The following is a 43,125-nucleotide window of genomic DNA, read 5'->3' as shown; positions in this document are numbered from 1 at the left end:
AGGTTATTTGTTATTTCCGGCTTGTTTGCGGATAATTTAGCCTGACCAGCTAGTTTTTAAGCATTATACTGTCACAAACCATGAATATATAAGGATTGTTATGCCGACTAATATAAGAACTTACCAAGGAATACACCCTGATTTAGCTGATAACGTCTATGTTGACGAGTCTGCAGTGCTGGTTGGTGACATTAAATTAGACCATGACGCGAGTGTTTGGCCATTAGTTGCTGCGCGCGGTGACGTAAATAAGATACGCATAGGTAAACGCAGTAATGTGCAGGACGGCAGCATATTACATGTAAGCCGTAAGTCTGCGGCAAATCCTGATGGGCATCCATTGATTATTGGTGATGATGTCACTATTGGTCACAAAGCAATGTTACATGGCTGCAAGATTGGTCATCGTGTACTTATCGGTATGGGTGCAATTTTACTTGATGGTGCAATAGTAGAAGATGATGTGATTGTGGGAGCGGGTTCATTAGTTCCTCCCAATAAGGTTTTGCAGAGTGGTTATTTATATGTTGGCAGTCCATGCAAGCAAGTGAGGCCCTTAACTGAAGCCGAACGTGCATTTTTGCCACAGTCTGCTGATAACTATGTTCGTTTAAAAAATGAATACTTAGTAGACCTACAACAATAAGCCTGTTCGTTTAATGTAATGGATCGATTTTTCTTGGTCCATTGCATGTCCCCACTAAAATACCTTACTCCACACATTTTTTTATACTATCTGTTGATAAACTAATGTGGTCTTATATGATAGTAACTCATTTAGTTATGCTGTACTGCGTGTTTGATTGTTGCAACTAAATTCTAAGAGTCACTATATTGAGCTTTATTGCTAGATAGAGTGACTACATACAGTTTTGAATGCTAACCAGTATCGCCGAATATTTAACAAGGATGGTTAAGTGAAAACCCAAAAACGCGTTTCCACCAAATATATCGGCTATCTTGATATTAAGCAGCACTTACTACTCTTGGTCATCCCTTTATTACTTATCAGTATTATTTCATTTACAGCATTTGATACAGGTAGTGCTTATCAATTCCTATCTCTTATTGGTTGTGGTTACACTACCTGTTATGCCATCACATATTTTGTCCATAGACAAAATATGTTACGCCTTTGGCAACATTTGGAACATGTAATCCACATTAACGATACGACTTATGAATTAGTCAATTTATCGAGCCAATACGATTCAGAACAAGCTTTTTTGGATGCGCTACTACTAAAAGCAATAAGTGTTATAGATGATGCTGAAATGGGCAGTATCATATTGGTAGATAATCAGACTAATCAGTTACAGTTTGAATCTGTTATTGGACTCAATATTGATGCCTTGCAAAATATTAACTTTACCCTAAAAGACACTTTTCTATATCGATTGACTCAAGGACGTTGCCATAAAACCGTTGTCATTAGTAACATCAATGCTAAAAACCCCAAGCAATATGATCAATTTGTGCTACCAAATGCTTCAATCAAACCAATTTGTTCCACCTTGTCTAGCCCCATCCGTATTGACGGAGAGCTTTACGGAATGATGAATTTAGACAGTAGCAAGATGGAAGCCTTTGGTGATTACGATATAAATCTGGTGAATATTCTTACATCAGAAGCCGCGAACGCAATTTCACTGTACCAAAAGTCTAAAAAAATTGAGCTCCTGGCTGATTATGATGGATTAACAGGACTGTATAATCGCAAAAAATTTGATGCAACAATTCTACAATGGCAACACCACCCAGAGTTAGCAAGCTATATCATTATTTTGGATATGGATAACTTAAAGCCATTAAATGATCAGTACGGACATCAAGCCGGGGACGATGCATTAAAGGCTTTTGCGCAATCACTAAAATCAATGTGGCATCCACATTTTTTAGTCGCTCGATATGGCGGTGATGAATTTATTGCACTATGCCGTGGCCCCATCGATGTCTTAGAGCAGCAAATAACACAACTGCAGCATGACCTAACGCTGTTAAACCCCGCGATTCATTTTAGCTATGGACTTGCCCAGTATAATCAAGATTGGTCTAACGCGTTTAAACAGGCAGATAATAATATGTATAGCCAAAAGCGACTGAAGAAACAACTGTTGCAGCCTTAAGCTAGAATAATATCACCACTGTCACTAAAAGCTTCTTGTTCAATCAATGCTTCTGCTTGGTCTTCAAGGTCAAAACGACATTGCTCAAATAAACACACGGCATTACTTCCACTCACAATTTGCTTGTCGCAAAGCTCACTGATGGCCGAAAAACTGGCATAACAGTTGATATTAACCCCTTGCTGCTGAGCAACAAACTTCACTTGATTGGTTTCGAGGTAGACTTGATCGGTAAATATCACGCTTTGATTCATTAGTCAGCTGCCTTTTGTGCTAATGATTCACGCAGTTTTAGCATAACCGAACCTGTATCAGGAGTAACCCCACGCCACAAACTAAAGCTTTTTGCCGCTTGACCAACCAACATACCTAGCCCATCAGCGGTTTTACGAGCGTGTTGTTCTTGAGCCCATTGGTTAAAGACTGTGGTTTGTTGGCTGTAGGTCATGTCGTAACAATCTGTTGTTTCATCAACGATAACGCTAGGTAAGGAAATTAATTGTCCAGATAGACCAGCTGAAGTTGAGTTAATCACTAAATCAAATGGCGATATTAGCTCTTCAATGGGTTTAGCAAAAAAGTTACCATACTCATTGAATAAAGCTTGAAGTTGCTCTGCTTTTTCGTGGGTCCGATTACAGATAATCAACTGAGCCACATTGTGTTGTAATATCGGTAAAATGCAGCCTCTTGCCGCGCCACCAGCTCCCACCAATAACACTCGCTTACCTTTCAGCGAACCGAACAGCATTTCCAGGTCATTCACCAAACCAACACCATCGGTGTTGTCACCGCCAATTTTACCATCTGGCAAATTAAACAGGGTGTTTACTGAGCCTGCGAGTTTAGCCATCTCACTGAGTTCGTCACACATGGCAAATGCTTGCTCTTTAAAAGGTGCTGTAACGTTAGCGCCTTTACCACCATCAGCAAAGAATGCCGTTAACGAAGAGTCAAATTGATCGACCGGCGCGAGAATAGCTTCATAGCTTAAGTCTTGCTGAGTTTGCTTGGCAAACTCAGTATGTATAAATGGTGACTTACTTTGGGCTATTGGGTTACCAAATACAGCATACTTATCTGTCATTCGCTTTGTCTCTTCATTAACGATTTAGGGAAACGTCCCACGTAAATCGTGAGATGCTATCGGCTGTAGGCTTCAGGCATTGCCGTTTTTTGTAAATAGCGATCACGGAGCTTGTCTTGACGACTGTCTGTGCTTTGCTCTTCTCCTGCAATCCACATCTTTTGCACTTTACTACTGAACTCGAAAGGATCGCCGCTCCATAATACTAAATCGGCAGGCTTGCCGACCGCAATCCGCCCAGAGTCTAAATGAAAAATATCAGCCACATTTGCCGTCACAGAAGCCAGAGCATCATCATAATTCATCCCGTTAGCAACCGCATTACCAGCACTAAAGCGTAGTGCGTAAATACCATGACTATCACCAGGTAATGCAATGGCTACTTTGACACCCGCGTTTGCTAGTTTACCTGCATTTTCGAGTGAATTATGCAATGCATCAAAACTTTCTGGTAAGTTACGCATGCTATCAATAACCACAGGGATGTTTGCTTGCGCGAGCTTATCAGCCACTAATACAGCATCAGCAGCATTGACTAGGATAAGATCTATGCCTAAGTCTTGTTTAAGTTTAATTAAATGCAAAATATCGCTGGCACGGTCGACGTCGATAATTAATGGTTTTTCACCCGCGAGTACCGCGTGAATAATCTCATCTTCACGACTTGGCACTTCGCTATCATCTTCAGCTGTTTTTTTCGTTTTACTCTTTTTGGCTTGCGCTTTTTTAGCATCCTCAAGTTTATGGATCAATTGCTGCATTCCTGCTGCACGAGAGCCTTCTTCTTTGGCACCTAACGCAACCACTAATCCGGTGTTAGCGGCCAGTATACTGTCCCAATCACCACTTAAGTCTACGGTAAATGTTTGTCCTGCAAAAATGCCTTCGCCACCACCTGATGACACTACATTACGAGTTATCCCGCCTTTGCGAGCAAATGGCACTGTAGATGCCTTGGGGTTGTAAGCTAAACTAGGATCGAAAACAACATCGGCTTCTTTTTCGTAAGCATCACGTGAAGATGCTACCGCACCAATTTCCACTAAGCCTAAATCATTCATACTCGCGATAAAGCCTGGAGTTAATATTGCCCCTTTAGCATCTATCACGGTATCAGCAGTCGGTGATGCCGGATTAATGGCTACAATAGTGCCGTCTTCAATCACAACTGTGGCATCGGTTAATACGCCTTGTTCTGTGGCGGTATGCACTGTGGCATGGATAATTGCTACGCTTTCAGCTTGAACTACACCGCAACTTAACGCAAAGCTGATAGATAAACTCAAGGCAAGTACTGATTTATTAAATAATGTCATTGTCTTGCTCCTTATTGTTGACCTAACATAAAGTCACTTTGTGCCTGGTAGGCAGGGTCTTGGCGGTCATACACTTTAGCACCATCAATAAATACCTGTTCAGCTTGAGCGTATACGCTAAACGGATTGGTATTCCATACAACCACATCTGCATTTTTACCCTTTTCGAGTGAACCGGTCTTATCGCTAATACCCAATGATTTTGCGGCGTTAGCAGTAATCCAGCCAATCACGTGCTCAGCTTTTAAGTCAAAGCCGTTAGCATTCGCGTTGTTCATGATTTTTGCCGTTTCTTGATTAAGGCGCTGAATGGTTACGCCAGAGTCTGAATGCACGACAGCACAAGAGTTTTTAACGGCATCGACCATGGCAACATTTTCAAGCACCATGTCATAAGCTTCTAATTTAAAGCCCCACCAATCTGGCCACATAGCTGCACAGTTACCATTTTCAGCCAATAAATCGGCAATTTTGTATGCTTCAACAGCATGATGGAATGTACCTGCGTGATAACCGAACTCCTTACCTAGGTCGATCATCATTGCCATTTCTTCAGCTTTGTAACAATGGTTGTGAATTAAAATATCACCTTCAAGCACACCTTTAAGCGTGTCTTTCATTAAGTCGCGCTCTGGTGCTACAGGGTTCTTACCTGCGGCATAGTCAGCATCATATTTATCCCAAGCACGTTTGTATTCTGTTGCTTGAATAAACGCTGTACGGTAACCCGCCATATTACCCATACGAGTCATAGGTAATTCGTTACGGCTGCCATATAAAGATTTAGGATTTTCACCACAGGCCATTTTTAATCCATAAGGCGCGGCTGGGAACTTCATCGCTTGCATGGTCGTAGCGGGAACATTTTTGAGTGTCACCCCACGGCCACCAATCAGGTTGGCTGAACCAGGTAAAATTTGTAGCGTAGTGATGCCACCTTCTCGGGCACGATTAAACCCAGGGTCTTGTGGCCATACACTATGCTCTGCCCATACCTCAGCGGTTACTGGGTTGGTCATTTCATTACCGTCATTGTGTGACTCGGCATTGGGACTTGGATAAACCCCTAAGTGTGAATGCACATCAATAATACCAGGGGTAATCCACTTGCCTTTAGCGTCGATAACTACAGCATCTTCAGCGGAAAGCTGTTGACCAACTGCGCTAATTTTACCGTCTTTAATTAATACATCGGCATCATCAATACGTTCACCAGTGCCGGTTAACACAATGGCATTTTTTAACAGTGTGGTTGAATTAGGCAGTATTTGATAAGTACTTGGATACGGATTGGCATTGATTGTGATTTTAGGGTCTTGTTGTTCTGCTGGACTACAACCTGCAATTGCAGTTGATAGCGCCACAGCAACCAAAGAAGGCATTAATTTTGCCATTGGGATCTCCTGTCTTATTTTGCGACTAATCTAACCAAGTTAACTGCCGAAATACAGCCTAATCGTTAAATAATTGGTATCAAAACGTTAACAAAAAAATGATCCTGCCATGACATTGATTTAGATATAATAACCCCGACACTCTTAAACACTGACTTAAACACTGACAATATGAACTGGTTACGTAAATTATTCGCTAAGCCGCAAACCGCTGATGACAGAGATACAGCGAAGTCAAATGCCTACGACCTTATTGGTGGCGACAAGGTTATCCGCACAATTGCCCATGACTTTTATCAACAAATGCAAACACGTCCCGAAACCCAAGCGTTATTAGCGATGCATCGCTCGCCAATGCAAGAGTCTGAACAAAAACTGTATGAGTTCTTAAGTGGTTGGTTAGGTGGTCCGCAACTGTATCAACAAAAACATGGTCATCCGGCTTTACGTGCCAGACACATGCACTTCGCGATTGATGAATCAATGCGAGATCAATGGTTAATCTGTATGCGTGCAGCCATTCAAAACAACATAAAAAAGCCTGAACATCAGCAAGTGATTATTCAGGCTATTTCTGCGCTAGCAGATAATATGCGTAATCGTTAGACTGCAGCTAACCAGTCTTGTGGCTTTAGGTAGATGTCATACAGCTCTGCTTCTGCAGTCCCTTCTTCTGGGGTGAATGCATATTCCCAGCGAACCAATGGTGGCATCGACATTAAAATGGATTCCGTTCGGCCACCAGTTTGCAGGCCAAATAAAGTGCCACGATCATAGACCAAGTTAAACTCAACATAGCGACCACGGCGATAAAGCTGGAACTGGCGTTCGTCATCGCCATATTCTAACTCTTTGTTGCGTTCGACTATCGGCGCATAAGCTTCAATAAAACCGTTGCCTACCGCTTGCATAAACTCAAAGCTTCGCTCAAAACCAGGTTCGTTAAGATCATCAAAAAACAATCCACCGACACCACGGGTTTCATTACGATGCGGTAAGAAGAAGTACTCATCACACCATTTTTTATACTTTGGATAAACATCTTCACCAAATGGATCGCAAATATCTTTAGCCGTTTGATGCCAGCTAACGACATCTTCTTTAAATGGATAGTAAGGCGTTAAATCAAATCCACCACCAAACCACCATACTGGGTCGGCACCTTCTTTACGGGCGATAAAAAAACGCACGTTAGCATGAGTCGTTGGAATAAACGGATTATTAGGGTGAATAACCAATGACACCCCCATAGCTTCAAAACTTCGGCCAGCTAATTCTGGACGATGTGCCGTGGCCGATGCGGGCATAGCGGCGCCCATCACATGAGAAAAGTTAACGCCGGCTTGCTCAAATACTTGGCCTTGAGTTAATACTCGACTCGTACCACCGCCACCTTCTTCACGTTCCCACGAATCTGCTTTAAACGTCGCTTTACCATCGAGCAGCTCTAAACGCTGACAAATATTTTGCTGTAATCCCAACAAAAACGATTTTACTTGTTGTGCGTCTGGCACATGGGAAGAGGTGTTTGACATAGTATTAGCTTCCATTACGAAGAATTTGACCACTGCGAGCATCGATAATGGTTGATGGCTGACGTTGTTCGCCCAGCTTACCTAAAATCAATGCATCAATTTTATCGCTAAAATCAGTGATGATATGTTGTGCATCGACTACCGGTTGCTCACCGGCTAAATTGGCACTTGTCGATACTAAGGGTTTATTGAGGGTGTCGCATAACTCTCGAACTACTGGGTGAGCAGATACCCGTACGGCAATTGAATCAAACTCGCCGCATAATAATTTTGATACGTGTGACTGAATAGGCATAACAAATGTAAATGGCCCAGGCCACTTTGATTGAGCAAACTGCAGTTGTTGCTCAGTTAACTGAGTGATATCAAGATAAGGTAATAGTTGCTCAAATGAACTGGCCACCAAAATTAAGCCTTTTTGCCAAGGACGCTGTTTTACTGCCAACAGTTTCTCGATAGCACTGTCATTATCAGGATCGCATCCTAAACCAAATACAGCTTCTGTTGGGTAAGCTATCACGCCACCTTGTTGTATGGTGGTGGCGACAGCCGATGGCTGCAGTTGTAACATTGGATTTCCTTTCATGGTATAGAAACTATAAAGCACGCTTATATTTACAGGATTTTTGCGGACACTCGACTCGGCTACCAGCCGCACCTTTACGTTCGACTAAAATTCCGAAGCCACAGTCTGGGCACGCTTCATTATGGGGAGGATAGTTTACGATAAACTTACATTTTGGGTAGGCACTGCATGCAAAAAAAGTTTTACCATACCGGCTAGTACGAGATTCTAGATGGCCTTTTTTGCACAATGGGCAAGTTATCTGCTCAGCTTCATTGGTGTGGTCATGCTTTTCAATATGGGTACATTCAGGATAATGCGTACAACCGATAAAAATACCAAATCGACCAGACTTAACAGCCAACTCATTACCACATTTAGGGCACTCAGAACCGCTAATAATTTGGGTTTCGATCGACTCGTGTTGCACTAGCGGACGGGTATAGTCGCAGGTTGGATAGTTATTACAGCCAACAAAACTGCCATGTTTACTGTGTTTAACCGACAACTCAGCGCCACAAACAGGACAAAGTTCAAACTCTTTCTCCAATGCATGTTCGTGGACAGTAAATAGCTGCTGATCAATTTTCGACATGGGTTTCTCTATGAGTAATATTCTATAGACCTAAAAAAGGAGGCTAAGCCTCCTTTCTGTTATGAGTGTAAGCGCCCTTCTGGCTGCTCGAAGATTAAATCTTCCATTTGCTCATAGGCTGACTCATTTCCTGGCACATTAAATAGTACCATTAATACCACCCATTTGAGATCTTCTAACTCTAATGTTGGTTCATCTAACTCCATAACACGGTCAATAACCATTTCACGAGTTTCGACACTGAGCACTTGAATCTGTTCTAAAAACAGTAAAAAACCACGACACTCAACATCTAATTTGGCCATTTCCGCTTTAGTATAAATACGGAATGAATGTTGTGCATGATTACACAAGTACGGTTTATCACTCTCTTGTAGATCAGCTAAGTGCTCTAACCAAGAAAGTGCTTTGATAATATCAACTTGATGAAAACCCGCACGGGTTAACTCTTTAGTGAGTTCATCTTCATCAACTAATAACTCAATCTCACTATGAACATAATTTTCAAATAAATACATGAGGATATCGAACATGGCTAACTCCTCTTTAGTCTGACGTAACCACCGGGCACAGCTGCAACCCACCCTTGTAACTCAAGTTCAAGCATTTGTATTAACACCAGATCTATCGGTTTCCCACTATCCTCAACCACCGAGTCTATCGCGGTTGTTTCATATCCTACACTAGCTAACAGCGGAGGAAATGGCAAATCACTAATATCATTATCCTGTATATGGTGCCGTAGATGCAATTGTTCAAGGTGATAATCTGATAAACAGCCTAATTCTTCTATTATATCGGCAGCAGACTCGACAAGTTTTGCACCATTTTTAATTAAATCATGACAACCTTGGCTATATCCTCCTAATACCGATCCAGGTACAGCAAACACTTCACGATTTTGCTCCATTGCCAACCGAGCACTGATTAATGAACCACTTTTACGGCTTGCCTCAACCACCACAGTACCTAAGCTTAAACCACTGACAATACGGTTACGCCGAGGAAAGTTACCAGCAAAAGGCCCTATACTTGGCCAGTATTCACTGATGACGCAACCAGTATTGATAATGTCATGATACAAGTGTTGATGACGCTTAGGATAAATACACTCTACCCCACAACCCAACACGGCCATGGTCGTTCCATTAACCGCCAAAGTCGCTTTATGGGCTGCACCATCAATACCCGTCGCCATGCCGCTAGTGATCGAAAAACCTTGATTAGCTAAATGACCAGCGAGATCTGCTGCCATATCTAAGCCGCCTCGAGAGGCATTACGGCTACCAACAATCGCAATACTCGGTAATAAAAGGGATTCTATCGAGCCTTTAATAAATAATACCTGCGGTGGATCTGATATTTGCGCAAGTAATGGGGGGTAAAGTGGATCAGAGAGGGTCACAATGTAGTGATTAGGCTGCGAATCGAGCCAGGTTAGAGCTTGCTCTACTTTATTAAAGTCGATATGGCATTTAGCCAACAGGCTTGCCGATAAAGGTAAGGCCTGTGGCTCAAACTCTAGACGTTGACGAATCTCTTCAACGTCCATTTGAGTTAACAATTGTTGAATCCGAGCAGGTCCTAGCCCAGATACTGCACAAACAACTAGCCAGTCGACCAGTTTATCTGAAATTATTCACCTTTAATCGTCAATGGATTTGGTTTGGTCAATTTATCACCCACTCGAACAGGATGGTCATTAAACATAATCAACCCTAAACTGGTTTTATCAAACACTTTAAAAACCATCAAATTACCATGGAAAATATCGGGCATTTTATACACGGTATCTTCTGAAAAATTCGCCAACACTTTATCGTAAGATGAACGGTCAAGAGGGCGAACAGGATTACCATCATTATCGATAATAATGTTTTCGCCATCACGGTACATTGAAAAAACATGTCCAGTCTCAACGCCATCATTGGCACCACGATCTATATAGACAACGTCTAATTTACCTGCTTCGCGAATATTACCTGTTGTACCAATAATAGAAGTAGCAACGCTTAAATCTGCCGCTTTAGGAATAAAATAAGCCGACATTAACGCTTCATCTTCTACAGGTGCAACATGAAATCCACCTTTGGTTTCACGTAAACTACTCAGTAATTCAACTTTCGAGACATCGCCAGACTCAATAACACGTCCACTAGAGGCTAAAATAAGTTCTTGGCCTAATAATTCACCGCTATCTGGAGCAAAAAACTCACGTCCAGTTTGATAAATTGCCACTTTAAGACCTTGCTCAAGCTTTGAGTTCACATAGACTACGTCATTGACCACATGATGAATTGATGAGCTTTCACCACTCATAACTATCGGTAATCCCGCCAACCAAGTTGGATCAACAACTCTGTTCTGCACTAGATAGGGCTTAATCAACGCAAGGTCAACAGGTGGGATAGGACCATCTTTCGATATCATCCGCCCTTCTGGACTCTTTTTAATGTGCTGCTTAACAACCAAACGGGGCTGACCATCAATAAAGACTAATGTCAGTCGATCCCCTGGATAAATTAAATGTGGGTTAGCAATTTGTGGGTTTTCCCCCCACAATTTAGGCCAACGCCATGGGTCATTTAAAAAATAACCAGAAATATCCCATAGAGTATCGCCTTTTTTAACGATATACGTATCTGGATGTCCAGCTTTCAAGGTTAATGTGTCAGCATTGACCCAATAAGAATTTAGACATAAAAAAACAAGTAAAAGTAAGCGTTTCATGGTGCAGTCCATGTTGTTTAGCTCTTTATTAGAGCTTTTTGCTGTTATTGATAGGCTGTAAGGATTAAAATTACCCTAATCGCAAAGGCCAGTATAGCTAACTGGCTGAAATTTGACAGACTTGCTAAGAGTTTATATATGCCATTACTTAATGTTTTACGCTTTCCAGATGAACGTTTACGCACTATCGCTCAACCTGTAACGGATTTCGGTCCACAATTACAGACACAAATAGATAACATGCTCGAAACCATGTACCTAGAGAAAGGTATCGGTTTAGCTGCTACTCAAGTGGATTTTCATCAACAATTGATTGTGATGGATCTACAAGATGAGGTTGAACGGCCAACTATTTTTATTAATCCTCAAATAGTGGCTAGCAGTGGTGACTTGGCTAATGAAGAAGGTTGCCTATCGGTACCCGGTATTTACGCCAAAGTTGACCGTGCAGAATTTGTCACCTTAAAAGCGCTAGATCGTCACGGTAAAGAGTTTACTGTTGAAGCTGATGAGTTGTTTGCTATTTGTATTCAACACGAAATGGATCACCTTAAAGGTAAGCTATTTGTCGATTATTTATCGCCTCTAAAACGTCAACGCATTAAAACTAAGCTTGAAAAAGAAGCTCGTTTAGATGCTAGAGAAGCATAGGAAAAAATTTGAAACCGTTAAAAATTATCTTTGCCGGTACTCCGGATTTCGCAGCTCGACACTTACAAGCACTCATCGACTCTGAACACGATGTTATTGCGACTTATACTCAACCCGATAGGCCTGCTGGTCGAGGTAAGAAACTCACCGCAAGCCCAGTAAAAGCGTTGGCTTTAGAGCATGCTATTCCGGTATTTCAGCCTGCATCATTACGTAATGAAGAGGCACAAGCGGCATTAGCAGCTCTTAATGCAGATATTATGATTGTTGTGGCTTACGGGTTGATTTTGCCAAAGGTAGTGCTTGATACCCCACGTTTAGGTTGTATCAATGTGCACGGTTCAATTTTACCTCGCTGGCGCGGAGCCGCTCCAATACAGCGGGCTTTATGGGCAGGTGATACCGAAACCGGTGTCACCATTATGCAGATGGATATTGGCCTAGATACTGGCGACATGCTGCTCAAAACGCACTTACCGATAGAGGCTACGGATACCTCGGCTAGCCTTTATGAAAAGCTAGCCGAACAAGGGCCAAAAGCCCTAGTACAAGCGCTGATTGGTTTAAGTGATGGAAGCCTCAAAGCACAAAAGCAAGATGAAACTCTGGCTAACTACGCTGAAAAACTGTCCAAAGAAGAGGCTCGTCTTGATTGGAATAAAAGCGCGAAACAGCTTTGGCAAGACATTCGCGCATTCAATCCATGGCCAGTAAGTTATTTTGAACACCAACAAAGCGTGATTAAAGTGTGGCAAGCCGATTACAGCGCAGAACTCTGCTCACAAGCGCCAGGGACCATTATTGCCGCGACCAAGCAAGGTATTGAAATTGCCACCGCCGACGGCAAGTTAATGATTAAAACCATGCAACTGCCCAACAAAAAGCCGCTTGATGTGGCCGATATTCTCAATGCTCGTGGTGATTGGTTTACCGCAGGTGTGTGTTTAAACCAAGAGGCTAACTAGCATGAATGTTCGCGCACTGGCAGCTAAAGCGATTTATGAAGTCCTTGAAAAAGGCATTTCGTTATCGGTGGCTCTACCCGATCAACAGCAACACTTACAAAATGGCAAAGACAAAGCCCTATTAGCTGAATTATGTTACGGCGTTATGCGTCAATTACCACAACTAGACAAGTGCGTGAGTGACTGCTTAGCGAAACCGTTTAAAGGTAAACAGCGTATATTGCATCAATTGCTGATCGTAGGTTGTTACCAACTCTACTTTACTCGTATTCCAGCGCATGCGGCGATTTCAGAAACGGCAGAAGCTTGCAGACAATTACGTTTTGATGGTTTGGTGAAAGTGGTCAATGGCGTATTGCGTAATATTCAGCGCCAAGACAGTGCATTAAATACTGACTCAGACACGCTACGTTTTAATACTCCAGCTTGGTTTATTAAGCGTTTACAACAAGCGTATCCAGATAACTGGCAAGACATTATTGAGCAGAGCCACCAGCGTCCGCCAATGTGGCTACGCAATAATCAGCAATCACAGACATGTGATGCTTATTTAGCGGCACTAGCTCAACACGATATTCCAGCCCAAGCCGGTTCAAGTCAAGATGCTATATTGCTCGAAAGCGCAAAAGATGTCGCAGCATTACCCAACTTTATGGAAGGAGCTGCATCGGTGCAAGATGGCGCGGCGCAATGGGCTGCTACCTTACTTGCTCCTGCAGCAGATGAACTCGTTTTAGACGCTTGCGCCGCTCCTGGCGGAAAAAGTTGCCATTTACTAGAGCTTGCTCCCACTATCAACTTAGTCGCTGTCGACTTTGATCAAAAACGCCTTGCTCGAGTACAACAAAATCTGGACAGGTTACATTTAAAAGCGCAACTTATTCACGGCGATGCGGCAGATATTCCATCATGGTGGCAAGGACAACAATTTGATCGAATCTTGCTTGATGCGCCTTGTTCTGCAACTGGGGTCATTCGCCGTCATCCAGACATAAAATGGTTACGCAAAAATAGCGATATTGAAGAGTTAGCCAACTTACAAAAACAAATATTGGATCATTGTTGGCAATGGCTTAAACCGGGTGGCACCTTATTATATGCAACCTGCTCTATTTTACCGCAGGAAAACAGCCAACAAGTTGAACAGTTTCTAGCACGGACACCCGATGCGAGTTTAGTACCGATAGAGCAACAAGCTCATATCAGTGATATCGGTTGGCAAATTTTGCCTGGGCAAGACAACATGGACGGCTTCTATTACGCGCGCCTAGTTAAAGCAATTTAAGGATGTACCTCAAGCCATGAAAATTATTATTTTAGGGGCTGGGCAAGTAGGCGGCACGTTAGCTGAAAACTTAGTCGGTGAAAATAACGACATCACACTCGTCGACAGTGATCGCGCTCGGCTAAGGCTATTGCAAGACAAGTTTGACTTACGTGTTGTTGTCGGTCATGGCGCTCATCCGAGTGTATTAAAAGAAGCGGGTGCAGAAGATGCTGACATGCTCATTGCGGTAACCAATAGCGATGAATGTAACATGGCAGCTTGTCAAATTGCTTACAGCTTATTTGGTACACCAACAAAAATTGCTCGTATTCGCTCAGAAGCTTATTTGGAGCTGCAAGATAAACTGTTTATCAGTAGTGAAATTAAAAGCGGTGACGCTAAGCCTCGCGGCGGTTTTATTATTGATGAGCTGATTGCACCAGAGCAGTTAGTGACCGCTTACATACAAAGATTAGTAGAATACCCAGGCGCACTGCAAGTACTTGAATTTGCTAAAGGTAAACTAAGCCTCGTTGCGGTTAAAGCTTATTATGGCGGCCCATTAGTGGGTAACGCATTAGCCACATTACGTGAGCACATGCCCAATATTGATACCCGCGTTGCCGCTATTTTTAGGCAAGGCCGGCCTATCATGCCGCGCGGCACGACCATTATTGAAGCCGATGATGAGGTGTTTTTCGTCGCCGATAGTCGTCATATTCGTGCAGTAATGAGTGAGATGCAAAAACTGGATAATTCGTACCGCAATATCATGATTGCGGGTGGCGGTAATATTGGTTTTGGTCTTGCGCAAAAGTTGCAACGTACTCATTCGGTTAAGTTGATTGAACACCGTCAAGAACGCGCGGAATTACTTTCAGAAAAACTGGAAAAAACCACTGTTTTTTGTGGCGATGCTTCAGACCAAGAATTATTGTTGGAAGAAAACATCGATCAAACCGATGTGTTTATCGCTGTCACCAATGATGACGAAGCCAATATTATGTCTGCCCTACTTGCCAAACGCATGGGGGCGAAAAAGGTCATGGTACTTATTCAGCGTGAAGCCTATGTTGATATTGTACAAGAAGCTAACATTGATATTGCCATATCTCCGCAGCAAGCCACTATTTCGGCGTTACTGACTCATATTCGCCAAGGTGATATATGTAATGTTTACTCATTACGCCGTGGTGCAGCAGAAGCTATTGAAGCGATTGCCCATGGCGACTCAAGCACGTCAAAAGTTGTCGGTAAACAGATTGGCAACATTAAACTCCCGCCAGGCACGACTATTGGCGCCATTGTACGTAATGATGAAGTGTTAATGGGCCACGATAAAACGGTAATCGAACAGGGTGACCATGTTATTTTATTCTTAGTGAATAAGAAGTTCATCGGTGACGTAGAGAAATTGTTTCAACCAAGTGCTTTTTTCTTTTAATTTTCTATGTTTAACGTCAAACAAATCATTTTTATCCTCGGTATTTTTCTCTCAATACTGACAGGATTTATGTTAGTTCCAATGGCTTTTGCGCTATTTTATGGCGAAGAAACCATTGGTGACTTTATGATGTCCGGTTTATTTACCGGCTTTATTGCTATTTTGTGCATTCAAAATGGTCGCAACCATCATTTTAGTCTTAATATTCGCGATATGTTTATGCTGACCAGTATCACTTGGTTTGTCGTGAGCTTATTCGCCGCGCTGCCCTTCACTCTTTATCACGGTATTAATTATACCGACGCTTTTTTTGAAACCATGTCAGGCATAACCACCACCGGTTCAACGGTATTATCCGGATTAGACAATATGGACCATAGCATTTTAGTCTGGCGTTCATTATTGCAATGGCTTGGCGGCATTGGTTTCATTGTGATGGCAGTAGCAATCCTGCCATTTTTGAACGTGGGGGGAATGCGCTTATTTAGAACTGAATCATCAGACTGGAGCGACAAAACGATTCCTCGCACTCAGCACATGGCCAAACATTTATTCCTGATTTATGTAGTCTTAACACTACTGTGCACATTGTCCTATCACCTTGCGGGCATGCATTGGTTTGAAGCTATCAACCATGCCATGACCACATTATCAACGGGTGGATATTCCACTTCAGACAGTTCAATGGCGGCCTTTTCACACGAGGCACATTGGGTTGGTATTGTGTTTATGTTAGCGGGTGGATTACCGTTACTGATGTTTGTGCAAACCATACAACAACGCAGCTTACGCTTATGGAATGATCAACAAGTGATAGGCTTTTTACGCTTTGTGTTACTGGTGTCATTCTCATTAGCCTTTTGGCTGTGGCAACATCAGCAAATAGACTTTTTAGATGCATTAAGACTTGCTAGCTTCAATGTTATTTCTGTCATCACCACAACCGGTTACGGTCTAACAGATTATCAATCTTGGGGCTCTGTCGCCAGTGTCGTATTTCTGTTTTTAATGTTTATTGGTAGCTGTTCTGGGTCAACGTCTGGTGGTATAAAAATATTTCGTTTTCAAATCGCATTCTCAATTATGCGTCAGCAGATTAAACAGCAATTCCATCCCAATGGCGTGTTTAAAGACAAATACAATGGCCACCGCATTCAAGATGACATTGTCCGTTCAATAATGGCTTTTTTTATGCTGATGATAGTGGTGATATTATTACTGTCGCTCACACTTGTACTAACCGGATTAGATCCAATGACCAGCTTTACCGGAGCAATAACCGCAGTGGCAAACGTAGGGCCAGGCCTTGGTCCTATTATTGGTCCTGCAGGAAACTTTTCCTCACTTCCCGACGTCGCTAAGTGGGCTTTGGCAATAGGAATGTTATTAGGGCGTTTAGAAATACTGACAGTCGCAGTGTTGTTTCACCCTAAATTTTGGCGTTTTTAATACAGGCTGAGTCGATGGTTAACATAGCGCTGATTAACCTTAGCTTAACCATCTGTTGGGTATAATCACTACGCAGGCACGACAGTCGCTAGTTTGGCAATATGATCAGCATAAACCTTCACATCATTCCAATCGGTATAATCAATAATGGCTGTTGGGTCGGTGGGGCCATCGGTCATTTTCATGATAAGGCGGATCATCAAGCTGTCATACCAAGGCCAAGAAGGGTAATCGACTTTACCGGCAATAATTTTCACATCTTGCGGTTGCCACTCAGATAAAGTTAAAAACTTCTGTAGATATTTATTGTTTTCAGGAATGCGTTTTTCAGGATTGCGAGCCACAACGTTGACGCAAAAAAAACTGTTTGGCAGTTGCGATAAATGCTGCTGATTTTCACGCACAAACTCAAACACCGATTTATGATACGAGCCATATAATACACAAGCCCCTAACGCAACAGCTTGGTATTTAGACCATTCAATTGGCGCTTTATCTTGAAGATTAACCACATCACAATGATCGCCTTTAGATTGAATTTGTTCTGCTATTGCACGGCTAATATGTGCAGTATGGCCACCTCGGGAATAATATAACACTAAAATATTGGCCATTTTGCGATTCTCATTGTTGGATTATTTGCCTCAGTTTGGCAAAAAAAGCCTTTTTAAACCTCTGCAATGATCACAAATTAGAAATAGCTCATATATTTAATAGTTAAAATTGAGATCTCCATGATGCGGAAGTATGATAATGAACAAAACACAGCAAAATCCAACCAGATCGTAATTTAAGGTTATATAAGGACACTCATGAAGCAAGATATCGATGTCGCAACCATGCTTAATAATGCAGAAACGGCAGCACAATGGCTAAAAGCCATTGCGAATCCTTACCGCTTAATGATTTTATGTTTATTGTTAGAACAAGAACTAAGTGTCACAGAGCTAAATGAGACTGTGCCTTTGAGCCAATCAGCTTTGTCACAGCATTTAGCGGTACTGCGCACCCAAGATTTGGTCAACACTCGTAAGAGCTCACAAGTGGTTTACTACACGCTTAAAAATGAGCAAGTCACCGAAGTGATCTCAATACTACATCGACGCTATTGTGCCTAAACAGCTATTATGGCTAAGCAACAACTATGACTAAACAACATCGGATTTAAACATCATAGACGCTTAAGTCACACTGAGAATAAATGGCGTTTCCAATAAGGTATATTAGGCACGCTATTGGGTTTATGAGGCTATTTTTGCGCTGCTATTTGTTTAGCATAGTCATCTACTTTACCCCAATCAGTAAACTCAAACGTTCCCTGAGTATCTGTCGGTCCCTTAGTCATCCACATGATAAATCGGATCATGAACTTATCGAAAAATCGGTAACGAGGGTAATCAATCTTACCGGCAAAAACGCCTAATAACTGAGGTTTCCAGGCAGATAAATTTGAAAATTTCTGCATATATGGGTTGGTTTCAGGGGTGTTTTTTTCAGGCTTTCTTGCCACTACGTTTACGCTAAAAAAACTATTGAGTTTGGTGTCGAGCAGTGCTTGGTGTTGCTCAACAAACTTGAATAATTCTGGTCGATGTTTGCCATATCGAATACTGGCACCAATAACGACTTTATCAACACTCGCTAAATCTTCAGCCTGAGCTTCAGCAAGATTAACCACACTAACTTGCTCACCCTGTTCAAGTAATATTTGCTTAATTTTCTGACAAATTGCCAGTGTTTGCCCATCGACCGTTGAATATAAAATCACAGTATTTAACATTAATTCTTCCAAAATGTGGGGGTAAATAGCACCAATAAGGTGAACACTTCTAACCGACCAAATAGCATTGCCATCACGAGTACCCACTTAGCACCGTCTGAAATACTGGCATAATTTGATGCCACATCGCCCAAACCTGGGCCTAAGTTATTTAAACTGGCTGCCGTTGCACTAAATGCGGTAATAGCGTCCATGTCCATTGCCATTAAAATCACCATACACACCACAAACACTAAAGCATAAGCAGAGAAGAATCCCCATACCGCATCAATAATTCTGTCGGGTAATGCCGTAGAGCCAATTCTAATGGAATACATAGCTTTAGGATGAACAAGTCGTTTCAGTTCACGCGACCCTTGTAGTACTAATAGTATTAAACGAATCACCTTCATGCCGCCGCCTGTCGAGCCTGCACAACCACCAATAAAGCTTGAGAATATTAATAGAATAGGTAAAAACAGCGGCCAAGAATGGAAGCTTTCTGTACCGAAACCTGCCGTTGTTGAAATCGAGACCACTTGAAAGAAGGCGTAATCGAGTGTTTTCTCTGGAGAGTCGTATATTCCAGATTGATACAAGGTAGCGAAACAAATTGCGGTCAATACTACCTGTACAGCGATAAGCACCTTAAATTCTGCGTCTTTTAAATATACTTTGACGTTAATGCCACGACGAGTAAATGCGGCAAAGTGTAAGCTAAAATTGACTGCCGCAATCAACAAGAAAAATGCACAAATCACATTAATCAGCGGGCTTTGAAAGTAACCAATACTGGCATCATGAGTCGAAAAACCACCAATAGCAATAGTCGAAAACGAATGGCAAATAGCATCAAATGCATCCATACCGGCAAAGTAAAATGCCAATGCACAAGCAGTAGTAAGTAAAAAGTAAATGTACCATAAGGCTTTGGCCGTTTCGGCTATACGAGGAGTCACTTTAGTGTCTTTAACCGGACCAGGCACTTCAGCTTTGTATAGCTGCATACCACCAATACCGAGTAGAGGTAAAATGGCCACTGCGAGTACGATGATACCCATACCGCCCATCCACTGCAGTAAATGGCGATAAAACAATATGGACTTAGGCAAGTCATCTAGCCCGACTATCACGGTCGCACCTGTAGTCGTTAAGGCCGAAAACGATTCAAAAAAACTATCGGTCCAACTTAAATCAGGGTTATTAGAAAAAATAAATGGCAGTGCACCTATCGATCCAAGCACCGTCCAGAACAACACCACAATCAAAAAGCCTTCACGCGTTCGTAGATCACCTTTTTGATGACGGTTGGGATACCATAATAAAAAGCCTAGAAAAATACTGACAAAAAAGGCCTGAATAAATGCAGTACCACCACCATCTTTATACAAGATAGCCACCAATGCTGACGGCAGCATGGTGATTGAAAATAATCCCATCAGCAAACCGGTGATTCTAATAATTGTTTTATATTGCATTAAGGGTTCTGTTTAAGTTGTGCTGCGTCGAATTTAACAATTGAGTGACATTTTGGCATAAGTTCGTCATAGCTCAAACAGTAAACTTTACTTGTAGCTGACCCTGCGTCTGGGTAGCTAATGCTTGATTAAAAGCCTGATGGTGCGATTTAGCCAGTTCAAAGTGTATTTCAACTTTTTCGGTAAACTCTTTATCCATCACCACACCATCATATTGAGCAATTAAATACTCAACATCGGTGAGTTGAGCATAATGACATACCAAGCGTGCAGGATACCTTAAATGCTTAACCTGAGTCTGTATTTGCGTTAACCCTTGCTTTATACCCGAAGTATAAGCACGCACTAAACCGCCCACACCCAATTTAGTGCCACCAAAATAACGCACTACAATAACCCCTAGCTCACCAATGTTTGCGCCTTGTAAGCATGCTAGCATGGGTTTGCCGGCGCTACCTGACGGTTCGCCATCATCGCTAGCGCCCATATCAATGGTATTTTCTGGGCTGCCGGCTACAAATGCATAGCAATAATGGTTGGCTCCTGGATATTGCTGCTTTACGTCAGTAAGCGCTAACTTCATATTATTAGGATGTGGGCAATGAAATAACAAAGAGATAAAGCGGCTATGCTTTATCTCTTCTTCTATCAGTACGTTAGCTTGCGGTATTAAATATGACTCAATCAACTAGACCAAACTCTCTCGTCATATTTTCTACTCGGTCTTGATGCACAATGACGTTATCTTCAATGCGAATGCCTCCAAATGGACGCATCTCATCAACCGTAGTCCAATTAATAGCTTGCTTAGCGGTAGCAGATAACTGATTAAGTAAGGTATCGATAATATAAAGGCCTGGCTCAATAGTCAGTACCTGACTAGCGGCTAATACTCTTGTACAGCGTAAAAAAGGATGCGCCTCAGGTGCAGCAATATGGGTTCCACGCTCATCGTGGGAATAACCGCCCATATCATGAACTTGTAACCCCAACATATGCCCTAACCCATGCGGGAAAAAGGCACTCGTTACGCCTTGGGCAACTAACTGTTCAGCAGTGCCATTAGCCAAGCCAAAATCAATCAGTAACTGACCTATATAATGGTGTGTCGCGATGTGCAGGTCGACGTACTTAACCCCTGGCTTCATCTGCTCAATAATGGCTAATTGCACTTTATCCAATGCGACGATTAATTCGTAAAAACGATTTTTCTCGAATGAGTAAGTACGGGTAATATCTGCGGCATAGCCATGATAACTGGCCCCAGCATCAATCAAAAAAGATAAACGCTGCGCAGGCTTAACATGTTCTAAAGCGGTGTAATGTAAAATAGCGGCATTTTGATTTAATGCCACGATATTGCCGTAAGGCACTTCATTTTCGCCTTGGCCAATTTCGAGCAAATAACGTTGCTGAATTTCAAACTCACTGGCACCATCATAAAACGCATTTTTGGCAGCCAAATGTCCTTTTACCGCAATTTGGTTGGCTCTGCGCATGCACTCAAGTTCATACTGAGTTTTGTCTGCACGATGATAATGTAGATAGTTCATTACTGCATCAGGGTTACGAGCCGCAAAGCCCAATACATCAGCCACATCTAAGTGCTCACCAATATACGCCCACGAGGCTAAGTCTTTAGGTAAAAAATCAGCAATTCGATCTGGCTTGGTCAGTAATTGAATATCGAAATGCTCAGTCCAGAAGGCTTGCGGTACATCATTCACCTTATGCCAAAAATCAACTGGGCGATAAAACACTAAAGTAGGCTTATCTTGACCATTAGCGATAACCCAACAATTTGGCGTATCTAAAATAGGTAACCACGCTTTAAATTGCGGGTTCACTTTAAAGGGATAGTTAAGGTCATCTAAAAACTGTCGATGAGGTTGTCCCGAGTGAATCACTAAACCCGAAAGATTTTCACGCTGACAAATTTCGCCTACTCGGCGATTTAATTCCGCCATGTGCGCATGATACAGATGTGCTAACTGATCCATTGACTATCCCTTTGCATGAGTTTTAACCCAATAAGTCTATCACAAACAGAAAAAGACCTCGCTAGATGATAAAAAATTAAACGGCCGTTTAAATTGGGTGTTGTAATTTATCTCATTTAGTCGCACACTGAGAATTAGCTGGTCAATAGATGGCCGAAACTGCTGTGATTCAAGCTTGATAACTGCACAGTAAATAAGATGTGGAAGTCGCTTTTAAGCAATAAGGAAGCAAGCAATGATCTACCAAAGCCCTACCATTCAGGTTGAGTTACTTGAAGATAATATTGCCAAACTGTGTTTTAACGCACAAGGTTCGGTAAATAAATTCGACAGAGAAACAATAGCCTCTCTTGATGCCGCCCTAGACAGCATCAAACAAAATACCAATATTAAAGCCTTGCTGCTGACATCAGCAAAAAGCACCTTTATTGTTGGCGCAGACATTACCGAATTCTTAACGCTATTTCAGCAAGACGATGCCACGTTGCTAGCTTGGGTTGAACAAGCCAACGCAGTATTCAATAAGCTAGAAGACTTACCGTTTCCGACAGCATCAGCGATTAACGGTTTTGCGTTAGGCGGTGGTTGCGAAACCATTTTAGCGACTGACTTACGCGTTGCTGATACCAATGCTCGCATCGGTTTACCAGAAACCAAATTAGGTCTTATTCCTGGTTTTGGTGGCACTGTGCGTTTACCTCGAGTAATCGGTGCAGATAATGCACTTGAGTGGATCACCACAGCTAAAGACCAACGCCCAGAAGATGCGTTAAAAGTAGGCGCTATTGATGCCGTTGTCGCACCAGAAAACCTAGAAGCTGCTGCGATTCAAATGTTACATGATGCCCTTAATGGTAATCTTGATTGGCAAGCTCGTCGCACCAAAAAGCAATCACCATTACAGTTACCAAAACTTGAAGCCATGATGTCTTTTGCAACCGCAAAAGGGATGGTGTTCTCAGTTGCAGGCAAGCATTATCCAGCGCCAATGGCCGCTGTGAATGTTGTTGAACAAGCAGCTGGTTTGGATCGTGATGGCGCATTAAAAATAGAAGCACAAGCTTTCATTAAATTAGCTAAAACAGATGTCGCACAAGCGCTAATTGGTATTTTCTTAAATGACCAGTTCGTTAAAGGTAAAGCAAAGAAAGCCGGTAAACTCGCTAAAGATGTTAACCAAGCAGCAGTATTGGGTGCAGGTATTATGGGCGGCGGCATTGCTTACCAAAGCGCCAGCAAAGGCACACCAATTGTAATGAAAGACATCGCTCAGCCAGCATTAGAGTTAGGCTTGAACGAAGCGGCTAAAATTCTGACAACACAAGTTGCGCGCGGTCGCGCTACGCCAGAAAAAATGGCTAAAATATTAAACAACATCACCCCTTCTCTAGATTATGCCGCTATCAAAAATAGCGACATCGTTGTAGAAGCGGTTGTTGAACATCCAAAAGTTAAGGCCACTGTACTAGCTGAAGTAGAAGGTTACGTATCAGAAGATGCCATTATTGCATCAAATACCTCGACTATCTCAATCAACTTACTGGCTAAAAGCCTTAAGAAACCTGAACGTTTCTGCGGTATGCACTTCTTTAACCCTGTGCACAAAATGCCATTAGTTGAAATTATCCGTGGTGAGCACAGCTCTGAAGAAACCATCGCAACGGTAGTGGCTTACGCCAGCAAAATGGGTAAAACCCCAATCGTAGTGAATGATTGCCCAGGCTTCTTTGTTAACCGTGTATTGTTTCCATACTTTGCTGGCTTCAGTGGTCTACTTGCTGAAGGTGCTGACTTTGCAGCTGTCGATAAAGTCATGGAAAAGCAGTTCGGTTGGCCAATGGGCCCAGCCTACTTACTTGACGTAGTCGGTTTAGATACCGGTCATCACGCTCAAGCAGTAATGGCTGAAGGCTTCCCAGACCGCATGGGTAAAAATGGCAAAGACGCTATCGACATTATGTTTGAAAACAAACGTCTAGGTCAGAAGAACACTAAAGGATTCTATGCCTATTCAGTTGACCGTCGTGGTAAGCCGAAAAAAGACATTGATCCAACTAGCTATGAATTATTAAGCGCTGAGTTTGGTGAATTAAAGGCATTCGAGTCTGATGACATCATCGCTCGCTGTATGATCCCGATGATCATCGAAACGGTTCGTTGTTTAGAAGAAGGCATTATTGCATCACCTGCTGAAGGCGACATGGGTCTAGTTTACGGTATTGGTTTCCCTCCATTCCGTGGCGGTGTATTCCGTTACTTAGACACCATGGGCGTAGCAAACTTTGTTGCCCTAGCAGACAAATACGCACATCTTGGTGGCTTATATCAAGTTACTGATGCAATGCGTGCACTTGCAGCCAACAACGGTAGTTACTACCAAGCCTAATTAGTGGGAAAGGAATTAAATCATGAAACAAGCTGTTATCGTAGACTGCATTCGTACCCCTATGGGCCGTTCTAAGGCAGGGGTATTTAGAAATGTACGTGCAGAAACATTGTCTGCAGAATTAATGAAAGCACTGATGTTGCGCAATCCACAATTAGACCCTAACGACATTGAAGATGTGATTTGGGGTTGTGTGCAGCAAACACTAGAGCAAGGTTTTAACATTGCCCGTAATGCATCATTGTTAGCTGGCATTCCTAAATCGGCTGGCGCAGTAACGGTAAACCGTTTATGTGGTTCGTCAATGGACGCCCTTCATCAAGCGGCTCGTGCCATTATGACTGGCCAAGGCGACACCTTTATTATTGGTGGTGTTGAGCACATGGGTCACGTACCAATGAACCATGGGGTTGATTTTCACCCTGGCTTGGCAAACCGCGTAGCTAAAGCATCTGGCATGATGGGCTTAACCGCTGAAATGTTAGGTAAAATGCACGGTATTACTCGCGAACAACAAGATGCGTTTGCTGTACGTTCTCATCAACGTGCACATGCAGCCACTATCGAAGGTCGTTTTGCCAAAGAGATTTGGGGCATTGAAGGCCACGATGTAAATGGCGCACTGATCAAAGTGATGACTGACGAAGTTATCCGTCCAGAAACAACACTAGAGTCACTTGCCGGTTTACGTCCAGCATTCGACCCAGTTAACGGTACTGTGACTGCCGGTACATCATCTGCATTATCAGACGGTGCTTCTGCAATGTTGGTGATGGAAGAATCTAAAGCTCGCGCTTTAGGTTTAACCATCCGCGCACGTATTCGTTCAATGGCCGTTGCCGGTTGTGATCCTGCAATTATGGGTTATGGTCCAGTACCAGCAACCAAAAAAGCATTAGCACGCGCTGGCTTATCTGTTGCCGATTTAGATCTTATCGAATTAAACGAAGCGTTCGCGGCACAATCATTACCTTGTGTTAAAGATCTTGGCTTACAAGATGTTGTCGATGAAAAGATTAACCTTAACGGTGGTGCAATTGCATTGGGTCACCCACTAGGTTGTTCTGGCGCACGTATCTCGACAACATTGATCAACTTGATGGAAGAAAAAGATGCAACGCTTGGTCTTGCCACTATGTGTATCGGTTTAGGTCAAGGTATCGCAACTGTATTCGAACGCGTTTAATCGTTCTCATACCAAGCTGATACTTTTCAGTTGTATCAAGTGAGTTGTAAAAACGAGCCAAATTGGCTCGTTTTTTTTATTTTAAAATTTTCCTACTTTGGCTAATGTTCCACGTGAAACATGTTTTATGAAAATTAAAAAATAATAAAAAAACTCAATATAACTTTAAAACCACGCAAACTTGGCAAGCTTAAATGACAAGAGTAACATTAGCGCTAATTCGATAGGTAAACATAGACAGCATTTCATGAACGATATTTATACCCAAGCACAACACCAACTCGATGCTCTTGGTCTTCGATGTCCAGAACCTGTAATGATGATTCGAAAAACAGTACGCAAAATGGCAGAAGGTGAAACTTTATTAGTCATTGCAGATGATCCTGCCACCACTCGTGATATTCCTAGTTTTTGTGAATTTATGGATCACACGTTAATTGCCAGTGATATCAGCAAGACTCCTTACCACTATTTACTCAAAAAAGGACTGTAATGAATGACCATCACATTGGAAGCTATCGCGTATAAAACAGCAAAACGCGGCATAATGAAGTCAGCCTTTTGTGCCAATGTGACCTTAGAGCGAGGCGTCGAAAACGATATTTTTGGCAGACCAGGAAAACGTCAAGTAACCGTCATGTCTAAACAGCAGTGGCACACAGCCTGCCAAAAAATTAATGCCGATTTAGACTGGTTAACTCGAAGAGCTAATTTATTGATCAGCGGCTATGAATTTAGCGCAGCAGATGTCGGTAAAACGATCACCATAGGTACTGAGCTTAAACTACAAATCACAGGTGAAACCGATCCATGTAAGAAAATGCAACAAGCTTATTCCGGTCTAGAGCAGGCATTAACGCCCGACTGGCGTGGCGGAGTCACCTGCCGCGTGATTCAAACTGGATTAATACAACTAGATGACTCAGTAAAAATAGATTAGTAAAACCGATAAATCATTTTCGTTTAAGCCTTTCATAATAAAATCTAACGCTATAGCACTCATTGTCTATTAATCGATAACAGACATACGTGTTAACGTCTGTCATTAATTGATACAGATTTGTTGTACACCTTATCGGTAATTTATGCGATAAAGGAACTATTCAAACCGACAAACGCAGTAAAGCCAAATACTCTTTAGGTCATCTAATCATGCAAAATGACATTTCCTAAACGGGTATTAGGCTTGATTAAATCCACTGAAAATAAAAACGACAACGGATAATCTACTCTATGTTGACTCAAAAACTCACTCCACTTTACACCGCAATGGCACTTACTCTAGGTATGTCTAGCTTTGCCTATGCCGAAGATGACAAAGTAAAATGGCACGTAAATGCTCCAGAAAATGCGCCATTAAGTAAAATTGATATCAATGTAACCGAAGGCACATGGATGAACGTCAATGTATCGCCAGATGGTGAACACATTGTATTTGATTTATTAGGTGATATTTATCAAATACCGATAGCAGGAGGCGAAGCCAAACCACTGGCACAAGGTATCGCTTGGCAAATGCAGCCAGTATATAGCCCTGACGGTAAGTATATCGCTTTCACCTCTGATGAAGATGGTGGCGACAATATCTGGATAATGAATGCCGATGGTACCAATCCACACGCTATCACTACTGAAACATTTCGTTTACTCAACAGCCCGGCCTGGAGTCCTGATTCACAATACCTAGTAGCACGTAAACATTTTACCGGCACCCGCAGCCTCGGAGCGGGTGAAGTGTGGATGTTTCACGTTGCTGGTGGCGAAGGCGTTAAACTAACAGAGCGCCCTAACGAACAAAAAGATTTGGGTGAACCGGCCTACTCGCCAGATGGACGCTATATCTACTTTAGCCAAGATGCGACCCCAGGCAAGACCTTTCATTACTCAAAAGATTCGGTCAAAGGTATTTATAAAATTAAGCGCTATGACACCCAAACGGGAGATATCGAAGTATTAATTGAAGGAACTGGTGGTGCTATCCGCCCAACACCAAGCCCTGATGGCAAAACGCTTGCTTACATCAAACGCGATGGATTCCAATCGACACTATATTCACTGGATTTAAAGTCTGGTGAAGAAACTAAGCTGTATGACAAACTCGATCGTGATATGCAAGAAACCTGGGCAATTCATGGCGTGTATCCAACAATGTCTTGGACCAAAGACAATAAGCACATCGTATTTTGGGCTAAAGGTAAAATTAATAAACTTGATGTCGACAGTAAAAAAATATCTGACATTCCATTCAGTGTTAAATCTCAAAGAGATATTCAGCCATCGGTCCGCTTTACTCAAAACTTAGATCAAGATGAATTTGATGTAAAAATGCTGCGTATGGCACAAGTGTCACCTGACGGCGAAAAAGTGGTATTTGAAGCCTTAGGTAAAATTTGGATTCGTGATATTAAAGATGGTAAACATAAACGATTAACCCGTTTAGATGATGACATCAATGAGCTGTTTCCACAGTGGTCACGTGACGGTAAAGACATCGTATTCACCACTTGGAACGACCAACAACAAGGCACCGTCAGTGTGGTTAGCGCCAGAGGTGGTAAAGCCAAGGTGTTGACCAACGAGCCTGGCAAATATGTCGAGCCAACCTTTTCGCCTGATGGCGAATATGTTGTTTATCGAAAGGCTCGCGGCGGTTACATGACACCACGAACTTGGTCACAAGAACCGGGTTTATATAAAGTCGATATCAAAGGAAAGCAAAGCACTAAACTAACCGCTAGTGGCCATCAGCCACAATTCGGTGACGACTCAGACCGAGTTTACTTTATGGATTCAGGAGAGACACCAGAGTTTGCATCAATCGGTATGAACGGTTTTGAAAAGCGTACCCATTACACTAGCGACCATGCTACCGAGTTTCGTTTATCACCAAACGGTGAGCACTTGGCTTTTGCTGAGCGTTTTAGAGTGTACGTCACTCCTTTTGCTAAACACGGTGAAACCATTGCGATTGGTCCTAAAGCAACCAACTTACCCATTACTCAACTGAGTGCTCGTGCAGGTGAAAGCATTAGCTGGAACGGTAAAAATAACCAACTGTATTGGACATTGGGCCCTGATTTATATCAAGCCGATGTAGACACTCAATATGTAAAAGCAGAAACCAAGGTCGATCCAAAAATAACCTCTATTGGCTTTAAAGATAAAGCCGATGTTCCACGTGGAACAGTAGTGTTTACTGGCGGTAAAGTGATCACCATGGAAAATGATCAGGTGATAGATAATGGTGTTGTTATCGTTAAAGACAATAAAATTGTCACTGTCGGTGATGCCAATACGGTGATCCCAAAAAATGCCCAGATTATCGATATTAGTGGTAAAAGCATTATGCCGGGCTTATTTGATGCTCACGCCCACGGCGGACAAGCGGATGATGAAATTATTCCACAACAAAACTGGGCCTTATATTCTGGGCTGTCACTTGGGGTAACGGCTATTCACGACCCATCGAATGACACTACCGAAATTTTTGCTGCTTCTGAACAACAAAAAGCAGGCAATATTGTTGGCCCTCGTATTTTCTCAACGGGGACTATTTTATACGGAGCCAACTTACCAGGCTATACCTCGCATGTAGATTCACTTGATGATGCAAAGTTCCACTTAGAGCGTCTTAAAAAAGTCGGTGCATTTAGTGTTAAGAGTTACAACCAACCTCGCCGGGATCAACGCCAGCAAATTATTGCTGCTGCACGAGAGCTCGAAATGATGGTAGTACCTGAAGGTGGCAGTTTGCTGCAACACAATTTATCGATGATAGCGGATGGCCACACCACGGTAGAACATTCGTTACCAGCAGCGTCTATATACAATGACATCAAACAATTCTGGAGCCAAACTGAAGTACACTACACACCGACCTTAGTTGTCGCTTATGGTGGTATTTCTGGCGAGCATTACTGGTATGACAAAACAGACGTTTGGGCTCACCCTCGTCTAAGCATGTATGTCCCGCATGATATTCTTGATGCCCGTTCAATGCGCCGCACTACCGCGCCAGATGAACATTACAACCACTTTAATGTTGCCCGCGTAGCCAATGAGTTAAACAACATCGGCGTTAAACCTAATATTGGTGCTCATGGTCAACGAGAAGGATTAGCTGCACATTGGGAAATGTGGATGTTTGCTCAAGGCGGCATGAGTAATATGGAAGTATTAAAAACCGCAACAATCAATCCGGCGACAACCTTTGGTATGGACCATCAACTAGGTTCTATTAAAGTGGGTAAATTGGCTGACTTAATAGTGATTGATGGCGATCCATTAGCCGATATCAGAACGACGGATAAAGTCACTTACACTATGGTTAATGGTAAGCTGTTTAATTCAGAAACCATGAATCAACTCAATGGTGATAAACATAAACGTAAGCCTTTTTTCTTTGAAAAAATCTAACGATTAAATTAATCCAATAAAAAGGGTGTTCCACGTGGAACACCCTTTTTTTTATAAATATCAAAATCAATACTGGCCGTAACAATGACAGTCAGTCGTGTGGTCATTCACCATACCTACCGCTTGCATAAAGGCATAACAAATTGTTGGGCCAACAAAGTTAAAACCAAGCTTTTTTAACGCTTTAGACATCGCTTCAGATTCTGGTGTTTGTGCAGGAACTTGGCTTGATGAACTGAAGTTGTTTTCTCTCGGTTCACCGCCGACAAAACTCCATAAAAACTTAGAGAAATCATCACCCTGCTCCACAAATGCTAAATAAGCTTTAGCATTTCTGATGATCGAGTTTATTTTAAGACGATTACGTACAATACCTGGTTCAAGCATTAACGCTTCCACTTTAGCTTGATCGTACTGAGCAATAATACTCGGCTCAAAATTAGCAAACAGTTGTTGGTAGTTTTGTTGCTTTTTAAGAATCGTAATCCAAGATAATCCAGCTTGTTGACCATCAAGACAAAGCTTAGCAAAAAGCTGTTTGGCATCAAACTCAGGACGTCCCCATACTGTATCGTGGTAATGCTGATATAAAGGGTCTTCACTTACCCAGCCACATCGGTTAACTTGCATGGTATGGTTCCATTAACGTTTTTAGTAGTACGTTAAAAAATAACCTACATCTGCCTTGCTCTACAAGGTATAATCATTAACATTTTCTATTAATAGCCTGACAGTAGTAGACATGACGACGAAACACGACGTAAAGACATTTCAGGGTTTCATCCTAACCCTTCAGGAATATTGGGCGCAGCAAGGTTGCGCAATTGTTCAACCTCTAGATATGGAAGTTGGCGCTGGTACTTTCCACCCGCAGACGTTCTTACGTTCATTAGGCCCGGAGCCAATGAGCAGTGCATACGTGCAACCGTCTCGCCGTCCTACTGATGGACGTTATGGTGAAAACCCAAACCGCCTGCAACATTACTACCAATTTCAAGTAGTGCTAAAGCCATCTCCAGATAATATTCAAGAGCTATATTTGGGCTCACTTGAAGCACTTGGCATCGACACCAAAGTACATGACATTCGTTTTGTTGAAGATAACTGGGAGTCGCCAACATTAGGTGCTTGGGGTTTGGGTTGGGAAATTTGGCTTAATGGTATGGAAGTGACTCAGTTCACCTACTTCCAACAAGTTGGCGGAATTGAATGTAGCCCTGTTACAGGTGAAATCACTTACGGGCTTGAGCGTTTAGCCATGTACATTCAAGAAGTTGATAGCGTATACGATCTTGTTTGGACTGACGGACCACTTGGTCGTGTCACTTATGGTGACATTTTCCATCAGAACGAAGTAGAACAGTCTACCTATAACTTCGAACATGCCGATGTCGATTTTATGTTCACCCTATTCGATCAATGTGAAAAGATGTGCATGCACTTATTATCACTAGAAAAGCCATTACCACTACCTGCTTACGAGCAAGTAATGAAAGCATCTCACGCTTTTAACTTACTTGATGCTCGCCATGCTATATCAGTCACTGAACGTCAGCGTTATATCCTTCGCGTTCGTACTATGGCAAAAGGTGTTGCAGAATCTTATTATCAAGCACGTGAAGCTCTTGGCTTCCCAATGTGTAAGTAGAGGTAACGAATGAATTTTGAAAACTTACTCATTGAAGTTGGTACCGAAGAATTACCACCAAAAGCGCTGCGCACGTTAGCTGAATCATTTTTAACGAGCTTTACAGATGAATTAACTAAAGCTGATTTACCTTTTGAGTCTGCAGTTTGGTATGCCGCCCCTCGCCGTTTAGCGATTAATGTGTTGGGTCTTGCATTAGCACAAGCTGATAAAGTCGTTGAAAAACGCGGCCCCGCGATTAGCTCGGCATTTGATGCCGACGGTAACCCAACTAAAGCAGCACAAGGCTGGGCTCGTGGTAACGGTATTACGGTTGAGCAAGCAGAGCGATTAGTCACCGATAAAGGTGAATGGTTAGTCCATCAAGCTAAAGTGGTTGGCGTTGAAACTAAAAGCTTAATAGCTGACATGGCACAACGCGCACTAGATAAATTACCGATCCCTAAACCAATGCGTTGGGGTAACAACAAAACTCAGTTTATTCGCCCGGTTCACACGGTGACTATGCTATTAGGTAGCGAATTAGTTGCAGGTGAATTGCTTGGTATTAAATCTGACCGCATTATTCGTGGCCACCGCTTTATGGGTAAAGCCAGCTTTGAGTTAGATCATGCTGACAATTATTTAGCCGCGCTAAAAGAGCAAGGTAAAGTCCTAGCAGATTATGAATTACGTAAATCGCTAATCAAAGCTGATGCTGAAGCAGCTGCAGCAAAATTAGGTGGTATTGCCGATATTCAAGATGGACTACTTGAAGAAGTGGCTTCACTGGTTGAATGGCCAATAGTGCTAACTGCTAGCTTTGAAGAAAAGTTTTTAAATGTGCCTTCAGAAGCCTTAGTTTACACCATGAAAGGTGATCAAAAATACTTCCCAGTATTTGATAAAGCCGGCAAATTATTGCCTAACTTTATCTTTGTTACTAATATCGAATCTAAAGATCCGCAGCAGATTATTTCAGGCAACGAAAAAGTGGTTCGCCCACGCCTTGCTGATGCGGAGTTTTTCTTTAACACCGATAAAAAGCAAACATTAGCATCTCGTATTGCCAGCTTAGAAACCGTGGTGTTTCAAAAACAATTAGGCACATTGAAAGCGCGTGTTGAACGTATTTCGGAACTTGCAGGTTTCATTGCGACGCAAATGAACAACAACGGTGTTGAGACCAACAATGTAGATGCTAGTCGCGCCGGTTTATTGTCTAAAGCAGACCTTATGACCAACATGGTCATGGAATTTACTGATACTCAAGGCACTATGGGCATGCACTACGCCCGCTTAGATGGCGAAACAGAAGCTGTTGCTATCGCACTTGAAGAGCAGTACAAACCTAAATTCTCGGGTGATACAGTACCAACGGCTACAGTATCGTGTGCGGTTGCACTAGCTGAAAAGTTAGATACGCTAGTGGGTATTTTTGGCATTGGCCAAGCACCAAAAGGTGCGGCCGACCCATTTGCACTTCGCCGTGCAGCCATTGGTATTTTGCGCGTTATCGTAGAAAACAAACTGCCTCTGGACTTGGTAGAGTTAATTGCTAAAGCACAAGCTTTACATGCGACTAATATCACTAACACTAATACTAGTGAAGATGTACTTGAGTTTCTTCTCGCTCGTTTCCGCGCTTGGTACCAAGATAAAGGCATTCAAGTTGACGTTATTTTAGCTGTACTAGCTCGTCGTCCAACCAAACCTGCTGATTTTGACAGTCGTGTTAAAGCTGTATCGCATTTCCGTAGCTTAGAAGCTTCTACAGCGCTAGCAGCGGCAAATAAACGTGTTTCTAATATATTGGCTAAAGTTGAAGGCGAATTACCCGCAACCATCAATTCAGCTCTATTAACAGAACTAGCAGAAAAAGCGCTCGCTGATAAGCTTGTACAATTACAACCACAGTTAGCCCCGCTGTTTGCTGATGGCGATTACCAACAAGCATTAACGCTATTGGCTGACTTACGCGAAAACGTCGATCAGTTCTTTGAAGATGTGATGGTAATGGCAGATGATGAAGCATTGAAAAATAACCGTTTAGCGTTATTAACCAATCTTCGTGAGCAGTTCTTGCACGTTGCAGACATTTCGTTGCTGCAATAATGTAAATTAGCTGTAGTTGAAATAAAAGCGCCGTAAGGCGCTTTTTTTATTGATTACTTCTTATGACTTACTTTTTATGGCTTAAGAGTATCAGCCACAACGTTGGGCTATAAAAGGTTAAGGCAGACACCTTACCCGCATTGATATCAATTTAAAACTGGATAAGCTTTTGATGCAAAACGATAAAATCTTCTTCACTACACTCAACCTGAGCTAACAACACGGCTAGTGCTGGTTGAGGCAATTTGTCGACTTGCTGCAGCATTGAACACTCACTAATAATATTGGCTTTCCAAATAAGCAGTGTCATGCCATCAGTAGGTTTAATATTGGTATTGGCCAATAACGTTAACGGTGTTTCAAAGTGCAGTGGTAATTGCCAACAGCGCGCTAACAGTGCACTTAAGGTCAACGATTTTGTGGTCATCACCTGCTTAAATAGTATTGAATTAGGCTGCTCTCCAGGTTCTGCTTGATAAAAAGCATCCACCAGCATTTTAAAAATCGCAATTTTACCTACATCATGCAGTAAGCCCACTAAAAAAGCGCTGTCTCGTTGCTCGGGGCTCGCTAACTCGCTGGCCAAAAAAGCAACTTGCATAGAATGACGCCAGATTTCAGCCCCAAAGCGTCTAAAATAAATAGGCTTTATATCAATTAACTCACGGGCTAAACTCGCGGTAATAAATTGCCTTAATTGTTGTCGCCCCACTTGTACTAGCGCTTGTTGAATACTGCTAACATCATTCTCAGCTCGTTTAAAAGCAGGCGAATTACATAACTTAAGTACTTCAACACACAACAGAGGGTCTTGTTCAATAAGTTGTATTAGTTCTTGGGTTTCAATACTGTCGTCGGCTAGTTTTTTATCTAGCTCGAGTATTTTGCTGGGCAGCTTTAATACATTTTCCGCAATCGACTGAGGTGAGCTTAATGCCAGTTCAATATTGTGCATCACGCTTCGCTCTAAATTATTCGCTATTCCTGTTGTTGTAGTTTGTTGGTTTGCAAATAATAAACTGTAAAATAAAGCCGACAGATCTAACTGCGATTCAACTGCTTGATGTTGCGTAACCTCTATTGCAGGTACTGGTGCTTTGGATTTGGTTTGCTGACGTTTCTCTGCAGTGCTAATGCCAGTGAATTTGGCCTGTTCATTGCGGTCTCGAACATTAAACAATTTTTTAAAGAAACCAATAACCACTGTAAATAGCCTTATTAAATGTTAAATAAATACTATTATAACCATAGCACTAAAAACAAAAATGGGTGCCAAAGGCACCCATTTATACACTAAAATTTTGTTATACGTCTAAGTTGGCCACATTAAGCGCGTTAGTTTCAATAAACTCACGACGCGGCTCAACTTGGTCACCCATCAAACATGTAAATAGCTGATCAGCAGCAACTGCATCTTCAATAGTAACGCGTAACATACGACGAGATTCTGGATCCATTGTAGTTTCCCACAATTGTTCAGGGTTCATTTCACCCAATCCTTTATAACGTTGAATATATAGGCCGCGTTTAGCTTCACTAATAGTCCAATCTAATGCTTCTAAGAAGCTTTCAACTTCTTTAACACGTTCGCCACGTTGTACATAACCACCCTCTTCAATCATCCCCTCTAATGCAGCACCTAGCTTAGCGATACGCTGATAATCAGATGATGTGAAGAAGTCATAACCAAATAGATAGTTAGTATCAATACCGTGCTTGCGGATTGTCACGCTAGGAGTGTAAACCTTGCGCTCAGGGTCAAGCATTACATTAGCTGTAAAAATAATACCGCTACTTTCACGTTCAACTAGATCTGCAATGAAGCCATTACACCATGCAGTCATTTGCGCTTCGTCACTTAACACTGCTGTAGTCACTTCTGGGTGATACAACATACGGTCAAGTAGGTTGGTTGGGTAGCGTTTTTCTAAGCGCTTAATAATGCGCTCAACTTCACGATACTGTGCCACTAAACGCTCTAATGGCTCACCAGACATACCAAAAGCACCTGGGCTTGGATAAATATTGGTGCCATCGAGTGCTTGAGTGGTTAAATACTCAGTTAATGCTGGCTCATCTTTCAAATACTGTTCTTGCTTACCTTTTTTCACTTTGAAAAGTGGTGGTTGAGCAATATAAATATAGCCACGTTGGATCAATTCAGGCATTTGACGGAAGAAGAAGGTCAACAGCAAAGTACGAATGTGTGAGCCGTCGACGTCAGCATCGGTCATGATGATGATGTTGTGATAACGAGTCTTATCTGGGTTGTATTCATCGCGGCCAATACCACAACCTAATGCAGTAATCAGCGTTGCCACTTCTTGTGAAGATAACATCTTGTCAAAACGCGCTTTTTCTACGTTTAAGATCTTACCTTTTAGTGGAAGAATTGCTTGGTTTTTACGATTACGTCCCTGTTTGGCTGATCCGCCAGCAGAGTCCCCTTCCACTATGTATATTTCAGAAAGACCAGGATCTTTCTCTTGGCAGTCAGCTAACTTACCTGGCAAACCACCTAAATCTAGTGCGCCTTTACGACGAGTCATTTCACGGGCTTTACGCGCCGCTTCACGAGCACGTGCTGCATCAACAATTTTACCCACAATTAATTTAGCATCTGCTGGGTTTTCTAATAGATAATCGTTTAACTGCTCACCCATTGTTTGTTCAACAGCGCTTTTCACTTCACTAGACACAAGTTTGTCTTTAGTTTGCGAGCTAAACTTTGGATCAGGTACTTTTACTGAAATAACCGCAGTTAAGCCTTCGCGCGCGTCGTCACCTGTCGCGTTAGTTTTGCCTTTTTTGTTAAAACCTTCACGTTCCATGTAGTTGTTCAAGTTACGTGTTAAAGCGCCACGGAAACCGGCTAAGTGAGTACCACCATCACGCTGAGGAATATTATTAGTAAAACAGAAAATATTCTCTTGATAACCATCGTTCCACTGCATCGCAACTTCAACGGTGATACCATCTTCGCGCTCATGAGAAAAATGGAAAACATCTTTGTTAATCGGCGTTTTATTACGGTTTAAGTAATCAACAAAAGCACTAATACCGCCTTCATACTTAAAGAACTCATCTTTACCGTCGCGCTCGTCAACTAAACGAATGCCGACACCTGAGTTTAAGAATGATAGTTCACGTACGCGTTTGGCTAAAATTTCAAAATGAAACTCAACATTGGTAAACGTGTCACCACTTGGCCAAAAGCGGAGTTCGGTACCGGTTTTAACCGCATCACCAATTTCTTTGATAGGCGCATCGGGTACACCATGAGTATAAAACTGCTCATAGACTTTACCTGCTCTACGAATGGTTAACTGTAGTTTTTTCGATAACGCATTAACGACCGAAACACCCACACCGTGCAGACCACCAGAGACTTTATAAGAGTTATCATCAAACTTACCGCCAGCATGAAGTACGGTCATAATAACTTCAGCGGCAGAGATACCCTCTTCTTCATGTATCGAAACAGGAATACCACGACCATCGTCTTTTACTGAGACTGAACCATCTGAATGAATGCTAATGGTGATATCACTACAATGGCCTGCTAAAGCTTCATCGATAGAGTTATCGACCACTTCGAATACCATGTGATGAAGACCTGTGCCATCATCAGTATCACCAATGTACATACCAGGTCTCTTACGGACTGCATCAAGGCCTTTTAATACCTTGATACTCGAAGAATCGTAACTATTCTCTGACATATTTATCTCTCGTTGTTATTCAATAACCGTTACCAACCCTTGTTCCACATGAAACATCCTGTTTGGAGGGCTAGATAACGAATCGACTATTGCTTGCGGTTCGATCGCAGTGACAAAAATTTGTGCACCGGTTTCGGTTAACTGCTGTAGCAATAGCTGCCTATGCTGTGCATCCAACTCCGACGGTAAATCGTCGACTAGATAAATACTATTTTTATCTAGTTGTTGTTTGAGCAACTTTCCCTGTGCAATACGCAGTGCACAGACTAATAATTTTAATTGTCCACGGGACAACGCATCCTGCGCCGGTAAATTACCCACGCGCAAACGTAAATCTGCTTTGTGGGGGCCGCTGCCCGTATTTCCAGCGGCTAAATCTCTTGAGTATTGGTTTTCAAGTAATTGGGCAAAATCCGTTTTACTATCCCATCCTCGAGTAAAAGAAACCTTAATATCAATCTGAGGTAAAAACACTCCGATTATACCCTTTAGTAGCACATTTAACGAGTCTACATATTGATTTCGTATATCGGTAACCTGTTCAGCATACCGCACCAACTCCTTATCCCAAAACTGTATTTGGTTATAGGGAGAGTAATTTCTAAGTAATTGGTTTCGTTGCTTTAATACCTTTCTAGTATTCACCCAAGCTTGATAAAAATGTGGGTCAGAATGAAATGCACCCCAATCAATAAATTGACGGCGGGCTTTAGGTCCCTCGAACAACAAAGAAAAACTTTCGGGAGTAATAACTTGAATGGGTAACGTTTCGGCCAGGGTTGATAAACGCTTTACTTTCTCGCCATCAATTTTTACTTCGATCTCACCGCTTCGATGACGACGTAAGCCAATTTTACAATCTCTGTCAGCATCAATTAAATGCGCAAACAAAGTCAGTTTATCGTCATCATGGTTGATCACACGTTGGGATAAATGGCTTCTAAACGAACGGCCCATACCCAAAAAATAAATAGCTTCGAGAATACTGGTTTTGCCACTGCCATTTTGACCGTAAATCAAATTTAAGCCATCACCCGGTTGTAATGATGCTGAGGTAATATTACGAAATGAACCTATGGTAATACGCGATAAACTCATGAAGACCTATTGTGATAACCCAATAAAACGGTAGAAACAAAGAAGGTGCTTTGCAGCACCTTTCATATAGCAATAACACAATAACGCATTACAGACGCATTGGCATCACGACATACATAGAATCTTCTTCTTTGTGGTTCTCAATCAAGGCACTTGAATTGCCATCAATTAAAGTAATTCGTACTTCATCACTGGCTAAGTTATTTAACACATCAAGTAGATAACTGACGTTAAAACCAATTTCTAGCTTATCAGAGTCATATTCAACATCAATGATCTCTTCAGCTTCTTCTTGTTCAGGATTATTGGCAGTTATTTTCAATAAGCCAGATTCAAGCTGAATACGTACTCCACGGAATTTCTCATTCGAAAGAATAGACGCACGAGTTAACGCTTGTTTTAATTGGTTACGACTGGCGATAACCACCTTATTGCCACCCTTAGGTAACACTCGGCGGTAATCAGGGAAACGGCCATCGACAAGCTTACTGGTAAATACCGCGGAACTGGTAATCGCTCTAATGGCATTATCACCAATGGCAATGGTAATGTCCTGGTCGTCACTGTCGAGCAAGCGCGCCATTTCAACCACCCCTTTACGAGGCACAATCACTTGTTTTTCGGGTAATGAAACATCAAGCGTACGATGACTTAAGGCTAAACGGTGTCCGTCGGTGGCAATAGCACGTAATACATTACCTTCAGTTTCAAATAACAAACCATTGAGGTAGTAACGTACATCTTGGTTAGCCATTGAAAACTGAGTTGAATCAATAATCGACTTCAACACGCCTTGCTTTAAGCTAAATTCGATATCCGCTTGGAATTCTTCAACGTTGGGATAATCTTCGGCGGGTAATGTTGCCAATGAAAAACGGCTGCGACCTGAACGCAATAACCATTTATTATCTTGTTGCTCGACCTTTAATTCACTCTGCTCTGGTAATGACTTAACAATATCCAGTAACTTTTTAGCCGGAACCGTCGTACGACCGATATCAATGTCACCATGAATAGCCGCTTGGCCCACCAACTCAACCTCTAAATCAGTGCCTGTTAGCTTAAGTGATGACTCACTAACTTCAACTAATAAGTTGGCTAAAATAGGTAAGTTGTGTCTGCGTTCTACCGCGCCGCACACTAGCTGCAACGGCTTTAATAGGGCGTCCCTATCAATTGAAAATTTCATCGTGTCAACATTCCCTGAATTAAGAAGACAAAGTTCTAATCAAGTTAGCATAATCTTCTTTAATATCATGACTTTCTTCGCGCAATTGGGCGATTTTACGACAAGCATGTAACACTGTCGTATGGTCACGACCACCAAAAGCATCACCAATTTCCGGTAAACTTTGGTTAGTAAGTTCTTTAGATAGCGCCATCGCCACTTGTCTAGGCCTTGCCACACTGCGAGAACGGCGTTTAGACAGCATATCTGCCATTTTTATTTTGTAGTATTCAGCAACAGTCTTCTGAATATTATCTATAGTGACTAATTTTTCTTGTAGTGCCAAGAGATCTCTTAATGCTTCACGCACAAAGTCGATAGTGATTGGGCGGCCAGTAAAGTTAGCATTAGCAATCACGCGGTTTAGTGCACCTTCTAATTCACGTACGTTTGAACGTAAACGCTTGGCAATAAAGAATGCCACTTCATCAGGTAGGTTTATTCCGCTCTCTTGTGCTTTACGCATTAAAATCGCTACGCGGGTTTCTAATTCAGGTGGCTCAATAGCAACCGTTAAGCCCCAACCAAAGCGAGATTTTAAGCGATCCTCTACCCCATCGATCTCTTTCGGATAACGGTCTGAGGTTAAAATAATTTGATGATTACCTTCTAACAATGCATTAAAGGTATGGAAAAACTCTTCTTGTGAACGATCTTTATTGGCAAAAAATTGAATGTCATCAATAAATAGCGCATCAACACTACGGTAATAACGCTTAAATTCTTCGATCGCGTTATTTTGCAGCGCTTTAACCATGTCCTGAACAAAACGCTCAGAATGCATATACACCACTTTGGCATTGGGATTATTTTTAATAATGCCATTACCTACAGCGTGTAAAAGGTGAGTTTTACCTAAACCAGTGCCGCCATATAAAAATAACGGATTATAAGCACCACCAGGATTTTCAGAAACTTGCAATGCAGCAGCTTTACCTAACTGGTTCGATTTACCTTCAACGAAGTTATCAAATTGGTAAGTAGGATTAATATTGCTGCGATGATTAGGGTTAATAATCGGTTCAGCCTGGGTATTAAAGGACGTGGTTCCTACCTGGGCTTTAGTTTGGCGATTAACAGGCTTAGCCGCTACAGGAGCTGGCGCAACCGGACGAGCTGAAGGACGGCTACCAATATCAAAACGTAACTTAGGTGCATTACTGCCCATTTGTTCAGTAAAAAATTGATTAATGATATTGATGTATTTATCGCGTACCCAATCCAGCACAAAACGATTTGGCGCATACAAAACCAAAGTATCACCATCCATTTCAGCCTGTAACGGACGGATCCACATACTGAACTGCTGTGCTGATAACTCGTCTTGCAGTCTGCCGATACATTGTTGCCAAAGTGAAACCGCCACTTATTTATCCCCAAATATCTTTAATCAAAGGAGGTGTATTCTATAGGGAGATCACAATGATCGCTATCCTTTAAAGAAGAATTATCCCCAGCGGGATCATTCTGTGTATATATCTGAGATCAGCGAAGATCAAAATCGATCCATTAATTGCAAGATTCAAGCAAATCCAGCTTTATTAACCGATCCACCTTGATCTATAATAGCATTTCTTTGATCTACTGAAACAACGAAAGATCCACAAGATATAGTGTCTGTACACAGACTTATCCACATCTTCTGGTGCTTAATCGATAGTAGCTTCAAATAAAGATTGGCAGAAATTTGTCATATAAGTACTTTCGTTATTGACGAGGCTACTTAAAGTGATTACAATTCGGCCTCTTTTTTGCCCTTACCTCTAATGTTGGAGATAAGGTAAATTCACTAACAAAGACGGATTGCCATCATGAGTAAACGTACTTTTCAACCTAGCAACCTGAAGCGCAAGCGTTCTCACGGCTTCCGCGCTCGTATGGCTACTGTAGGCGGCCGTAAGGTCCTTGCACGTCGCCGTGCGAAAGGTCGCGCTCGTTTATCTGCGTAAGTAGATAACTAGGTGACTAGCTATACCTTTTCGCGGGAGTTACGTTTGTTAACTCCCGCGCAATTTAAATCTGTATTCTCCAATCCAATCAAAGCATCCTCTGCTGAAATAACTCTGCTCGCAATTCCAAATTCAGAGCAACATCCTCGTTTAGGATTAACTGTGGCCAAACGTTTTGTTAAACGTGCAAACCAACGTAATCGTATTAAACGTGTGATAAGAGATAGTTTTCGTTTACATCAACACGACATCCCAGATATAGATATCGTTGTATTAGTCAGAAATGGCGTGATGGAAATGGAAAATGCAGAACTACACAAATTAATAGAAAAGCTATGGCGCAAACTCAGTCGCCGTTACAATGGCTAGCAACTACGGTTATCCGTGGTTACCAAATTCTTATCAGCCCTTTATTGGGACCGCGGTGTCGGTTCAATCCAACTTGTTCTTATTATGCTATCGAAGCAATAAAAACACATGGAACAGTGAAAGGTAGTTGGTTTGCAATGAAACGCATATTAAAATGTCACCCTTTACATCCCGGCGGTAGTGATCCCGTCCCCCCTAAAAATGACAGGTGTAATAAATAGGCTATGGAATCTCAACGCAATATATTGCTAATCGGTCTGCTGTTTGTCAGCTTTTTAATGTGGCAACAATGGCAAACAGATAAAGCACCAAAACCGGCAACAGCTCAAACTGTTACCCAAACTAACGCCGCCTCACAACACAGTGCTGACGTTCCAGAAGCAGATATCTCTGGGGAACCAATAGAATTACCTGCAAATAAAAACCTTATTAGCGTTAAAACTGATCAGCTTGATATTAAAATCAGCCCGATTGGTGGTGACATAGTTTATGCCGCATTAGTGGAACATAAACGCGAAATTGACAGTAGTGACCCATTTGTCATTTTAGAACAAAAGAACAATTTCACTTATATCGCCCAAAGCGGACTTATTGGTCGTGATGGTATTGATAGTAGTGCCAATGGTCGAGCTGCTTATAGTGTTCAAACCAATTCATATTCTTTAGCT

At 42.1% G+C, this 43,125-nt stretch carries 41 protein-coding genes (1 of these 41 cut by a window edge); 20 read left to right on the top strand and 21 right to left on the bottom strand.

Annotated features, from left to right (window positions below; all coding sequences use genetic code 11):
* Window positions 1–100: 100 nt before the first annotated feature.
* Complete coding sequence (locus CXF88_RS13770; protein WP_101087390.1) at window positions 101–646, top strand: gamma carbonic anhydrase family protein; 546 nt, start codon at window positions 101–103, stop codon at window positions 644–646.
* A gap of 271 nt (window positions 647–917) precedes the next feature.
* The gene (locus CXF88_RS13765) at window positions 918–2,126 is read left to right on the top strand and encodes a sensor domain-containing diguanylate cyclase (protein ID WP_101087389.1); all 1,209 of its coding nucleotides are present in this window, start codon (window positions 918–920) and stop codon (window positions 2,124–2,126) included.
* On the opposite strand, the gene CXF88_RS13760 is transcribed toward CXF88_RS13765, so the two are convergent.
* From CXF88_RS13760 to CXF88_RS13745, 4 genes are read right to left on the bottom strand one after another with little or no spacing between them, the layout of a single operon-like run.
* A complete protein-coding gene (locus tag CXF88_RS13760) occupies window positions 2,123–2,380 on the bottom strand; it encodes a DUF1488 domain-containing protein (protein WP_101087388.1) in 258 nt (85 codons plus the stop codon). The genes CXF88_RS13765 and CXF88_RS13760 overlap by 4 nt on opposite strands.
* Window positions 2,380–3,213 carry a shikimate dehydrogenase gene (gene aroE, locus CXF88_RS13755; RefSeq protein ID WP_101087387.1) on the bottom strand — a complete coding sequence of 278 codons (834 nt, stop codon included), beginning with the start codon at window positions 3,211–3,213 and terminating at the stop codon, window positions 2,380–2,382. The genes CXF88_RS13760 and aroE overlap by 1 nt, the downstream gene beginning before the upstream one ends.
* A gap of 56 nt (window positions 3,214–3,269) precedes the next feature.
* Window positions 3,270–4,529, bottom strand: coding sequence for an amidohydrolase family protein (locus CXF88_RS13750; protein ID WP_101087386.1), 1,260 nt, complete (start codon window positions 4,527–4,529; stop codon window positions 3,270–3,272).
* Between the two features lie 11 nt (window positions 4,530–4,540).
* Complete coding sequence (locus CXF88_RS13745) at window positions 4,541–5,923, bottom strand: amidohydrolase (RefSeq protein ID WP_101087385.1); 1,383 nt, start codon at window positions 5,921–5,923, stop codon at window positions 4,541–4,543.
* Window positions 5,924–6,094: 171 nt separating this feature from the next.
* Between CXF88_RS13745 and CXF88_RS13740 the strand changes: the two genes are divergently transcribed.
* Entirely contained in the window at window positions 6,095–6,529 is a 435-nt protein-coding gene (locus CXF88_RS13740) for a group II truncated hemoglobin (protein WP_101087384.1), read from the top strand.
* Here CXF88_RS13740 and hemF read toward each other — a convergent pair.
* The 6 genes from hemF to CXF88_RS13710 form a co-directional block, all read right to left on the bottom strand.
* Window positions 6,526–7,458 (bottom strand): oxygen-dependent coproporphyrinogen oxidase, encoded by a 933-nt coding sequence (hemF, locus tag CXF88_RS13735; RefSeq protein WP_011635522.1) that lies wholly within the window; start codon window positions 7,456–7,458, stop codon window positions 6,526–6,528. The genes CXF88_RS13740 and hemF overlap by 4 nt on opposite strands.
* Before the next feature lie 4 nt (window positions 7,459–7,462).
* Window positions 7,463–8,029, bottom strand: coding sequence for an L-threonylcarbamoyladenylate synthase (locus CXF88_RS13730; RefSeq protein ID WP_059746088.1), 567 nt, complete (start codon window positions 8,027–8,029; stop codon window positions 7,463–7,465).
* A gap of 25 nt (window positions 8,030–8,054) precedes the next feature.
* The gene (locus CXF88_RS13725; RefSeq protein ID WP_101087383.1) at window positions 8,055–8,618 is read right to left on the bottom strand and encodes a topoisomerase DNA-binding C4 zinc finger domain-containing protein; all 564 of its coding nucleotides are present in this window, start codon (window positions 8,616–8,618) and stop codon (window positions 8,055–8,057) included.
* A 59-nt stretch (window positions 8,619–8,677) separates the two neighbouring features.
* Entirely contained in the window at window positions 8,678–9,151 is a 474-nt protein-coding gene (locus CXF88_RS13720) for a DUF494 family protein (RefSeq protein WP_011635519.1), read from the bottom strand.
* A gap of 2 nt (window positions 9,152–9,153) precedes the next feature.
* On the bottom strand, window positions 9,154–10,170 hold the full coding sequence (gene dprA, locus CXF88_RS13715) for a DNA-processing protein DprA (protein ID WP_101087382.1): 1,017 nt from the start codon (window positions 10,168–10,170) through the stop codon (window positions 9,154–9,156).
* Between the two features lie 83 nt (window positions 10,171–10,253).
* Window positions 10,254–11,360 (bottom strand): LysM peptidoglycan-binding domain-containing protein, encoded by a 1,107-nt coding sequence (locus tag CXF88_RS13710; protein ID WP_101087381.1) that lies wholly within the window; start codon window positions 11,358–11,360, stop codon window positions 10,254–10,256.
* Window positions 11,361–11,486: 126 nt separating this feature from the next.
* On the opposite strand from CXF88_RS13710, the gene def reads away from it, so the two are divergent.
* From def to CXF88_RS13685, 5 genes are read left to right on the top strand one after another with little or no spacing between them, the layout of a single operon-like run.
* A complete protein-coding gene (gene def / locus CXF88_RS13705; protein ID WP_101087380.1) occupies window positions 11,487–11,999 on the top strand; it encodes a peptide deformylase in 513 nt (170 codons plus the stop codon).
* A gap of 8 nt (window positions 12,000–12,007) precedes the next feature.
* A complete protein-coding gene (fmt, locus tag CXF88_RS13700) occupies window positions 12,008–12,964 on the top strand; it encodes a methionyl-tRNA formyltransferase (protein WP_101087379.1) in 957 nt (318 codons plus the stop codon).
* A gap of 1 nt (window position 12,965) precedes the next feature.
* Window positions 12,966–14,249, top strand: coding sequence for a 16S rRNA (cytosine(967)-C(5))-methyltransferase RsmB (gene rsmB / locus CXF88_RS13695; protein ID WP_101087378.1), 1,284 nt, complete (start codon window positions 12,966–12,968; stop codon window positions 14,247–14,249).
* A gap of 16 nt (window positions 14,250–14,265) precedes the next feature.
* Entirely contained in the window at window positions 14,266–15,675 is a 1,410-nt protein-coding gene (gene trkA / locus CXF88_RS13690) for a Trk system potassium transporter TrkA (RefSeq protein ID WP_101087377.1), read from the top strand.
* 6 nt (window positions 15,676–15,681) lie between these two features.
* The gene (locus CXF88_RS13685) at window positions 15,682–17,124 is read left to right on the top strand and encodes a TrkH family potassium uptake protein (protein WP_101087376.1); all 1,443 of its coding nucleotides are present in this window, start codon (window positions 15,682–15,684) and stop codon (window positions 17,122–17,124) included.
* A gap of 68 nt (window positions 17,125–17,192) precedes the next feature.
* Here the strand turns inward: CXF88_RS13685 and hemG (CXF88_RS13680) are convergent, their stop codons facing one another.
* A complete protein-coding gene (gene hemG / locus CXF88_RS13680; protein ID WP_101087375.1) occupies window positions 17,193–17,738 on the bottom strand; it encodes a menaquinone-dependent protoporphyrinogen IX dehydrogenase in 546 nt (181 codons plus the stop codon).
* Window positions 17,739–17,936: 198 nt separating this feature from the next.
* On the opposite strand from hemG (CXF88_RS13680), the gene CXF88_RS13675 reads away from it, so the two are divergent.
* A complete protein-coding gene (locus tag CXF88_RS13675) occupies window positions 17,937–18,242 on the top strand; it encodes a metalloregulator ArsR/SmtB family transcription factor (RefSeq protein WP_011635510.1) in 306 nt (101 codons plus the stop codon).
* 131 nt (window positions 18,243–18,373) lie between these two features.
* Here the strand turns inward: CXF88_RS13675 and hemG (CXF88_RS13670) are convergent, their stop codons facing one another.
* The 4 genes from hemG (CXF88_RS13670) to pepQ all read right to left on the bottom strand — a co-directional run bounded on the left by hemG (CXF88_RS13670) (window position 18,374) and on the right by pepQ (window position 22,361).
* Window positions 18,374–18,904, bottom strand: a complete 531-nt coding sequence (gene hemG, locus CXF88_RS13670; RefSeq protein ID WP_101087374.1) for a menaquinone-dependent protoporphyrinogen IX dehydrogenase — start codon at window positions 18,902–18,904, stop codon at window positions 18,374–18,376.
* Entirely contained in the window at window positions 18,904–20,361 is a 1,458-nt protein-coding gene (locus tag CXF88_RS13665; protein WP_059746096.1) for a TrkH family potassium uptake protein, read from the bottom strand. The genes hemG (CXF88_RS13670) and CXF88_RS13665 overlap by 1 nt, the downstream gene beginning before the upstream one ends.
* Before the next feature lie 73 nt (window positions 20,362–20,434).
* Complete coding sequence (locus CXF88_RS13660) at window positions 20,435–21,049, bottom strand: YigZ family protein (RefSeq protein ID WP_101087373.1); 615 nt, start codon at window positions 21,047–21,049, stop codon at window positions 20,435–20,437.
* Window positions 21,042–22,361 (bottom strand): Xaa-Pro dipeptidase, encoded by a 1,320-nt coding sequence (pepQ, locus tag CXF88_RS13655; RefSeq protein WP_101087372.1) that lies wholly within the window; start codon window positions 22,359–22,361, stop codon window positions 21,042–21,044. Before pepQ ends, CXF88_RS13660 begins: the two co-directional genes overlap by 8 nt.
* A 235-nt stretch (window positions 22,362–22,596) precedes the next feature.
* Here pepQ and fadB point away from each other — a divergent pair, with 235 nt between their 5' ends.
* The 5 genes from fadB (at window position 22,597) to CXF88_RS13630 (ending at window position 30,349) form a co-directional block, all read left to right on the top strand.
* Window positions 22,597–24,747 carry a fatty acid oxidation complex subunit alpha FadB gene (fadB, locus tag CXF88_RS13650; protein ID WP_101087371.1) on the top strand — a complete coding sequence of 717 codons (2,151 nt, stop codon included), beginning with the start codon at window positions 22,597–22,599 and terminating at the stop codon, window positions 24,745–24,747.
* A 22-nt stretch (window positions 24,748–24,769) separates the two neighbouring features.
* A complete protein-coding gene (gene fadA / locus CXF88_RS13645) occupies window positions 24,770–25,933 on the top strand; it encodes an acetyl-CoA C-acyltransferase FadA (RefSeq protein ID WP_101087370.1) in 1,164 nt (387 codons plus the stop codon).
* A gap of 247 nt (window positions 25,934–26,180) precedes the next feature.
* Window positions 26,181–26,426 (top strand): sulfurtransferase TusA, encoded by a 246-nt coding sequence (gene tusA / locus CXF88_RS13640; RefSeq protein ID WP_011635503.1) that lies wholly within the window; start codon window positions 26,181–26,183, stop codon window positions 26,424–26,426.
* A 3-nt stretch (window positions 26,427–26,429) separates the two neighbouring features.
* Entirely contained in the window at window positions 26,430–26,873 is a 444-nt protein-coding gene (locus CXF88_RS13635) for an MOSC domain-containing protein (protein WP_059746101.1), read from the top strand.
* Between the two features lie 293 nt (window positions 26,874–27,166).
* Complete coding sequence (locus CXF88_RS13630) at window positions 27,167–30,349, top strand: amidohydrolase family protein (protein WP_101087369.1); 3,183 nt, start codon at window positions 27,167–27,169, stop codon at window positions 30,347–30,349.
* Between the two features lie 66 nt (window positions 30,350–30,415).
* Here CXF88_RS13630 and CXF88_RS13625 read toward each other — a convergent pair whose 3' ends face one another.
* Entirely contained in the window at window positions 30,416–30,979 is a 564-nt protein-coding gene (locus CXF88_RS13625; protein ID WP_101087368.1) for a DNA-3-methyladenine glycosylase I, read from the bottom strand.
* A 112-nt stretch (window positions 30,980–31,091) separates the two neighbouring features.
* Between CXF88_RS13625 and glyQ the strand changes: the two genes are divergently transcribed.
* Window positions 31,092–31,997, top strand: a complete 906-nt coding sequence (gene glyQ / locus CXF88_RS13620) for a glycine--tRNA ligase subunit alpha (RefSeq protein WP_011635499.1) — start codon at window positions 31,092–31,094, stop codon at window positions 31,995–31,997.
* 9 nt (window positions 31,998–32,006) lie between these two features.
* On the top strand, window positions 32,007–34,091 hold the full coding sequence (glyS, locus tag CXF88_RS13615) for a glycine--tRNA ligase subunit beta (protein WP_101087367.1): 2,085 nt from the start codon (window positions 32,007–32,009) through the stop codon (window positions 34,089–34,091).
* Between the two features lie 151 nt (window positions 34,092–34,242).
* Here glyS and CXF88_RS13610 read toward each other — a convergent pair whose 3' ends face one another.
* The 5 genes from CXF88_RS13610 to dnaA all read right to left on the bottom strand — a co-directional run bounded on the left by CXF88_RS13610 (window position 34,243) and on the right by dnaA (window position 41,505).
* Entirely contained in the window at window positions 34,243–35,295 is a 1,053-nt protein-coding gene (locus CXF88_RS13610) for an HDOD domain-containing protein (protein WP_101087366.1), read from the bottom strand.
* 100 nt (window positions 35,296–35,395) lie between these two features.
* Entirely contained in the window at window positions 35,396–37,813 is a 2,418-nt protein-coding gene (gene gyrB / locus CXF88_RS13605; RefSeq protein ID WP_101087365.1) for a DNA topoisomerase (ATP-hydrolyzing) subunit B, read from the bottom strand.
* Window positions 37,814–37,828: 15 nt separating this feature from the next.
* Window positions 37,829–38,911 carry a DNA replication/repair protein RecF gene (gene recF, locus CXF88_RS13600; protein ID WP_101087364.1) on the bottom strand — a complete coding sequence of 361 codons (1,083 nt, stop codon included), beginning with the start codon at window positions 38,909–38,911 and terminating at the stop codon, window positions 37,829–37,831.
* A gap of 88 nt (window positions 38,912–38,999) precedes the next feature.
* Window positions 39,000–40,100 (bottom strand): DNA polymerase III subunit beta, encoded by a 1,101-nt coding sequence (dnaN, locus tag CXF88_RS13595; RefSeq protein ID WP_101087363.1) that lies wholly within the window; start codon window positions 40,098–40,100, stop codon window positions 39,000–39,002.
* A gap of 19 nt (window positions 40,101–40,119) precedes the next feature.
* On the bottom strand, window positions 40,120–41,505 hold the full coding sequence (gene dnaA / locus CXF88_RS13590) for a chromosomal replication initiator protein DnaA (RefSeq protein ID WP_011635493.1): 1,386 nt from the start codon (window positions 41,503–41,505) through the stop codon (window positions 40,120–40,122).
* Between the two features lie 445 nt (window positions 41,506–41,950).
* On the opposite strand from dnaA, the gene rpmH reads away from it, so the two are divergent.
* The 4 genes in view from rpmH to yidC are tightly spaced (at most 12 nt apart) and all read left to right on the top strand, a layout consistent with a single transcriptional unit that may run on beyond the window.
* A complete protein-coding gene (gene rpmH / locus CXF88_RS13585) occupies window positions 41,951–42,088 on the top strand; it encodes a 50S ribosomal protein L34 (RefSeq protein ID WP_006083827.1) in 138 nt (45 codons plus the stop codon).
* A gap of 12 nt (window positions 42,089–42,100) precedes the next feature.
* Window positions 42,101–42,457: a ribonuclease P protein component gene (gene rnpA / locus CXF88_RS13580; protein WP_011639470.1), complete on the top strand. Its 357-nt coding sequence runs from the start codon at window positions 42,101–42,103 to the stop codon at window positions 42,455–42,457.
* A complete protein-coding gene (gene yidD, locus CXF88_RS13575) occupies window positions 42,424–42,678 on the top strand; it encodes a membrane protein insertion efficiency factor YidD (RefSeq protein ID WP_011639469.1) in 255 nt (84 codons plus the stop codon). The genes rnpA and yidD overlap by 34 nt, the downstream gene beginning before the upstream one ends.
* Window positions 42,679–42,681: 3 nt before the next feature.
* A protein-coding gene (yidC, locus tag CXF88_RS13570; RefSeq protein ID WP_101087362.1) for a membrane protein insertase YidC crosses the window boundary here: on the top strand, window positions 42,682–43,125 show its 5' end (the start). 1,185 nt of this gene lie beyond the right edge of the window; 444 of the gene's 1,629 nt are visible here — the first part of the coding sequence; it begins with the start codon at window positions 42,682–42,684; the stop codon falls past the right edge of the window.

Origin of the sequence: Shewanella sp. ALD9 (assembly GCF_002836315.1) — a bacterium.
Taxonomy (GTDB): domain Bacteria; phylum Pseudomonadota; class Gammaproteobacteria; order Enterobacterales; family Shewanellaceae; genus Shewanella.
This window is presented reverse-complemented; position numbering and strand designations above follow the sequence as displayed.

Excerpts from the sequence above, each read along its gene's own strand:
- CXF88_RS13770 (WP_101087390.1), top strand. The coding sequence starts at position 101 with ATGCCGACTAATATAAGAACTTACCAAGGAATACACCCTGATTTAGCT.
- CXF88_RS13760 (WP_101087388.1), bottom strand. The coding sequence starts at position 2,380 with ATGAATCAAAGCGTGATATTTACCGATCAAGTCTACCTCGAAACCAAT.
- aroE (WP_101087387.1), bottom strand. The coding sequence starts at position 3,213 with ATGACAGATAAGTATGCTGTATTTGGTAACCCAATAGCCCAAAGTAAG.
- CXF88_RS13750 (WP_101087386.1), bottom strand. The coding sequence starts at position 4,529 with ATGACATTATTTAATAAATCAGTACTTGCCTTGAGTTTATCTATCAGC.
- CXF88_RS13745 (WP_101087385.1), bottom strand. The coding sequence starts at position 5,923 with ATGGCAAAATTAATGCCTTCTTTGGTTGCTGTGGCGCTATCAACTGCA.
- CXF88_RS13740 (WP_101087384.1), top strand. The coding sequence starts at position 6,095 with ATGAACTGGTTACGTAAATTATTCGCTAAGCCGCAAACCGCTGATGAC.
- hemF (WP_011635522.1), bottom strand. The coding sequence starts at position 7,458 with ATGTCAAACACCTCTTCCCATGTGCCAGACGCACAACAAGTAAAATCG.
- CXF88_RS13730 (WP_059746088.1), bottom strand. The coding sequence starts at position 8,029 with ATGTTACAACTGCAGCCATCGGCTGTCGCCACCACCATACAACAAGGT.
- CXF88_RS13725 (WP_101087383.1), bottom strand. The coding sequence starts at position 8,618 with ATGTCGAAAATTGATCAGCAGCTATTTACTGTCCACGAACATGCATTG.
- CXF88_RS13720 (WP_011635519.1), bottom strand. The coding sequence starts at position 9,151 with ATGTTCGATATCCTCATGTATTTATTTGAAAATTATGTTCATAGTGAG.
- dprA (WP_101087382.1), bottom strand. The coding sequence starts at position 10,170 with ATGGACGTTGAAGAGATTCGTCAACGTCTAGAGTTTGAGCCACAGGCC.
- CXF88_RS13710 (WP_101087381.1), bottom strand. The coding sequence starts at position 11,360 with ATGGACTGCACCATGAAACGCTTACTTTTACTTGTTTTTTTATGTCTA.
- def (WP_101087380.1), top strand. The coding sequence starts at position 11,487 with ATGCCATTACTTAATGTTTTACGCTTTCCAGATGAACGTTTACGCACT.
- rsmB (WP_101087378.1), top strand. The coding sequence starts at position 12,966 with ATGAATGTTCGCGCACTGGCAGCTAAAGCGATTTATGAAGTCCTTGAA.
- trkA (WP_101087377.1), top strand. The coding sequence starts at position 14,266 with ATGAAAATTATTATTTTAGGGGCTGGGCAAGTAGGCGGCACGTTAGCT.
- CXF88_RS13685 (WP_101087376.1), top strand. The coding sequence starts at position 15,682 with ATGTTTAACGTCAAACAAATCATTTTTATCCTCGGTATTTTTCTCTCA.
- hemG (WP_101087375.1), bottom strand. The coding sequence starts at position 17,738 with ATGGCCAATATTTTAGTGTTATATTATTCCCGAGGTGGCCATACTGCA.
- CXF88_RS13675 (WP_011635510.1), top strand. The coding sequence starts at position 17,937 with ATGAAGCAAGATATCGATGTCGCAACCATGCTTAATAATGCAGAAACG.
- hemG (WP_101087374.1), bottom strand. The coding sequence starts at position 18,904 with ATGTTAAATACTGTGATTTTATATTCAACGGTCGATGGGCAAACACTG.
- CXF88_RS13665 (WP_059746096.1), bottom strand. The coding sequence starts at position 20,361 with ATGCAATATAAAACAATTATTAGAATCACCGGTTTGCTGATGGGATTA.
- pepQ (WP_101087372.1), bottom strand. The coding sequence starts at position 22,361 with ATGGATCAGTTAGCACATCTGTATCATGCGCACATGGCGGAATTAAAT.
- fadB (WP_101087371.1), top strand. The coding sequence starts at position 22,597 with ATGATCTACCAAAGCCCTACCATTCAGGTTGAGTTACTTGAAGATAAT.
- fadA (WP_101087370.1), top strand. The coding sequence starts at position 24,770 with ATGAAACAAGCTGTTATCGTAGACTGCATTCGTACCCCTATGGGCCGT.
- tusA (WP_011635503.1), top strand. The coding sequence starts at position 26,181 with ATGAACGATATTTATACCCAAGCACAACACCAACTCGATGCTCTTGGT.
- CXF88_RS13635 (WP_059746101.1), top strand. The coding sequence starts at position 26,430 with ATGACCATCACATTGGAAGCTATCGCGTATAAAACAGCAAAACGCGGC.
- CXF88_RS13630 (WP_101087369.1), top strand. The coding sequence starts at position 27,167 with ATGTTGACTCAAAAACTCACTCCACTTTACACCGCAATGGCACTTACT.
- CXF88_RS13625 (WP_101087368.1), bottom strand. The coding sequence starts at position 30,979 with ATGCAAGTTAACCGATGTGGCTGGGTAAGTGAAGACCCTTTATATCAG.
- glyQ (WP_011635499.1), top strand. The coding sequence starts at position 31,092 with ATGACGACGAAACACGACGTAAAGACATTTCAGGGTTTCATCCTAACC.
- glyS (WP_101087367.1), top strand. The coding sequence starts at position 32,007 with ATGAATTTTGAAAACTTACTCATTGAAGTTGGTACCGAAGAATTACCA.
- gyrB (WP_101087365.1), bottom strand. The coding sequence starts at position 37,813 with ATGTCAGAGAATAGTTACGATTCTTCGAGTATCAAGGTATTAAAAGGC.
- recF (WP_101087364.1), bottom strand. The coding sequence starts at position 38,911 with ATGAGTTTATCGCGTATTACCATAGGTTCATTTCGTAATATTACCTCA.
- dnaN (WP_101087363.1), bottom strand. The coding sequence starts at position 40,100 with ATGAAATTTTCAATTGATAGGGACGCCCTATTAAAGCCGTTGCAGCTA.
- rpmH (WP_006083827.1), top strand. The coding sequence starts at position 41,951 with ATGAGTAAACGTACTTTTCAACCTAGCAACCTGAAGCGCAAGCGTTCT.
- yidD (WP_011639469.1), top strand. The coding sequence starts at position 42,424 with ATGGCGCAAACTCAGTCGCCGTTACAATGGCTAGCAACTACGGTTATC.